Origin of the sequence: Actinosynnema sp. ALI-1.44 (assembly GCF_001984155.1) — a bacterium.
Classification (GTDB): domain Bacteria; phylum Actinomycetota; class Actinomycetes; order Mycobacteriales; family Pseudonocardiaceae; genus Kibdelosporangium.
This window is the reverse complement of record NZ_MTQO01000023.1, coordinates 1-57,352: the sequence shown is the minus strand read 5'-3', so window position 1 is coordinate 57,352 and position 57,352 is coordinate 1. Positions and strand designations below refer to the sequence as shown.

51 protein-coding genes and 1 pseudogene are annotated in these 57,352 nt (G+C 67.4%); 27 read left to right on the top strand and 25 right to left on the bottom strand.

The annotated features are described in order from the left end of the window. Nucleotides 1-56: 56 nt before the first annotated feature. From ALI144C_RS02055 to ALI144C_RS02035, 5 genes are all read left to right on the top strand, one after another. Nucleotides 57-851 (top strand): ABC transporter ATP-binding protein, encoded by a 795-nt coding sequence (locus ALI144C_RS02055; protein ID WP_076985283.1) that lies wholly within the window; start codon nt 57-59, stop codon nt 849-851. Beyond that, on the top strand, nt 851-3,013 hold the full coding sequence (locus tag ALI144C_RS02050; RefSeq protein WP_168211144.1) for an ABC transporter permease: 2,163 nt from the start codon (nt 851-853) through the stop codon (nt 3,011-3,013). Before ALI144C_RS02055 ends, ALI144C_RS02050 begins: the two co-directional genes overlap by 1 nt. A 304-nt stretch (nt 3,014-3,317) precedes the next feature. Continuing rightward, nucleotides 3,318-4,715 (top strand): MFS transporter, encoded by a 1,398-nt coding sequence (locus tag ALI144C_RS02045; protein WP_076985261.1) that lies wholly within the window; start codon nt 3,318-3,320, stop codon nt 4,713-4,715. Further along, nucleotides 4,712-5,932, top strand: coding sequence for an FAD-dependent monooxygenase (locus tag ALI144C_RS02040; protein WP_076985260.1), 1,221 nt, complete (start codon nt 4,712-4,714; stop codon nt 5,930-5,932). Before ALI144C_RS02045 ends, ALI144C_RS02040 begins: the two co-directional genes overlap by 4 nt. Before the next feature lie 133 nt (nt 5,933-6,065). After that, the gene (locus tag ALI144C_RS02035) at nt 6,066-6,260 is read left to right on the top strand and encodes a hypothetical protein (RefSeq protein ID WP_143230332.1); all 195 of its coding nucleotides are present in this window, start codon (nt 6,066-6,068) and stop codon (nt 6,258-6,260) included. Nucleotides 6,261-6,417: 157 nt separating this feature from the next. On the opposite strand, the gene ppk2 is transcribed toward ALI144C_RS02035, so the two are convergent. Both ppk2 and ALI144C_RS02020 read right to left on the bottom strand, forming a co-directional pair. Then, complete coding sequence (ppk2, locus tag ALI144C_RS02030; protein ID WP_076985282.1) at nt 6,418-7,404, bottom strand: polyphosphate kinase 2; 987 nt, start codon at nt 7,402-7,404, stop codon at nt 6,418-6,420. A 1,370-nt stretch (nt 7,405-8,774) separates the two neighbouring features. Then, complete coding sequence (locus ALI144C_RS02020; RefSeq protein WP_168211143.1) at nt 8,775-9,473, bottom strand: GntR family transcriptional regulator; 699 nt, start codon at nt 9,471-9,473, stop codon at nt 8,775-8,777. A 135-nt stretch (nt 9,474-9,608) separates the two neighbouring features. Here ALI144C_RS02020 and ALI144C_RS02015 point away from each other — a divergent pair, with 135 nt between their 5' ends. Continuing rightward, nucleotides 9,609-10,721: an FAD-dependent monooxygenase gene (locus ALI144C_RS02015; RefSeq protein WP_076985257.1), complete on the top strand. Its 1,113-nt coding sequence runs from the start codon at nt 9,609-9,611 to the stop codon at nt 10,719-10,721. A gap of 274 nt (nt 10,722-10,995) precedes the next feature. Here ALI144C_RS02015 and ALI144C_RS02010 read toward each other — a convergent pair whose 3' ends face one another. Further along, a complete protein-coding gene (locus ALI144C_RS02010; protein ID WP_076985256.1) occupies nt 10,996-11,394 on the bottom strand; it encodes a winged helix-turn-helix transcriptional regulator in 399 nt (132 codons plus the stop codon). A gap of 118 nt (nt 11,395-11,512) precedes the next feature. On the opposite strand from ALI144C_RS02010, the gene ALI144C_RS02005 reads away from it, so the two are divergent. The 4 genes from ALI144C_RS02005 (at nt 11,513) to ALI144C_RS58835 (ending at nt 16,187) form a co-directional block, all read left to right on the top strand. Continuing rightward, a complete protein-coding gene (locus ALI144C_RS02005) occupies nt 11,513-12,421 on the top strand; it encodes an NADP-dependent oxidoreductase (RefSeq protein ID WP_202818826.1) in 909 nt (302 codons plus the stop codon). A gap of 866 nt (nt 12,422-13,287) precedes the next feature. Next, nucleotides 13,288-13,869 (top strand): hypothetical protein, encoded by a 582-nt coding sequence (locus tag ALI144C_RS02000; protein ID WP_076985255.1) that lies wholly within the window; start codon nt 13,288-13,290, stop codon nt 13,867-13,869. Nucleotides 13,870-14,219: 350 nt separating this feature from the next. Further along, complete coding sequence (locus tag ALI144C_RS58840) at nt 14,220-14,714, top strand: RICIN domain-containing protein (RefSeq protein ID WP_083752628.1); 495 nt, start codon at nt 14,220-14,222, stop codon at nt 14,712-14,714. A 441-nt stretch (nt 14,715-15,155) separates the two neighbouring features. Beyond that, nucleotides 15,156-16,187, top strand: coding sequence for an SDR family NAD(P)-dependent oxidoreductase (locus ALI144C_RS58835; protein ID WP_441297522.1), 1,032 nt, complete (start codon nt 15,156-15,158; stop codon nt 16,185-16,187). Nucleotides 16,188-16,681: 494 nt separating this feature from the next. Here ALI144C_RS58835 and ALI144C_RS01975 read toward each other — a convergent pair whose 3' ends face one another. Beyond that, nucleotides 16,682-17,332 (bottom strand): response regulator transcription factor, encoded by a 651-nt coding sequence (locus ALI144C_RS01975; protein ID WP_076985251.1) that lies wholly within the window; start codon nt 17,330-17,332, stop codon nt 16,682-16,684. Then, a complete protein-coding gene (locus ALI144C_RS01970) occupies nt 17,323-19,224 on the bottom strand; it encodes a sensor histidine kinase (RefSeq protein WP_076985250.1) in 1,902 nt (633 codons plus the stop codon). The genes ALI144C_RS01975 and ALI144C_RS01970 overlap by 10 nt, the downstream gene beginning before the upstream one ends. 9 nt (nt 19,225-19,233) lie before the next feature. Here ALI144C_RS01970 and ALI144C_RS01965 point away from each other — a divergent pair, with 9 nt between their 5' ends. Then, nucleotides 19,234-19,986, top strand: a complete 753-nt coding sequence (locus tag ALI144C_RS01965) for a fascin domain-containing protein (RefSeq protein WP_168211142.1) — start codon at nt 19,234-19,236, stop codon at nt 19,984-19,986. Nucleotides 19,987-20,027: 41 nt separating this feature from the next. Then, nucleotides 20,028-20,465 carry a hypothetical protein gene (locus ALI144C_RS01960; RefSeq protein ID WP_076985248.1) on the top strand — a complete coding sequence of 146 codons (438 nt, stop codon included), beginning with the start codon at nt 20,028-20,030 and terminating at the stop codon, nt 20,463-20,465. A gap of 183 nt (nt 20,466-20,648) precedes the next feature. On the opposite strand, the gene ALI144C_RS01955 is transcribed toward ALI144C_RS01960, so the two are convergent. From ALI144C_RS01955 to ALI144C_RS01945, 3 genes are all read right to left on the bottom strand, one after another. Further along, the gene (locus ALI144C_RS01955) at nt 20,649-21,182 is read right to left on the bottom strand and encodes a GNAT family N-acetyltransferase (protein ID WP_076985247.1); all 534 of its coding nucleotides are present in this window, start codon (nt 21,180-21,182) and stop codon (nt 20,649-20,651) included. A gap of 266 nt (nt 21,183-21,448) precedes the next feature. Further along, nucleotides 21,449-22,846 carry an FAD-dependent monooxygenase gene (locus tag ALI144C_RS01950; RefSeq protein WP_076985279.1) on the bottom strand — a complete coding sequence of 466 codons (1,398 nt, stop codon included), beginning with the start codon at nt 22,844-22,846 and terminating at the stop codon, nt 21,449-21,451. Between the two features lie 5 nt (nt 22,847-22,851). Further along, the gene (locus tag ALI144C_RS01945) at nt 22,852-23,040 is read right to left on the bottom strand and encodes a hypothetical protein (protein ID WP_202818825.1); all 189 of its coding nucleotides are present in this window, start codon (nt 23,038-23,040) and stop codon (nt 22,852-22,854) included. Nucleotides 23,041-23,178: 138 nt separating this feature from the next. Here ALI144C_RS01945 and ALI144C_RS01940 point away from each other — a divergent pair, with 138 nt between their 5' ends. Then, nucleotides 23,179-23,601: a winged helix-turn-helix transcriptional regulator gene (locus ALI144C_RS01940; protein WP_076985278.1), complete on the top strand. Its 423-nt coding sequence runs from the start codon at nt 23,179-23,181 to the stop codon at nt 23,599-23,601. Here ALI144C_RS01940 and ALI144C_RS01935 read toward each other — a convergent pair. From ALI144C_RS01935 to ALI144C_RS01920, 4 genes are all read right to left on the bottom strand, one after another. Next, complete coding sequence (locus tag ALI144C_RS01935; protein ID WP_076985246.1) at nt 23,582-23,782, bottom strand: hypothetical protein; 201 nt, start codon at nt 23,780-23,782, stop codon at nt 23,582-23,584. The genes ALI144C_RS01940 and ALI144C_RS01935 overlap by 20 nt on opposite strands. After that, a complete protein-coding gene (locus ALI144C_RS01930) occupies nt 23,779-24,462 on the bottom strand; it encodes a DsbA family oxidoreductase (protein WP_076985245.1) in 684 nt (227 codons plus the stop codon). Before ALI144C_RS01930 ends, ALI144C_RS01935 begins: the two co-directional genes overlap by 4 nt. Before the next feature lie 156 nt (nt 24,463-24,618). Then, nucleotides 24,619-24,858, bottom strand: a complete 240-nt coding sequence (locus ALI144C_RS01925; RefSeq protein ID WP_076985244.1) for a hypothetical protein — start codon at nt 24,856-24,858, stop codon at nt 24,619-24,621. Between the two features lie 260 nt (nt 24,859-25,118). Continuing rightward, on the bottom strand, nt 25,119-25,778 hold the full coding sequence (locus tag ALI144C_RS01920) for a GOLPH3/VPS74 family protein (RefSeq protein ID WP_076985243.1): 660 nt from the start codon (nt 25,776-25,778) through the stop codon (nt 25,119-25,121). Between the two features lie 454 nt (nt 25,779-26,232). Here ALI144C_RS01920 and ALI144C_RS01915 point away from each other — a divergent pair, with 454 nt between their 5' ends. After that, nucleotides 26,233-26,598 (top strand): SCO4225 family membrane protein, encoded by a 366-nt coding sequence (locus ALI144C_RS01915; protein ID WP_143230326.1) that lies wholly within the window; start codon nt 26,233-26,235, stop codon nt 26,596-26,598. A gap of 300 nt (nt 26,599-26,898) precedes the next feature. On the opposite strand, the gene ALI144C_RS01910 is transcribed toward ALI144C_RS01915, so the two are convergent. Beyond that, on the bottom strand, nt 26,899-27,153 hold the full coding sequence (locus tag ALI144C_RS01910) for a hypothetical protein (RefSeq protein WP_083752627.1): 255 nt from the start codon (nt 27,151-27,153) through the stop codon (nt 26,899-26,901). Nucleotides 27,154-27,258: 105 nt separating this feature from the next. Further along, a complete protein-coding gene (locus tag ALI144C_RS01905) occupies nt 27,259-27,726 on the bottom strand; it encodes a MarR family winged helix-turn-helix transcriptional regulator (RefSeq protein WP_202818824.1) in 468 nt (155 codons plus the stop codon). A 200-nt stretch (nt 27,727-27,926) separates the two neighbouring features. On the opposite strand from ALI144C_RS01905, the gene ALI144C_RS01900 reads away from it, so the two are divergent. Beyond that, entirely contained in the window at nt 27,927-29,504 is a 1,578-nt protein-coding gene (locus ALI144C_RS01900; RefSeq protein ID WP_076985240.1) for an amidohydrolase family protein, read from the top strand. Nucleotides 29,505-29,543: 39 nt separating this feature from the next. Then, nucleotides 29,544-29,750 (top strand): hypothetical protein, encoded by a 207-nt coding sequence (locus tag ALI144C_RS01895; RefSeq protein ID WP_076985239.1) that lies wholly within the window; start codon nt 29,544-29,546, stop codon nt 29,748-29,750. Between the two features lie 308 nt (nt 29,751-30,058). Here the strand turns inward: ALI144C_RS01895 and ALI144C_RS01890 are convergent, their stop codons facing one another. Continuing rightward, nucleotides 30,059-31,333: an aminotransferase class V-fold PLP-dependent enzyme gene (locus tag ALI144C_RS01890; RefSeq protein ID WP_143230325.1), complete on the bottom strand. Its 1,275-nt coding sequence runs from the start codon at nt 31,331-31,333 to the stop codon at nt 30,059-30,061. 214 nt (nt 31,334-31,547) lie between these two features. On the opposite strand from ALI144C_RS01890, the gene ALI144C_RS01885 reads away from it, so the two are divergent. Next, nucleotides 31,548-34,247: an ATP-binding protein gene (locus ALI144C_RS01885; RefSeq protein WP_076985238.1), complete on the top strand. Its 2,700-nt coding sequence runs from the start codon at nt 31,548-31,550 to the stop codon at nt 34,245-34,247. Here ALI144C_RS01885 and ALI144C_RS58310 read toward each other — a convergent pair. Together ALI144C_RS58310 and ALI144C_RS01880 are read right to left on the bottom strand one after the other, a co-directional pair. After that, complete coding sequence (locus tag ALI144C_RS58310; protein WP_269086646.1) at nt 34,234-34,362, bottom strand: hypothetical protein; 129 nt, start codon at nt 34,360-34,362, stop codon at nt 34,234-34,236. The genes ALI144C_RS01885 and ALI144C_RS58310 overlap by 14 nt on opposite strands. A 203-nt stretch (nt 34,363-34,565) precedes the next feature. Continuing rightward, nucleotides 34,566-35,438, bottom strand: a complete 873-nt coding sequence (locus ALI144C_RS01880) for an SDR family oxidoreductase (protein ID WP_076985237.1) — start codon at nt 35,436-35,438, stop codon at nt 34,566-34,568. A gap of 52 nt (nt 35,439-35,490) precedes the next feature. Here ALI144C_RS01880 and ALI144C_RS01875 point away from each other — a divergent pair, with 52 nt between their 5' ends. Next, a complete protein-coding gene (locus ALI144C_RS01875) occupies nt 35,491-36,084 on the top strand; it encodes a TetR/AcrR family transcriptional regulator (RefSeq protein WP_076985275.1) in 594 nt (197 codons plus the stop codon). Nucleotides 36,085-36,232: 148 nt separating this feature from the next. Here ALI144C_RS01875 and ALI144C_RS01870 read toward each other — a convergent pair whose 3' ends face one another. Next, nucleotides 36,233-37,699, bottom strand: a complete 1,467-nt coding sequence (locus ALI144C_RS01870) for a trypsin-like serine protease (RefSeq protein ID WP_076985236.1) — start codon at nt 37,697-37,699, stop codon at nt 36,233-36,235. Nucleotides 37,700-37,754: 55 nt separating this feature from the next. Then, on the bottom strand, nt 37,755-39,299 hold the full coding sequence (locus ALI144C_RS01865; protein WP_076985274.1) for a S8 family serine peptidase: 1,545 nt from the start codon (nt 39,297-39,299) through the stop codon (nt 37,755-37,757). Nucleotides 39,300-39,529: 230 nt separating this feature from the next. Between ALI144C_RS01865 and ALI144C_RS01860 the strand changes: the two genes are divergently transcribed. Beyond that, nucleotides 39,530-42,364 carry an ATP-binding protein gene (locus ALI144C_RS01860; RefSeq protein WP_237773915.1) on the top strand — a complete coding sequence of 945 codons (2,835 nt, stop codon included), beginning with the start codon at nt 39,530-39,532 and terminating at the stop codon, nt 42,362-42,364. A 301-nt stretch (nt 42,365-42,665) separates the two neighbouring features. On the opposite strand, the gene ALI144C_RS01855 is transcribed toward ALI144C_RS01860, so the two are convergent. Next, nucleotides 42,666-43,529 (bottom strand): DUF4394 domain-containing protein, encoded by an 864-nt coding sequence (locus ALI144C_RS01855; RefSeq protein ID WP_076985235.1) that lies wholly within the window; start codon nt 43,527-43,529, stop codon nt 42,666-42,668. A 491-nt stretch (nt 43,530-44,020) separates the two neighbouring features. Between ALI144C_RS01855 and ALI144C_RS01850 the strand changes: the two genes are divergently transcribed. The 4 genes from ALI144C_RS01850 to ALI144C_RS01835 all read left to right on the top strand — a co-directional run bounded on the left by ALI144C_RS01850 (nt 44,021) and on the right by ALI144C_RS01835 (nt 48,317). After that, the gene (locus ALI144C_RS01850; protein ID WP_083752626.1) at nt 44,021-45,811 is read left to right on the top strand and encodes an FAD/NAD(P)-binding protein; all 1,791 of its coding nucleotides are present in this window, start codon (nt 44,021-44,023) and stop codon (nt 45,809-45,811) included. Continuing rightward, nucleotides 45,805-46,869, top strand: a complete 1,065-nt coding sequence (locus ALI144C_RS01845; RefSeq protein WP_076985233.1) for a carboxylate-amine ligase — start codon at nt 45,805-45,807, stop codon at nt 46,867-46,869. The genes ALI144C_RS01850 and ALI144C_RS01845 overlap by 7 nt, the downstream gene beginning before the upstream one ends. A gap of 96 nt (nt 46,870-46,965) precedes the next feature. Beyond that, the gene (locus ALI144C_RS01840) at nt 46,966-47,499 is read left to right on the top strand and encodes a hypothetical protein (protein ID WP_143230324.1); all 534 of its coding nucleotides are present in this window, start codon (nt 46,966-46,968) and stop codon (nt 47,497-47,499) included. 62 nt (nt 47,500-47,561) lie between these two features. Next, nucleotides 47,562-48,317 carry a ZIP family metal transporter gene (locus tag ALI144C_RS01835; protein ID WP_076985231.1) on the top strand — a complete coding sequence of 252 codons (756 nt, stop codon included), beginning with the start codon at nt 47,562-47,564 and terminating at the stop codon, nt 48,315-48,317. Between the two features lie 343 nt (nt 48,318-48,660). On the opposite strand, the gene ALI144C_RS01825 is transcribed toward ALI144C_RS01835, so the two are convergent. The 4 genes from ALI144C_RS01825 to ALI144C_RS01810 form a co-directional block, all read right to left on the bottom strand. Next, a complete protein-coding gene (locus ALI144C_RS01825) occupies nt 48,661-49,596 on the bottom strand; it encodes a DMT family transporter (RefSeq protein WP_083752625.1) in 936 nt (311 codons plus the stop codon). Then, a complete protein-coding gene (locus ALI144C_RS01820) occupies nt 49,593-50,297 on the bottom strand; it encodes a 2OG-Fe dioxygenase family protein (RefSeq protein ID WP_202818823.1) in 705 nt (234 codons plus the stop codon). The genes ALI144C_RS01825 and ALI144C_RS01820 overlap by 4 nt, the downstream gene beginning before the upstream one ends. A 221-nt stretch (nt 50,298-50,518) precedes the next feature. Beyond that, nucleotides 50,519-51,013, bottom strand: a complete 495-nt coding sequence (locus ALI144C_RS01815) for a hypothetical protein (RefSeq protein WP_076985228.1) — start codon at nt 51,011-51,013, stop codon at nt 50,519-50,521. Nucleotides 51,014-51,280: 267 nt separating this feature from the next. After that, nucleotides 51,281-52,090 carry a hypothetical protein gene (locus ALI144C_RS01810; protein ID WP_076985227.1) on the bottom strand — a complete coding sequence of 270 codons (810 nt, stop codon included), beginning with the start codon at nt 52,088-52,090 and terminating at the stop codon, nt 51,281-51,283. Between the two features lie 161 nt (nt 52,091-52,251). Between ALI144C_RS01810 and ALI144C_RS57160 the strand changes: the two are divergent. From ALI144C_RS57160 to ALI144C_RS01790, 4 genes and pseudogenes are all read left to right on the top strand, one after another. After that, nucleotides 52,252-52,506 (top strand): annotated as a pseudogene (locus ALI144C_RS57160) (response regulator transcription factor); the annotation flags it as partial. 474 nt (nt 52,507-52,980) lie between these two features. Next, nucleotides 52,981-53,544 carry a DUF4232 domain-containing protein gene (locus ALI144C_RS01800; protein WP_076985225.1) on the top strand — a complete coding sequence of 188 codons (564 nt, stop codon included), beginning with the start codon at nt 52,981-52,983 and terminating at the stop codon, nt 53,542-53,544. A gap of 157 nt (nt 53,545-53,701) precedes the next feature. Beyond that, nucleotides 53,702-55,264 (top strand): hypothetical protein, encoded by a 1,563-nt coding sequence (locus tag ALI144C_RS01795; RefSeq protein ID WP_076985224.1) that lies wholly within the window; start codon nt 53,702-53,704, stop codon nt 55,262-55,264. A gap of 33 nt (nt 55,265-55,297) precedes the next feature. After that, a complete protein-coding gene (locus tag ALI144C_RS01790) occupies nt 55,298-56,851 on the top strand; it encodes a glycoside hydrolase family 10 protein (protein WP_076985223.1) in 1,554 nt (517 codons plus the stop codon). A gap of 41 nt (nt 56,852-56,892) precedes the next feature. Here the strand turns inward: ALI144C_RS01790 and ALI144C_RS01785 are convergent. Next, nucleotides 56,893-57,352, bottom strand: a 460-nt coding sequence (locus ALI144C_RS01785) for a fasciclin domain-containing protein (protein ID WP_076985222.1), incomplete at its 5' end; no start/stop codon positions are given.

Sequence of the window (57,352 nt, the reverse complement as noted above, 5' to 3'; positions counted from 1 at the left end):
TGGTGGCGGAATCGTCCGGCACCGGCCGGACGGCGAAGCGGCAGGAAGAAACGTTGATGAACACCGGAGACATCACCGATGCGATTCGGCTGACGGCCGTCCGCAAACTCTACGGAAGGCGCGACAACCAGGTGGTGGCGCTGGACGAAGTGACGACGCGGTTCGGCCGAGGGACGTTCACGGCGATCATGGGGCCATCGGGTTCCGGCAAGAGCACCCTGCTGCAGTGCGCGGCCGGGCTCGATCAGCCGACGTCCGGCTCGGTTCTGCTCGACGAGCACGAGCTCAGCGAGATGAACGAGACCGAGTTGACGAAGCTGCGGCGAGACCGGATCGGCTTCGTCTTCCAGGCTTTCAACCTGCTGCCAGTCCTGACCGTGCGGCAGAACGTGACGTTGCCGCTGCGGCTGGCCGGTCGCACACCGGACCGAAGCCGGGTTGCTCAGATCCTCGACCAGGTCGGCCTTGCCCAGCGGAGCAACCACCGTCCGGCGGAGCTGTCCGGCGGGCAGCAGCAGCGGGTCGCCATCGCCAGGGCGTTGATCAGCGACCCCGCTGTCATCTTCGCCGACGAGCCGACCGGCGCCCTGGACACCAGGACCGCGCGGGACATCCTCACGCTGCTGCGGCATTCGTCGCGGACGGCCGGTCAGACGATCGTGATGGTGACCCACGACCCGGTCGCGGCCTCGTACGCCGATCGCGTCCTGTTCCTCGCCGACGGGCGGCTGGCCGGTGAACTGCACTCGCCGACCGCCGAATCCGTGGCCGACCGGATGACCCACCTGGGCGCCTTCGCCAACGAAGGTCCCCGTCCGCAGCAGGCGACGACCCGAGGAGGACAGCGCTGATGCTGCAACTCGCACTGCGCACCCTGCGGTTCCGCGCGGGCATGTTCGTGGCGGCCTTTCTCGCCATGTTCTTCGCGGCGGCCATCATGATGGCGTGCGGCGGCCTGATCGAGACCGGCATCCGCACGGCTGTTCCGCCGCAGCAGCTGGCCTCGGCCGATGTCGTCGTCACCGGCGACCAGGAGTACCACGACTCCGGCGGCGACCCCGACGAACCTCCGATCCTGCCCGAGCGGGTCCACATCGACGCGGGACTGGCGGACACGATCGCGGCGCTGCCTGGCGTACAGAAGACCGAGAGCTTCGTCTTCGAGGGGACCCCGCCGCCGGGTTCGGTCGACGCGATCGGTGTGGTGGCCAAGCCGGGAGCGGACGTCAGCGAGCTCCAGGAGCGAATCGACGCCAAGCTGAGCAGCGCAGCCGTCACCCTGGTCGGTGACGAGCGGGGGCAGGCCGAACTGCGCGAGGCCAAGGCGAGCGGCGTCACTGTGATGGCCCTGGCCGGCGTCTTCACCGCCTTCGCGATCCTGGTGTCCATCTTCGGGGTGGCCTCCATGCTCGCCCTGTCGATCGCCCAGCGCCAGCGGGATCTGGCGTTGCTGCGGGCCGTGGGAGCGACACCTCGTCACCTGCGCAGGCTGATCTCCCGTGAGACGCTGCTGCTGTCCCTGTTCGCCACCGCGCTGGCCTACTTTCCGGGCCGGTGGCTTGGCGAGTTCGTGTTCGCCCGGCTGGCCAAGCGGGGGATCGCCGCGGACGGCCTGGCCTTCCGGCAAGGCTGGATCCCCACTGTGGCCGCCATGGCGGTGGCGATCCTCGCGGCTCTGGCCGGTGCGCTGGGCGCCGGTAGAAGGGCGTCGCGTGTCAAGCCGACCCAGGCGCTCGCGGAGGTCTCTGTCGAGGGCAGGCTGATCGGCCGCGGGCGCGCGCTGCTGGCGGTGTTTTCCCTGGGCGGTGGAATCGCCATGACCATCGTGACCATCGCCGTGATGAGTGGACCACTCACACCGGCCACCGCCGCGCCCGCTGTGATCCTGCTCGCCATCGGGTTCGCCGTGCTCGCACCCGTGCTGACGAAGGTCACGACCTTCATCGTGCAGTGGCCCGTGCGCGCGCTGGGTGGGGTGACCGGCCAGCTTGCCGTGCTCAACGCTCGTGGCCGTGGCGGCCGGATGGCGGCCGTGCTGGGCCCGGTAATCCTGCTGACCGCGGTGTCGACCGGCATGCTGTACCTGCAGACGACCAATGACGAGGCCGATCGGCAGGACTTCGCAGGCAACCTGGTCGCCGACGTCGTGGTGACCACTCAGGACCGTTTCGACCCGGGCCTGGTGGCACAGATCAACGACTTGCCGCACGTCGCCGGTGCCTCGGAGTACGTCAACAGCGTCGGCTTCATCGAGAAGCCGGATGACAGCTCGCCGACGAACGAGGGCTGGACCCTCCAGGGCGTCACCGCGGGCGGCGCCGACGCCACCACACCGGTCCAGGTCACCGCGGGCCAACTCGCCGACCTGCGCGGTGACACGATCGCGATCGGGAACCAGCACGCCGAGAAGCTGGGCGTGGACGTCGGCGGCACGATCACGCTGCGAATGGGAGACAACACCACCCTCGACGTGCGGGTGGCGGCACTGTTCTCTGCCCCGGACGGTTACGACACCCTGTTGCTTCCCGCCGACACCCTGGCCGCTCACACCACCGAGGGACACGCGACGCGAATCCTGGTCAAAGCCGACGAGAACACCGACCCCGGCCAGTTGGTGGCGGACCTGACCACGGTGACCTCCGCCGAGAGCGGTCTGACAGTGACCGGCCGCGACGTCCTGCTCAGGGAGTTCGACGACCAGAAGACGACCGCCAACTTCGCGATCTACCTCATGGTGGTCATGATCGCGGGGTACGCGGCGATCACGGTGATCAACACGCTGGCGTCGAGCATGACGGCGAGGCGGCGGGAGTTCGGGCTGCAACGGCTCGCGGGCTCGACTCGTGGTCAGGTGCTGCGGATGGCCGGCTTGGAGGGGCGATCCTGGCCGTCGGCGGCATCGCGCTGGGTACTGTTGCCGTGCTCGGGATCCTGGTGCCGGTCAGCCTCAAGCGCCTCGGCTCGGTGCTGCCCGCCGGGTCCCCGTGGATCTACGTGTCGACGGTCGCGCTGACCGTTCTGGTGACGCTCGGAGCCACGCTCCTGCCCGCGTGGCGGGCGACGCGTGGCCGACCGGCCGAGGCGGCGCTCGCCATCGAATAACTTCGGCGCCCGGCAACCCTTCCCTCTACCGCGCCCCGATTCCGGTATGCCACAGCCGATCCCGGGGTCGGAGACGACGACCTCGACGGCCCGTCGCGGTAACGCTGGACCGCCGCTTCGCACCTGCTCACTTCGGGCTCGTCGGACAGGCGGCGGCGCCACGCCTGTGGCCGATTCCTCATTCACCTTGCCATCACAGAAAGGTTAGGACGCTCATGACCACAACCCTGGCTGCCCCGGTGCGAATCGGGAGGGCCGCAGTCGGGGCTCTCGGCCTGCTGGCGGTCGCCAGCGGTGCCCTGGAGTCGGTGGTGCAGCCGACGATCCCGCTCCTGCAAAGCGAACTGGACATGGGGCCCGCCGGAGGGGCGCTGCTCAGCATCCTGCTCCCGATCACCGGCGCGCTCGTCACACCGTTGGCGGGCAGGTTCGGCGACCGCTACGGCGGAAAACGAATCCTGATCCGGCTGATGATCGTGGTGTGCGTCGGCGGCATGGTGTCCGCATTGGCACCGGGCCTGCCCGTGCTGGTGGTCGGCCAGGTACTACAGGGCGCGATGGTGGGCGCCCTGCCCCTGTCTTTCATCATCGTGCGCAAACACCTTCCCGCGGGAGAGTCGAAGGTGGCCATCGGGGTGGTCAGCGGACTGTTCGTCGGCGGCGGGATGCTGGGCACGCTGCTGGCCGGGCCGGTGGCGGAACAGTTGTCCCGGCACTGGATGTTCGCGCTCCCGACGATCGCCGTCATCGTGGCCACCCTTCTCGTGAACTGGCTGGTGCCCAAGGATTCAGCGGACCGGTCGGACGACGCCGGGGTCGACTGGCCCGGCCTGGCCCTGCTGAGCGGGGTGTTGATCACGCTCATACTCGTGATCAACCTTGCCCCCGACCTCGCTTCGCAGCCGCTCGTGCTTTGCGGCCTCGTCGTGCTGCTGGCCGCCCTCGTGGCCGGCTGGATCGCCGTCGAGCGTCGTGCGGCCTCACCGATGATCGATCTGCGCATGCTCGCTCGGCCCATGATGTGGAAGTCGACTGTGCTGACGTTCATGATCTGCGTCGGTACCTCGATGTCGATCTTCCTCGTCACGCAGCTGTGGAACGCGTCCGGTGACGGGTACGGCTTCAGGGCCGGCGCCACCGAGATCGGCGTCTTCCTGCTGCCCGGCACCGTGGTCGCGACGCTGGCGGGGCCGATGGGCGGGAACTGGGAGCGGCGTTCCGGCTCCCGTGCCGTGGCCACCGCCGGGGTCGTCATGATGGCCGTCGCCTTGATCGCCATGGCGCTCGTGCACTCCGAGGCGTGGCATCTCGTCGTCGGCAAGGCAGTGGTCGCGCTGGCCAACGGCCTGGTCGTCACCGCGATGACGACCAGCATCGCCACCTCCGCCGCTCCGAACGAGACCGGCGTCGCCACCAGCCTGATCCTGGTGACCCGCGTGCTCGGAATGGCCTCGGGCGGGATGCTCGGCGGCGTGCTCCTCGCCGCCGGGACCCCGTCCGGATCGAATGTCGCGGCCGAATCGTCCTACATCACCGGATTCGTCATCGCCGGCGTCGTCACGGCGCTGGCCCTGCTCGTCACCCGCACCATGCACAAGGGAGTCAAGGCATGACCCGCACCGCTCACCTGATGGATGCCCGTACCACGCCGAAGGGCAGAGTCCTGATCTCCGGGGCCAGCATCGCCGGTCCCACGCTCGCGTACTGGCTGACCCGTCACGGATACGCGGTCACGGTGGTGGAGAGGGCGGGCGCGGTTCGTAGCGGTGGTTATCCCATCGACGTGCGCGGCACCGCGCTGGAGGTCGTCAGGAGGATGGGGATCCTGCCGCGACTGCGGGACGCGCACATCGACCTGCGCCGGCTGACCTTTCTCGACGGGCACGGCAGTGAGGTGGCCTCGGTCCACCCGCACGCGGTCACCGGCGGCGTCGAAGGACGGGACCTGGAGGTACGGCGCGGGGACCTGACCGACGCGCTCTACGCGGCGGTCCGCGACGACGTGGAGTTCCTGTTCAACGACTCCATCGATACCCTCGACCAGTCCGGCGACGGGGTCGACGTCATTTTCCGCGAGGGCGGCCGGCGCACGTTCGACCTGGTTTTCGGCGCGGACGGAATGCACTCGCGTACCCGGGAACTCGTGTTCGGCCCCGAAGCGCAGTTCCACCGATACCTTGGTTATTGCTTCGCCGTTTTCCCCATGCACAACACTTTCGGGCTCTCCCGCGAGACCGTCATGTGGAACACGCCGGGCCGGGCCGCGGCGCTCTACGCCGCGGGAGATGACGACGAGGTGCACGCCTTCCTGAACTTCGCCCAGCCGGAACCGCCGTTCGACGCGTTCGGGAACCCGGCTGCCCAATGGGATCTCGTCGCCTCGGTCTTCGCCGACGCGGGCTGGGAGGTCCCCGGAATGCTGGCCGCCATGCACGAGGCGGACGACGTGTTCTTCGACGGCGTCAGCCAGATCCGCATGCCCCGCTGGCACAGCGGCAGGGTCGCGCTAACGGGCGACGCCGCGTACGCGCCCTCGTTCCTTACCGGACAGGGCTCCAGCCTCGCGCTCGTCGGCGCGTACATGCTCGCCAGTTCCTTGGCCGACCGGGACCACACCGCCGGGCTCGCCGCCTATGAAGACGGCACGCGTGAGTTCGTGGCCGTGAACCAGGGGCTGGTCGGCGAGGGCGGCGCCATGCTCTTCCCGACCACCGCCCAGGCTTTGGAACAGCGCAACGACAGGCTGCGCAAGCTCAACGCCATGCCCTCCGCCGAGCCGCGACCGGCCCATTCGGCCCTCACTCTGCCCGAATCCATGCCCATGAGGTGATTACTGCCGGACACATGATCGACAGTCTTCCAAACGACAAGCCATCGACTCCACCAACCCGAGTCCGCTCACCCCCGCCGACAAGGTCCGAGCCATCGGTGCGGCGGTCGGTCGGGACATCGGCTTCGTGGAATTGACCGACGAGCAGGCACGCCAGTTGTGGCGTGCGGAGGGGTGGCCGGAGGAGGGCATCGATTTCATGCTCACCATGTGGGCCACGGTTCCTCCAATGGTGGGCATCGTGACCCCGGTGGTCAAAGAAGTCACTGGCCGGTCGCCACGAACCTTCGCCGAGCGGGCCACCCAACACGCCCGACAGTTCGCCTGAAAGCCCGACCGGGGCGTGAGTGCCCACGCGACCAAGCCGCCACCAACGCATACGCAACGCAGGTTCAAGGAAAGGCGCTGCTGTGCAACACCATGACCAACACCTGAGCACACAAAACCCTGATTGACAGGCAATGGTCCAGCGAGGTTCCAGTGCGTCAGCCGTCTTGGGGATGCAACCCGGGTCCGTGATCAGGATCCGCCACGGGCGCGATCGGCGTCGGGCTGAGAGACGCTTCGTCCTCGCCTTCTTCCAGCAGGGTGGCCGCTGCGCCGACCACCTGGGGGTCCGGTTCACCGACCGCGTCACGATCTTTGCCCTCGTAGTCGACGCGGGCCAGCACGCTGCGCATCGCCTCTACCCGGGCGCGCTTCTTGTCGTTGCTCTTCACGACCGTCCATGGCGCGGACTCGGTGTCCGTTTCGCGGAACATCGCCACTTTCGCCTGGGTGTACGCATCCCAAAGATCGAGTGACTCGATGTCGTTGGCGCTGAGTTTCCACTGGCGCACCGGATCTACCTGGCGGATGAGAAACCTCGTCCGCTGTTCCGACCGGGACACCGAGAACCACAGCTTGACCAGGAGCACACCGTCGTCGACCAACATCCGCTCAAACGTCGGCGCTTGCCGCATGAAACGCTGGTACTGCTGCTCGGTGCAGTACTCCATCACCCGCTCCACCCCAGCGCGGTTGTACCAGGACCGGTCGAACAAGACGATCTCACCCGCGGTCGGCAAGTAGTTGACGTAGCGCTGGAAGTACCACTCCCCCCGTTCCCGCTCCGTCGGCTTGCCTAACGCGACAACCCGGGCGCCGCGAGGGTTGAGGTGCTCGGTGAACCGCTTGATCGTGCCGCCCTTGCCCGCCGCGTCCCTGCCCTCGAACAGGATCACCATCCGCCCACCGGTGTCCTTGATCCAGTACTGCAGCTTCAACAGTTCGATCTGCAACAGACGCTTCGTCCGGTCGTACTCCTCCCGCGACATCCTCGTCGTGTACGGGTAGTTCTCTCGCCACGTGTCGACCACAGAGCCGTCCGCGCGCCGCAGCACGGGATCGTCCCCTTCGGGGTAGTCGACAACCAATCCCGCCCCGACCAGTTCGGGGAACCTGCTGACGAGTTCAGGCGACTGATCAAGCACCAACACCGCATACCCGGCATCGTCGCACCACAAACCGCGCACCGAACAACGAGCCGAGTCGGATCGCCGCACCCAACGGATCACTGGCTCGGCTCAACGCCTGCGATCTGCTGTCGCCAGAACACTTGTCGCCTGTGTTCGGCGTGGACTCCAATGCACCTCCGTCTGGCGAGGGCGGGTCCTGCGGAGCAACGTGGAGCTGCTTTCACCGGTGATGGCCAAAGACAACTTTCCATTGATCACTCGATGTGTCATCGACGTTTCACCGACGCGTGTTTGTTGTGCCCTGCTTCTCGCGGAGGAACGAACGCCTTTAACGGCATGTTCCACCTCGGCGAACCGTCGATGAGTTTCCGGCCAGGAGCCACTGCCGTCCCGGGCGGCCGTCGGCGATGTGTCGAGCCGGGCACCGTTCACTTCGAGACCGGCCGGTCGCCTGCCAGACTCGGATCATGGGAAAGAAGCCGTGGTGGCGGTTGACGGAGTAGTACAAGCGAGCCTGGTTGAGTTGACCTGTGCTTGGAAGCGGCCCCGTCGGCTTCTGGTTGAACCGACGAGGCCTTGGTGCGATCAGGCGTCCTGGACCCGTCTGATCGCACCTACGTGGAGGCATTTCCACCGAAGATCATGTGAAACATCGTCCCTCCTTCCGGCGGGCCGTCCGGTCGCGCACCAGTCAGCCTGATCGACATCCGCACCCGCACGGCCTCAACCGAACCGTCGCGACATCGTCCGCCGACTATCCTTTTAGGACACAGCTCGGGAATCTCAACAGGCACTCGGTGCCTAAGGCACTCACGTGCATAGCGGTTCCCCTGCGGCTACGCGCGTGCCGTCGATAACGATGGCGCCGGTCGCGCAGAGCCGGTCTGAGGGTTCGTTGCGCACGATCAGGGTCGTGAAGGCGCCTTTCACGTCCGGCTCGATAGCGTTCTGACGGGTGCTCCCGTTGGGGTCGGACCGGCGGTAGAGAGAGACCTCGATGTGGTTGCCAGCGCGCGCTCGTCTGAGCGGGTGATCCGTGCCCAGAAGGCGCGGCATTTGGCCGAGAACACGATCTCCAGAAGAAACTGAGGATTCTTGTTCGTGCTCGTCGCGATCTCCGCATCAACATGCACGCGGCGAAGCGCAGCGCCGCGGGCACCGTGTCACGAGCCAGATCAGCTGAGAAGTCCGCCAGGGCAGCCCTCGACCAAGCTCGTGAGGCACAAGTGGCTTCCAGCCGTGCGCGTGACGCCTCGGAAGTGCGGGCGCTGGAATGTGACCGCAGACGGCAGTCGGCGCTTACCGGCGATATCCGGCACCACTGCGGCGAGAACCTGTGGCGGTTGGCATGCCGGTAGGAGTCAGGCAGTGACGATCCGGAGGGTTCAGTCCGGAGCCGGCAGGTGGGTGATGATGAGCTCGCGTGCCGTTTCGATGTGCGCGATGGTCAGTTCCCGGGCCTTCGCCCCGTCGCGCCTTTCGATGGCCGTGGTGATGTACTCGTGCTCGTTGGCGTGCTGTGTGAGCGATCTCGGGTCGCCCCGCAGTGCCCGCCAGGAGACCTTGCGCGGCAGCTTGCGGTACAACGCGTCGGCGGCCTCGTGCAGCTGTTTGTTGCCCGCCGCGTCGAAGACCATCCGGTGGAAGGTGCTGTACGACTGCTGCCACGACGCGCCGACAGCCTCGGGGTCCGCGCCGTCCCGGATCAGCTGCACGGCCCGGCGGAAGCCGGCTACCTGCTCCCAGAGCCGCTGGAGCTGCGCCTCGGTAATCCTGCTCGCCGCGAGGCAGGCAGCGTGTCCCTCCAGTAGCGCGCGTACCTCGAACAGCTCCATGATCTCCTGGAGCGACGGGTAGCGAACCCGGAACCCACGGTTGGGCACACGTTCCAGGATCCCCATCGCCTCGAGCCTGCTCAGCGCCAGGCTCGCCGGTGTCCGGCTCACGGCGTAGTCCTTCGCCACCTTCGCCTGGCGCATCCAGGTACCGAGCGGGAACTCGCCATTCGCGATCCGATCGGCCAGGGACATCGTCAGGTCCTCGACGATCTGCACGCTCCGCCGTGCGCGATCGGTGTCCGGCACTATCGCCCTCCCATTTGCCGCCACTCGAGTATCAGCCGCGACTGGACTCCCCCACGGCGTCGCCAAGTCGACCACACGACCATATTTCATGCAACATATACTTAATTGCATGCAATCCTGAGAGGAGTTGTTCCTATGGCCATCCTGATCAGCGGAGCCAGCGTCGCGGGCCTGACCGCGGCGCAGCGGTTCAGCGCACGGGGCGCCGAGGTCACCGTGGTGGAACGGGCGCCGGAGCTGCGCCGCAGCGGAGCACCGATCGACGTGCGGGGCACGGCCCTCGACGTGGCGGCCGGCATGGGCATCCGGGACACGCTCGCCGCGCACGAGACCGGCGCCGCCCAGAGGAGCGCATTCACGCACATCGTGGACGAGAACGGCGAGAAGGTCGGCGCACTGCCCACCGAGCTCCCCCAGGACAGCCCGGACGACCTGGAGATCTTCCGCAGCGACCTCATCGACATCCTGCACGGGTCGATCGGCCCGGACGTGACCTTCGTGTACGGAGACTCCATCCAGGAGGTGACCGACACCGGCGACGCGGTAGAGGTCGGATTCACCAGCGGACGCGCCGGCCGCTACGAACTACTGGTGGGAGCGGACGGGATCCACTCCAACACCCGGCGGCTCGTCTTCGGGCCGGAGGAGCGCTACCGACGGCACCTCGGGGTGTACTACGGCATTCTCTCCCTCCCGGCCGAACTCGGCGCCGACGGGGAGGCCTACTTCTACGGCGTGCCCGGCCGGTCGGTCCTGATCAGCGACTACGCGGACCGGACGATGGGTGGCTTCACCTTCCTGTCTCCGGAAATCGCGTACGACTACCACGACGTCGACCAACAACGGCAGCTCGTGCTCGACACCTACTCCTCCGTGCGGGGCTGGAAAACCGCCGAGGTCCTGGACGTGCTCAAGCGGTCCGAGGACTTCTACCTCGACTCGGCCAGCCAGGTGCACATGGACCGGTGGTCGCGGGGGAGGGTGGTGCTGCTCGGCGACGCGGCATTCGCGCCGTCGTTCTTCTCCGGCCAGGGGACGCCGCTGGCCATGATCGGCGCCGACATCCTGGCCGATGAGTGGGCCACCTGCGACGGAGACCTCGGCCAGGCGTTCGGCCGCTACGAGCAAGCGATGCGACCGCAGGTGCACCGCGCCCAGGAAGGCGTTCCCGAGGCGCGGGACCGGATCATCCCGGCAACCTGGGAAGCGATCGAAGCCCGCAACCACCGGTGGCCCCCGGTACGGTGATTCCGGTCAGGCACCGACCAGCGGTTCAAAGTCGGGCGATGCCCCCACACCCCACCATGCCAAACCGCGCGGCCGACCGCCGTCCGTATCCGGTGCCGGTCACGATGGCATCCAACGCACTGCCATGCCGAGTTCAGTGCGTTCCGGGTGGTCCCTTTGTCTGTCTCTGTGGCCAGCTCTATCGCCAGCCCGTAGATGGCCTGGATCGTGGACGCACCTGGGATGGTTTCGCTCGCCCGGTGACCGGGCGCGGGAGGCCGGCGCCCACCGGTCGTCATGTTCGTGTGTCGAACTGGGCGCGAGCCTCGAAGACACGATCCATATGTGTCTCTGCCCAGGCCTTGATCGCGACCATCAGGGGGAACAGATCGTGGCCGAGCGGGGTGAGTGCGTAGTCGACGCGAGCCGGCACCGACGCGGTCACCGTGTGGGTGAGTAGACCATCGCGTTCCAGCGTGCGCAGCGTCTGAGTGAGCATCTTCTGGCTGAGGCCGGCGATGCGGCGGGCGAGTTCGCTATGGCGCCGCGGACCGTCGGCGAGCGCCGCGATCACCAGCGCCGCCCACTTGTCGGTGAGCGTGCTCAGTAACTCCCGAGTCGGGCAGCTCGCCAGAAACGCGTCATAGTCGCGTTTGGCCTGCTCTCGTCGTTGTGCAGCGGTCGTCGTTGCCACGTTTACCACCTTTGCCAGTGCCTTGGGCACTTCAAGGTACCTACTTTCTCGCAGTGCCCACAGGTACCTACGGTCATCGACACCACGACATTGAGTGAAAGGCACGCAGATGCGCGCAGTGAGCTACACAGAGTTCGGAGGACCGGAGGTCCTGCACGTGGCGGCGGACCTGCCGGTACCCGAGCCGGGGCCGGGACAGGTGCGAGTGCGGGTCGCCGCCTCCGTCGTCCACCCCGTTGACCTCATGGTTCGTGCCGGCCGGTTCCCGGCACCGCTGCCGGCAGGGCTGCCGTACGTGCCCGGCTGGGACGTGGCAGGCAGGGTCGACGCGGTGGGTCCGTCCGTCGGAGATCTCACCCTCGATGACGATGTCATCGGCTTCTCGCCCTGGGTGCGCACCACGGTCGGAGCCCACGCGGAGTACGTGGTCCTGGAGGCCGCGTGGCTGACCGCCGCACCCACCGGGATCCCCGCCACCGAGGCCGCGACCTTGCCGACCAACGGCCTCGCCGCCGCCCAAGCCCTCGACCTGCTCGCGCTCCCGACGGGCTCATCCGTACTCGTCACCGGCGCGGCAGGGCAGGTCGGCGGCTTCACCCTTGCACTGGCCCGGGTCGCCGGCCTGCACGCCACCGGAATCGCGGGAGCCGACGACCGCGAGTTCGTCGAGTCGCAAGGCGCGGCGTTCGTGCCGCGCTCGGACGATCCACCCGCGCTGGCGCCGGGCAGCTTCGACGCGGTGGTCGACCTGGCACTGATCGGCCCATCACTGATGGAACTGGTCAGAGATGGTGGCGGGTATGTAGCCGCCTCACCCCCGCTGCGCCCGGAGCCGGTCAGAGAGATCCGGACCTTGGCACTGGACGTGCTGCCGGACGGCTCCCGGCTGAGTGACCTGGTGCAATTGGTGGAAAGCGGCGACATTCCGCTGCGCGTCGCCGCGGTGTACTCCTTCGCCGACGCGCCAGCGGCCCACGACCAACTGGCCCAAGGCGGCGTGCGGGGCGCCGTAGTGATCGTTCCCTAATCTGCCGCACTGGGCCATCGCTCCACCCGGACTCTGCTGCCACGGTAAGGGCGCGCGTCGAGCGTCTCCAGACAGCGATCGCGACGCCGGCCGGTCATCCTCATCTGCCGCGATGAGCGCGTGAGCCGTGGCCTTGAAACGCTTCGACTGCTGCTGGAGAAGGTCGCGAGGAGCACCTATGGCCAACTCCGGTGCTTGACTGGCCAACCCGGGCGCTCAGTCTCAGCCCTCCAGGTACCTGTGATCGCCTCGTGCCGCGTACCAATCCGATCGTCCAGCCCGGCCGACCGCGTACCCAGTCAGACCGCGTCAGGCAAGGTCAGAGACATGGCATGCACACCAAGTCCGCAACGATGACAGTCATCCTCCTCGCTGGCCCTCCGGCGTCCGGCCACAACACTGTCGCTGAGCTCGTCTGCGCCCAACGCGCTCGATCAGCCCCGGTCGACTGTGACGACAACCACCGAGCACGACTTCCACGACGCGGTACGCGCGGCACTTCGTCTGGTCGGCGACGGGACGCGTCGGTGCTGGTGTGCAATACAACGGCTACCGAACAACTCGCCCGCCGCCTCGCGATGCGCAACTCGGCAGCCGCGTTGACACACCGCTGCTGGCACACGTACCCAGCTTCCACCTCGGCACTCGGATCGCATCCACAATCGACTCCAACCTCCCCGCCGCCGACGGCTTTCTTGGGTTTCCCAGCTGATGCGGCGGCGACCGGCTCGATCAACTGATCCCAGCGTGGTGTCCTGACCGCGTCCGGTCCCCACGCCGATGGTGTCCCAATCGTGGCAGTACCGGGCTGGACGGCTACATAGAAATCTGGTGCGTTGGGGCTGTGGACCGGCGATGATCAAGACATGGGCATGGTCGTGTGGGTCGTGGAAGACCTCAACGAAGCCCTGAACGAGGCTACGGTGACTGGACTTCGCCTGAGGCCGGACGGAAGCGTCGCGATATTGCTTCACGTGCTTGCGCTGCCCGAGCACAGTCCAGTCGACCCGGACACCCGCAGGGCCTTGATCCTGTCCGGGGCGTCAGCGGTCCGAGTCCTGTTGCGCCGCGAGCGACCAGCCGAAAGTCCTCGGTACGGGCCCGCGATCCCACTGCGTGACTTCGATGCGGTCGAGGAGTTCTTTGCCTCGATCGCTGTGTCGGGGTCGATGTACGGCTGGGAGTTTCTCGACAGCCCCAACCTGACAAAGGACTGGCCCTCGATGATCAGTTTGGACCACCCCCAGGAGCTGACTGCGGCAGCGCACTCGCTGTACTGGTTCAACGAGTGCGGCCTTCCCGCGTCCGACGGCTACCTGTCGCACTGCATCGAAGGTGTTGTCGACTTCACGGATCTGGCAGTCGAACGCTTCGACGGCAGCCCGAGTTCACTGGCCTGGGAAGGTTTCATGATCACCGCGAACCCGCGCTGCAAAGCTGGCCGTTGAAGGCGACAAGCACTACCGCGACCGCCAGGTCAGCGGCGGAGCGACACGCGGGACCAGTCCCCGCGTACAGCTCTACCGTGGGTCCACGATGCATCGTCCAATTACAGGACGGAGAAAGATGCGTTCAGTTGCCAAGGTTTGTATCGCCTCGTTAGCCACTCGACTCGGTTTCCTTGGCTGCCACAGGGCTCACTAGATCTGCCTGGACGCCGGGGCGTTAATCAACCCAGTTCTGGCTACATGTATCAAAACTATAGCAGCCTATGCGGGGTCGAACGGCACGCAATCTCACCGGTTGATGAAACGACAGTCTACCGTCGTGACACAAATAGAAAGTCTATGAGGTAAAAATGAACTGGACAAGGCGCGTTTTCCTGCGTTTCGCAGTCGCACTAGTCGTCATAGGATCGTCTCTTTCATGGGGAGCTGGAACGGCGTTGGCCGACAGCGTTCAAACTTTCCGGAACCGTGAGACTAATCTTTGCCTTGATGACAGCAACGAGCACGGACTCCGAACATTCCACTGCAACGGGTTGAACTACCAGAAATGGAATGTTCACCGTTGGAATGATGGCACTCTCCAGCTCCGAAATATTCACACAGGCGGCTGCTTGGGCGCGTACAAGCATCCGAACGGAACCTGGGTTCCCGAAGTTGGCACCTGCAGGGCATCGCAGGCGTACAGTTGGTATTCTCGTCGAGTTTCTGGCGGAATCAGACTTTATAGTGAGGTGATTGACACTCGATGCCTGTGGGGTGACGGACACTATGTCGCCGGAGGTCGAGCGGTACATTTGAATGGCTGCATCGGTGGATACGAGCCTTACGCCACAATCTGGTTTTAATTGCAAGCAGCACGCGAACGTCTTCGCGACTGCTGCCCGAGCGACTCGCGGAGGATAGGAGGTTCACACCTCCCTGAGAAGATCGAGTACCAACTCGGCCGAACTGAGAACCACCCAAGTTGCGCCACCCCCACGATGCGACAGCTAGCCGGTCGACCGTCGCTTATCCGGGTGACCACCTCCCACCGCAGGTGGTCACCCGAATAAGCCGCTCGATTTTCCGGTACGGTGCGAATGCTGCCTAATACGGCAGCCGCAGTCTGGGATGTTTGATGCGTTGTCTCTGGTAGCGGCTGTGGCGGGCTCGGGTTTGATGTCGTCGTCGCCAGTCTGACCAAACCTCACTCGGTGCGGCCGTCGTCCTCGGCGCCCGCCGCACCGACCGGGTGGACCGGCTGGTTGCCGAGATCGAAGCCGCTGGCGGCGAGGCGGCCGCCACGCGTGGACCTCACCAGACCCGACGACCTCCAGTCGCTCGTGAACGTCGCCGTCGAGCGCTTCGGCCGTCTGGACGTCTTGGTAGGCAACGCCGGGATCAGCAGGATCAGTCCCGTTGCCGACCTGGACGTCGAGGGCTGGTCGGCGATGGTCGACGTGAATGTCAAGGGGATCCTGCACGGGATCGCCGCGGCCCTGCCCGTGTTCCGCCGTCAGGGCAGTGGTCACCTCGTCACCGTCGTCTCGACCTCCGGCCTGAAGATCGTCCTTGCCCAGGCGGTGCACGCCGGGACGAAGAACGCGGTACGCACCCCCTGGAAGGCCTGCGGCAGGAAAGCACCGACGGGTCCTGCGGACGACGTCGATCTCCCCGGGGCTACGTCCGCACCGAGCGCATCGACAACGCCGTCGACGATCCGGCCGTGCGCGAGCAGGCCAGGCAGAACATGGCCGAGCTCGGTATCGACCCCCGGCGGTGGCCGCAACGCTCATCGGCATGTGGGGAAGTTCGGTCTGCTGCTGGCGGAGCCGCTTCTTGTCCAAATCCAGACGGGCTGGTCCCGTATCGATGGTTCAGCGTGGTGCACGAAGAATGGTCTGATGTTCTCGTTGCGGTGGCGCCGCGTGCCGGCGCGTATGGCCACAGCCCGTGGGTTGATCACCGACCCATCAGGCCGATGGTTGATCGTTCGGCCGATCGGTCGCCGGCACTGGCAGCTTCCAGGCGGCCGGATCGAGCACGGCGAGTCGCCCAGCACCGCATGCCGCCGCGAGCTGCACGAGGAGCTGGGCGTCGATCTCGAGCCCGGCCCGTTGCGCGCGGTGACATGGCGACCAGCCCGGCGCCGCTCCGCCCGGTTCGGGTTCATTTTCGACATGGGTCAGCACGAGGAGCTCTCGATCCGGCTGCAGGCCACCGAACTCACCGCGTGGCGCTGGGCCGCCCCCGAGGATGCCTTGCCGCTGCTGAAACCGGACGTGGCCACGGCACTCACGACCACGCGCCTCGCAACAGCCGTCTACCTGGAGTTCTGACCCGACTGGTGACAACCGCTCATGGCAGAAGAGGATATTCGCGGCAGTAGGAGGCTGACGCGCACGCACCGCTATCGAGAACGTTCTATAACGACGCCGAACTGCACGGTGGTCCCACGACCCTGGCAACTGGCGGATCCCCGTGCTACCGCGCCGCGCCGTTCAACGCGCCGTGCTGGCGGTCGAGGTGCGATCAACCTCGCGGCATGACTAGTAGGGCTTTGTTAGGTCTTGTTGAGCTGGGGTTTGTGTTGCGCGGATGCGGTCTGGACAGGTCGTCTGCAGGTGTGACAGGCGCCTGTCCAGACCGCGAGTAAGGCTTGGAGTTTGCGCAGGACCGCGTAGAGCGTCAGGCCTGCTGGTGGGCTTGCAGACGTAGGCGCGGACGCCGCCGTAGTCCGCCGTCGACATCGCGCGTTCTTCGACCTGCTGGAGGCGTTGACACCGACTCGTGCACGAGCCACTCCATGCTTTGCTGAGCCGGTGGGACTTACTCAGGGTTCCTCGCGTAGTGCGGCCAGCACGGCGAGGACGCGGCGGTGGTCGTTGGGGGTGTCATGCAGTCCGAGTTTGGTGAAGATGTTGGCGATGTGGCTTTCCACGGTTCTCAGGTTGACCACGAGTCGTTCGGCGATGGCTGCGTTGGATCGGCCCTCGGCCATGACGGTGAGCACGTCGCGTTCCCGTTCGGTGAGCGACAGCACCGGGTTGCGCTGGGCGTGGGTGCGCATGAGGTGCCGCATCACGTGGGGGTCGAGGATGGTGCCGCCGGCGGCAATGGTGCGCAGTGCGCCGAGCAGGGTGGGTACGTCGATGACCCGGTCTTTGAGCAGGTAGCCGAACCGTTCTGCGTGCTGTGTCAGCAGTTGGGACGCGAAGTGGGTCTCGATAGCTTGAGACAGCAGGAGGACACCGAGTCCGGGGTGGCGGTCCTTGAGCTCGATCGCCGCGGCGGCGCCTTCGTGGGTGTAGGTGGGCGGCATTCGGATGTCGACCATGGCGACGTCGGGTTGGTGCTCGTCGACCGCCTCGGCGAGCGTGGTCGCGTCGCCGGTCAGCGCGCACACCGTCACCCCGGCTTCGGTGAGGAGCCGGGCCAGGCCCTCGCGCAGGAGGGCGGAATCCTCGGCGATGACTACTCGCATGGCAGCACCGCCCGCACAGTCGTGCCGGACGGCTCGCTGTTGGTCACCGCGAGCGAACCGCCGAGCGCGGCCACCCGGTCGTGGAGGCCTTGCAGGCCGCGGCCGCCTGGGTCGGCGCCGCCGGGACCGGTGTCGGAGACGGTCACGGTCAGCTGGGCGGCGGTGTGGGCGACGTCGATGCGGATGCTGCCGGCGGCGGCGTGTTTGACCGCGTTGGCGACTGCCTCGGCGATGACGAACCAGGCCGCGCCCTCCGCGGCGGGGTCGACTCGGTGGTCCGGCACGTCATAGGTGATCGGCACGGGGATGCGGTCGGCGAGGTCCGCGACCGCGGCGAGGAGGCCGCCGCCGGCGAGCGCGGCTGGTTGCAGTCCGGCGGCCAGGTCGCGTAGCTCCTGCACGGTGCGGCCAAGGTGTGTGATGGCGCGGTCGACTTCGTCGCGGAGCACCTCGCCGCCGCCGCTCAGCCGAGCCGACCGCAGCAGCAACGCGATCGCGAGCAGGCTTTGCTGGGCGCCGTCGTGCAGGTCTCGCTCGATGCGCCGCCGCTCGTCGACGTGCGCGGTGGCGAGCCGGGCCCGGGACTGGGTGACCTCCTCGACTTGGCGGGCGAGCTCAGCTCGCAGGGTGACGTTGTCGATCTCCGCGGCGGCGCTGGCGGCCACGGCCAGCACCACCCCGCGGTCCACGCGGAGCGGGTCGAACTCCACTTTCGCGCCGCGCACGTCCACCACGTGCTCGCCGGGAGCGACGGCATGGCCGGCCGCGGTCACCCAGGTGCCGGCCACGGCGGCACGGCCGGCCGGGTATAGGACGCGGGTGGTCGGGTCGCCCAACGCTGTCGCGAGCAGCGCGTCGAGGTCCGTCGGTCCGGCGGCCAGTCCTCGCCGCACGGTCTCGACCGCGTCGAACCGGGTGCGGTTGAGCCGCCGGCCGACGGCGCGGCGGATCCACACGTACGACTGCCGCGCCACCACGACCCCGGCCAGCGTGGCGATGATCGTCGGCAGCTGCGCGGTCGCGCCCAGGGGCGTCGTTTGGCTGATCACCACGACGACGAGACCGAAGGCCACGATGACCGCGCCGGCGGCAAGCGCGTAGGCCACTGAGTCGGTGACCACCCGCTCCACGTCGTACAGCCGGTACTTCAGTACCGACAACGCGGCGCCCGTCGCCAACGCCAGGAACGCGACGGTGAGCGGCCAGCCGGCGAGGTGGTTGAACCCCAGGTAGGAGAGCACGAACGCCGCGACGACAGCTGGGATCAACGCGACGATGCCCGCGACCAGCCACAGCAGCTGCCGGCGGTCTTGGTCCCGCACGCGCCGCCACGCACGTAACAACAGGAACACCGAGGCGAGCAGGCACACCCCGAGGGCCAGCACGACAGCGTAGGACGCGCTGTTGACCAGCCCGGCCAGCCTCGAGATCGCCCACGGCCGCCGAAACTCGTCGAACGGCGGCTCAAGCGGGACCGTGCGCAGCAGCATCAGCACTTGGGCGGCGACCCCGAGCACGACGGTGATCAGCGGGAGCCACCGCGGGCGAGCTGAGGCGGGCGGGGTGAGCTGCACCGCGAGCACGGCGAAGACCAGCCACCACAGCCAACTCGATTCGGCGAACGTGGCGAGCACGGCGTCGCCGCCACGCAGCGCCCGCTCCTCGGCGAAGGCGGCCCAGGCCATCGCCGTACCCAGCCCGAGGAACGCCCACCCGCCCGGTTGCCAAAACACCACACCGGTCAGCACGACGCCCACGAGCCAGCACCCGATCATCGCCACGACATACGGCACCGTGGCGGGCCCGACACGGTCGAGCGGCCTCAGCACGAGCAAGGCAGGCAGGACCGGCCAGGTCAACACCCTCGCCAACACCCGCGCGGTCTGGCTCACCCGCTCATGATGACAGCAATCAGGGCCAGTGAACTCAGGGACAGCCCTGATCCCAAGAGCAGTGTCCGCACGGTCGTGTACCGCACCGAAAGATCCGACACTCAACGGCATCCCTCCTGGAACACATGCGACATCGAGGAGCGCAGGCAGTTGAAAATGCCACCAAGATTCAAGCTACTATCAACCACTCGGATCGTCGTAAACATCGCGGTACTCGTGCTGACGGCCGTCGCGTTCGCCACGCCCGCGGCCGCATCGGCATCATCCACGCCGCGTGACCTGTCGACGGTCGTCGCGGACCAGGCGCGTGGCAATACGGACGCTGCCTGCCACCCCAATGTATATATCTATTCACGCGACAACAATCGGTACGTTTCAGCGGAAATATTCTACGACGGCGACGATTACGGGATGTTGCGTGCGCGAGCAGATGCGGTTGGCCCGTGGGAGCGATTCACGGTGTGCTTCCAAGACTGGTACTGGACCATCCAGTCCCAAGCCAACGACCTTTTCGTGTCGGCCGAACTGGGCTACAGCGATGAAGACCACGCGATGCTGCGTGCACGGGCGGGCGTGATTGGCCCATGGGAGCGGTTCACCATCAACGTCAATGGGTGTGGTTCCGGATGCACGACTATCGTGTCGCAGGCCAATGACCGAATCGTTTCGGCTGAGATGTTCTACGACGACGAAGATTACGGGATGCTGCGCGCGCGGGCGACTGCGGTCGGCCCGTGGGAGCGGTTCTTTGTCTCACTGTAGGTAAGCCGCCTGCATCATGGCAGCGGAACCCGATCGCTGCCATGGTGCAGCGCGCGATCAACGCGGTTGTCGTGATCCGCAAGAGCGGCGTCGTTCGCGACATCACCGTCGGCGACTGTTCCGAGCTGACCAAAGCGTTGCAGGAGCATCACTTCCGGGGCGGCGCGGGCGGGCCCCTGTTCTACGCGATGCTGAAGAAGTCGGGCGTGCTCCCGGCCCCGGCTCCCGAGCGGTTGCAAGTGCTCCGACTGGACGGCCGCGGCAGCATCGAGCAGGTCGTCGACGCCTACGGCATCCAGTGCTGGCCTGTCAGTGACCCTCTGGTCGAATACCTCACCGAACGGGCCCTGAGCTTGATCACACTTCGCTGCGCTCGGTCGTCCGCAATCTCTTTCGCCTGTTCTGGTGCGACTTGGAGGTCACCACCCTGGTATCGACTCGTTGCGGCTGACGTCCGACGTCGCGCAGGCATGAAATGAACGGCTAGCCCATATTCGGAGTCCGGCGTAGGTGGCGGGCTGGTTGGCGGGTGTCCGGGCAACATGGCGGGACGCGGCTTCGTAACCGGCATGGTGGTCATGGGCGGTGGGGAGTGCTGCACGGAGCGGAACCCCACCACCAGGCGCGATGTCAGCTTCGCGATCACGAGGCTTGGCTCCGGGTCACTCCGGCGACAGGAACACGACGATGTCGGTTTCCTTGCCCGGCCGGGGCTCGGGTTCACGCCATCCGATCCGGCGGTAGAAGGCGAGCGTGTCGTGGGCTTGATGCCAGGTCAGCAGCCAGGCGCGAGCGTCGGGTGCGGTCGCGGTGAGATTCGACAACAGTCGCCGTCCGAGTCCGGTCCCGCGGGCGCGGGGACGCACCCCCAGTTCGTCGATCTCGAACGCTCCGACCAGCAGTTCACCGACCTGATCGATGCCGAGCCGCTCGGTGACCTTGGAGTAGGCGCGATCGGTCCGAAATGGAGCCAAGGTGGTCCAGCCGGTAACGAAGCCGTCTACCTCGCCGGTGTCGGAAAAGCCCAGGATGGCGCGGAAGCCGGGACGCTGGGCATCTGCCTCCAGGCGCTCCCGAAACGCCGACCGGGTTTCGTCCGGGTCCTGGTGTTCCCACGGTGGAGCGGTGAAGACATCGACGTAGGCGTCGACGAGCTTGTCCGCGACGGTGATGACATCGGAGCCGAAGTACCTCATGGTGACTGACGATATCGACGCAACCTGACTGATTCCCGCGCGCCAGCGCTCCCGCGATCTGGGAGTTGGTGATCTTCCACAAGGTAGTCGCTGCCTGCTGGCACTGACGATCACTCACGCCACCGAGGGGTTGCAGTCGTCGATCACCGATTCGTGGGTCGCACTGTCCACGATCTTCGCCTATGTCGTCTGCCGCGGATGGCAGTCATGGCAGGTCACACGGTCGTACTAAGTTTGGCTCAGGGTGACGCCGCGACAATCAGCGCTCAGGCCAGGGGCAGTTCCGCCATGGCGTCTGTCAACTGCTCAGCAGTGTCCCCGGCGGCCCATACGTGCCCGTCCGGGCGCATCAGCACGGCGGCCGTGGGCCAGGGCAGGCCGGTCTCGTACAGCCGGAGGTCCGCGCTCGTGGCCAGGTCCTTCAACGCCGGGCTGGCTTCCTGGGCCAGTAGCACCGGGCGGCCCTCGTGCAACAGGTGCAGCTGCTCGAGGGTGGCCGGGAGGCGCTGGCCCGCCAGGGGATGGGCGCCCGGATAGCGCACGTCCAGCGCGGTCACCGTGTTGGCCAGGGCGGTCGCCACGTCGGGATGGGTGCGCAGCAGGTCCGCCATGAACCGACGCAGGGACCGGCCCTCCTCGGTGGTGGCGGTGATCAGGGCGGTCTGGGCCTTGGTTTGTTCGCCCAGGGCCACACCGACGGGGTGGCGTTCGGGGTGGTAGGTGTCCAGCAGGGCCGCGTCCGCCCGGCCTCCCCGGACCGCGGCCAGCTTCCAGCCCAGGTTCATCGCGTCCTGCAGGCCCACGTTCAGCCCGACGCCGCCCGCCGGGAAGTGCATGTGCGCGGCGTCGCCCGCCAGGAACACCCGGCCCTTCCGGTACTCCGCCGCGAGCCGGGTGGCGTTGCCGAAGCGGGACAGCCACACGGGGGAGTGCAGGCCGAAGTCCGTGCCCGCGATCCGTTTCGTCGTCTCCCGCAGGGACTCCAGGGTCGGGGTGGGGGCTGACGGGGCGTACCCGGTGACGCGGTGGCGCCCGCCGGGGATCGGGGCCACGATCAGCGCGCCGTGTTCGTTGTGCCAGGAGCCCGGCTGGGCCGGCGGGTCGGCCAGCTCGACGTCGCCGAGGAAGCCGAAGACGGTCGAGCCGGTGCCGGGGAAGTCGATGCCCGCCGCCCGGCGCACGGTGCTGCCCGCGCCGTCCGCCCCGACCACGTGGTCCGCGGTGATCTCGTACTCGCCGTCCGGCCCGCTGACCCGCAGCGTCACGCCCTGTTCGTCCTGGCTCAGCCCGGACACCTGGTGCCCGCGCCGGATCACCACCCCGAGGGCCAGTGCGTGCTGTTCGAGCAGTTCCTCGGTGCGCAGCTGCGGGTGCGCGAGCACGAACGGGAACGGCGTGGCCAGCCCTCGGAAGTCCAGGCGGGCAGGCAGCATGCCGAAGTGCCCGTCCGGCAGGGGCAGCCCGCCGTCGAGGAAGGCCTGTTCCTGCCCGCGCATCGCCAGCACCTCGATCGTGCGCGGGTGGATGGCCAGCGCCTTCGAGTGCGGGCTGCGCTGCTCGGCCCGTTCCAGGACCAGCGGTCGCCCGCCGCCCAGGGCCAGCTCCGCCGCCGTCCACAGCCCGACAGGGCCCGCGCCGACCACGATGGTGTCGCGTGCATTCACAGTGATCACTCTCCGGCGAATGGGGGTGTGACGCGTGCGGTGATACCGGCCGCGCTGAGGTGGGGCACGGGTGCGGCGGCGAGGTCGCGGTGAACAACCTTGCCGTCCCAGCCGTCGACGAAGGACTGGGCGACCTGGCGGGAGGCCGGGGCCTCGCCGAGCGCGGAGGAGTCGATGCGAAGCAGGTAAGACATGGATGGGGTTCCTTACAGAGTGATGTGAGAGCGCGCTCCGGTGATCCGAGCGCGGACCGGAGTCGTGGATTGGTGCGTGGTCGCCCGCAGGCGTTACATACTGGGAGTGCGGTCGCACCCGGATGTGAGGTGATCGAGATGGCGTCAGCGCAACAGATCAGTGGTCCGTGCCGGACATGGCCGGAGGACAGCGCCTTCATCCGTGAGGTGCTTGACCGTATCGGCGACAAGTGGACGGTGTTGACCATCAGCACCCTGAGCGCAGGCTCGCTGCGCTACTCCGACTTGCAGGCGAGCATCCCCGGGATCTCCCAGCGGATGCTGACCCAGACGCTCAAGCATCTCGAGCGCGACGGCCTGATCACCCGGACCGCGTACGCCGAGGTTCCGCCGCGAGTGGAGTACGAGCTGACGGACCTAGGTCGATCGCTGATCGACGCGGTGATGGCGATGGTCGATTGGGCCGCCACCCACCACAGCGAGATCGCCGGCAACCGGGCCGCCAGCGAGCTGACCGGAGTCGGCCGAGCCAAGGCCGCGGTCAGCGCGTCGGCAGGCTGAGGTGTCGGTGGCGCTCATCGGTCGTAGCGTCGGGCACATCGCCCGCGGCATCCTTGTTGTTGTTCGCCTCAGCGCTCGCTGCCTCGTCGGCGGTGTCGATGTGGCACCCTCCGGCGTTGGGATCGCACCACCCGCTGGCGGGAGCCGCCACGATCTGAGGTTCGTCCTTCGCCTTGCTCATGACACACGCTCACTCGGTACGGGCCCGGCCACCTGCTCCAGCAACTGGGCGTAGACAGCGACCTTCTGTGCGCCCGGGGCGGCCACCCGGCGGTCGAGGACAACGAACGGAACGCCGGTCGCGCCCAGCTCCACACCCTCGCGGCGGTCGGCGCGCACACGGTCGGCGTACTCGTTGCTCGTGAGGATCTCGCGCACTCGCTGCCCACCCAGCCCGACCGACTCCGCGACGCCTGCCAGAGCACCCGAGTTGTAGGGGTTGAGGGTGCCCTCGAAGAAGCCGTCCTGGACGTCGGAGAAGAACTCGAACCCGCGGCCCTGATCGTTGGCGTACTGCACCACGCGGTGCAAGTCGAACGTGTTGGCGTTCAGGCGGTCCAGGGAGTACTCGAGCCCCTCCTCGCGAGCCATGGCTTGCATCTGGCGCTCCGCCTGGAGGACGTGGGCGGCGGTGCCGCCGTGGGTCCGGATGAAGCTCTCCTCGTTCTTCTCCAGTTCCTGCGGCGCCCTCGGGTCCAGTTCGAAGGATCGCATCATGATCTTGAACCGATCCGCGTCCGGGCGCTGTGAGATCGCGGCCTGCAGCCGGTGCTTTCCGACGTAGCACCAAGGGCAGCCCAGGTCGGCCCACACCTCGATGACGACCTGCGATCCCTTGGATCGTGCCGCCTGCTCAACCATCTTCCTCACCTCACTGGTAGTGCGTAACCCCATCATGAGTGAGTAAGAGAGGGCCTGCAAAAGGCACTTTCAAGTGCGTGGGCACAGCCCGACAGGCACTACACCCTCGTCTGGGAAGAGCCAGCCGATTGCACTTCGGCGGGCGCGAATGTGGACTCATCGGCGCTGAAGCGCGGATTCGCGGCGCAACGGCGATACAACTTGTCGAGAATCACTGGTTTCGAAGCTCTCCCCCAGCGGCCGCTTCTCCGCCTCACGCAGGTAGAGCGCTGAGCGGTCGACTCCGCCGATGTGCAGTCCGCCGAGCACCCGCACGAACTTCTGTGCACCACGCCACTCGCAGTCCGGTTCAACCGTCGGACCGCCACTGCCGGGCGTCTCCTGGACCAGGCTCACGCGGGAAGCGAGCGGGTGCTAGGTCGGCGACGCGCCAGCCGGTGCCGACGACGCGGAACCACACGCTGTGACAACACAGGCGACGACAGCCAGCACAGCGGCACTGGCCAGTCGCGTACGGCCTTGTTCATCGGATTCCTCCCGGTCAGCTGCCGCACCGGATTGGCCAGTGCCTCGGCCATGCCGACGTTGGTGATCGTGGCGCGGGTGGATAGCCGTGCATGCTCGACAATTCATGCACGGCCTTTCGTGCGATCTGGTCAGCCAGCGCTGTCCGCCGCGCTCGCCCTGTGGACCGCCGCGATCACGGCGGCCTGCATGGCCTGGACGGCTTCGGCCGCCCACGAGCCGCGCGCGATCTCCTTCGCCCGCCGAGCGGCCGCTCGCTTGTCCGGCGTGGTGATGACCTGAGTGTCGACGTTCGCCGCGTACAGCAACGCGATCAACGTCCCGGTCCACAGATCTGGCCGCGTCTCACCGGACAGCACGAGCGACAGCTGGTACCGCAGCTTGGCCTTGGCGGCAATGTTGACGGCGGGAAAGCGGTGGAAGGTGAACAGTCCCATCAGCTTGATCGACTCTTGTCGCACGATGCCCGCCTGCACCAGATCTCCGGCCAGTTGGTCGCGCACTCCCTGCGCCAGCCGCGAGATCGCGGCCCGCGGTTTGCGGCCCTGGAGGTCGTGAACGGCCTGCAACCCGTGTTGCAGCACGGGTTCCGGCAGAGGCCGGTGGGAACGCACCACCAGGCGGCCTTTTCTGCCCGCTTCACCCTTGACCGTAATGCCGACCTGACCGCGCGCGGTCAGCTCGACGAGTACCGCACCGGCGAGCGCGGCGTCCGCCACGGTCGGACGAGCCAAAACCTTGCCGTCCATGTCGTCGAGCATCAGCAGGAGAAGTTCGTGCGCAAGCGCCATGGTCCCGACAGTAGCGACACATCGCCGCTACTGTCGGGACCTGAAAGCGGTTCTACGCGACCGGCATGCCCTCTTCGATCAGCTCGCTGGCCAGTTGCACAGCCATCGCCAGCGTCGTGCGCCGGTGCCAGCCCGTCCATCCGCGCACTTCACACCGGTCGAGCCGCGTTCGTGCGCGGATCGCGCGCCATGTCTTTTCAGATGGCGAATTTCCGCCATGGCCTGGCTGATTCCGTTGGCGACAGGGGATGGTGCATGCCCACCCGGAATTAGCCGTTGCTACGCCGGAGATACTGCTCATGCGCCGATTGTCACAGCCCGCCCGAGATGCCCAGTCTATCATGGACTTTTGAGTGACTGGATGTCACTGGCGTAGCGCAACTCCTGCCGCGCCCCCGCGTCCCTGACATTGTGATGACTGGCTCCACCGGCATCGTGCGGAAAGTGCCCAGCCTTGACCAGCAGATCGGAGAACACCGTGAGTTCCTCTCGCCGCAGCCGTGCCGTGCTCGCCCTTGCCGCGAACAACTGGCTTTCGCGCTGCTACCTTGCCGCAGTGGTCCTCACGGCCGGATTCGCGCTCTGGGAAGACCTTTTCATGAGTCACGCCGACGCTTCCATGGTCTATGTCGTGCCCATGGTGCTGACCGCCCCGTTGAACATGCTCTTCACCGTCGCGCTGAGCTGGATTCCCACCGACGTCCCCTTCTACCTGGGAATCGCGCTCGGCGCGCTCGTCAACTCCGTCATCCTGGGCGCGGTCGTCCGCGCAGTCCGCAGGCGCCGACCGTCATCCGTGCGCCACGCCCCGACCCCCTGACCTCGCCAACCTGCATCCCGCCCGCCGCCGCATCCGCATTGGTGGCAAGACCCACCAGACGCCCGAGCTCGTGCATCGTCTACTGACGCACTCACGGCACGCCTTTTCCGCAACGCTCGCCACCCCGGCTCTTCACCGACGCAGCTTGCGGTGGTTGGTAACCTCAACGAATCACACGCGCTCGAGGTGCTCACCGACTGTCAACTGCACTCCAGGTCCTTAATGGACTCCTCAGCGAATACCGGTAAGCCGCTCGACCTCCAGCGACGATTTCCCGATCGGTACAGGACTCGACGCAGGTCAGAGCCTGATCTGGAGGTCGCCGACGTACCAGGCCCCGTTGCGCTTCTTCACTTCCAGGCTGACACTGAACGATTCGACGTTGCCGGTCGCACCGATGAGTGCGAGCTCGCGCAACGTGCGGCCGTCAACGCTGATAGCAGCGTCCGTCACCGTGGCGGTATCGCCTTGGGGGACCACGCCGGTCACCTTGACCTCCGCCTGCGGCGGCAGCTTGACGCCGGGCTTGGCCCACGCTTCGTGCAGCGACTCCAAAGTCTTCTTCGCTTCGGGACCGTCAAGGAACCGGATTCATGGGTTCCGGCATATCCAAGAATAGTTTTCGCATACGAGTGTCCATAGTGGATCACACCGGAATGATCAAGGCTGGAGGGGCGGCTGGTCTGCTTGCAGATTGCCGAGGACCTTGGTGGCGATATCGGCGAACTGGTCGAGCTCTTCGGGTGTGAGGCGGTCGATGACCAGGCGCCGGACCTCCTCGGCGTGGTTGGGCGCGGCTTCTTTGAGCGCGGCGAGGCCTTTCGCTGTGATCACCGCGTCCATGCCGCGGGAGCCGCACCGTTCCCGGGTGACCAGGCCCCGCTTGCACATCCGGGTGAGCTGGTGGTGCAGGCGGCTTTTCTCCCAGCCGGCCACCCTGCTGAGCTCGTAGGCGCGCATCCGCCCGTCCGGCGCCTCGGACAGCAACGCGAGCACGGTGTAGTCGGCGTTGGACAGACCACTACTGGCCTGGAGCTGCTGCTCGATGCGCGTCCGCAGTAGTTCCAGCATCTGGAAGGAGACCCGCCATGCGCGGAGTTCGCGTTCGGTCAGTCCCTGGTGCTCCATAGCGTCATCATATCTCACGAGTTGACAAGTCAACTCAGCGGCGTACCGTTGAGGTGACACATCAACTCGATGGTGGGAGGGCGCACCGGTGGAAACCGTGCGGCGCACCGTCGTCCCTCGCCAGGCCCGCTTGCAGTACCGCTGAAACGAACGGGTGGGGCGTGATCAGCCCACGCGCACACAGGAAGAGAAGGCACACCATGAGCAACCGACAGGACGATGGCGAGCCGCAGGAGCGGCCCGCTCCACGAACCGGGCGGCGCGACTTTCTGAAGTCCTCCGCGGTGGTCGCCGCCGGAGCGGGCCTGTTCGCGGCCGGCGATGCCGAGGCGCGCGCCGGTGACCAGCCACCGAAGGACAGCGGGAGCCGGGGACGCCGCTACGTCATTCGCGGTGGTGCGGTGATGTCCATGGACCAGAACGTCGGCGACTTCGAGGTCGCCGACGTCCTGGTCGAGGGCAGCAAGATCGTCGAGATCCGGCCCGACATCCGCGCCGCCGGCGCCGGCGTGATCGACGCGCGCGGGCGCATCGTCCTGCCGGGCTTCGTCGACACGCACCACCACCTGTTCGAAACCGCGGAGCGAGCGTTTCTCGCCAACGGCCTGCTCCGCGACGATCACTCCGGCTCGCCGAGCTCGTACCCGAACTACGGCGAGCACATCCTGCAGGGGTTCGCGAAGGTCTACCGGCCGGAGGACGTCTACATCAACTCGTTGTTCGCAGGGCTCTCGCAGCTCGACACCGGTGTCACGACGGTGCTCGACGTCTCGCAGATCCACCACTCCCCCGAGCACACCGACGCGGCGATCCAGGCGCTCGTCGACACCGGGCGGCGTTCGGCGTTCGGCTTCTTCGAGGGCGACGGCCGCGCGGCAGCCCGGTACCCGCAAGACGCCTACCGCATCAGGGACACGTGGTTCTCGTCCAACGACCAGTTGGTGAGCATGGTCATGGGCGGCGAACTCCACCTCGGCGAGCAGGTGTACACCCGGGCTTGGGCGATCGCCCGTGAGCTGGATCTGATGATCGCCGCGCATTCCGTCGGCTCGTGGGGGATGCGGCTCGTTCTCGACGATCTCGCCCAGGGCAAGAGCGGGGTCAGGGTGGGGCCGGACAATCTTTTCATCCACATGACCGGCATGTCCGACCAGACATGGCAGCGGTTGCGGGACGCCGGCGCGCAGGTCTCGCTGGCCTTCCCGATCGAGATGACCATGCGGCACGGCACCCCGCCGATCCTCAAGATGCAGGAACTCGGCATGGAACCTTCGCTGAGCTCCGACGTCGAGACGACGATGGCCGCGGACCCGTTCACGCTGATGCGGTCCGCGATGACCATGCAGCGGATGCTCGTCAACCAGATGATTCTGGACCAAGGCGACCTCGTACCGCCCAACAACTGGCCGACGCCGGCTCCGGGCACGCCGGCACTCCTCACCGTCCGCGACATGCTGCGCTACGCGACCATCAACGGCGCCAAGCATCTCGGCCTCGACGGCAAGACCGGCACGCTCACGCCCGGCAAGGAAGCCGATATCGTCATCCTCGACGCCACCGCACTCAACGTGGCCCCGCTCAACAGCGTGCCGGGGGCGGTCGTCTCGCTCATGGACCGCACCAACGTCGAAACCGTGATCGTCGCCGGCAAAGTGCGCAAGTGGAACGGGCGGCTGCTCGACGCGAACCTGGACCGGTTACGCCGGAAGCTCGAAACGTCGCGCGATTACCTCTTCAAGGCGATGGGCCTACGGCAGGACCTGTTCGCCTGGAGCTGAGAAGCCATTTCGGCAGCCGAGCAGCGAGAGGAAACACCAATGATCCGTATCGGCATCATCCTGGGCAGCCGCTTCTGGCAGCCGATCCGCCTTCTGCTCGACCTTGCTGATCACTTCGGCCACACTCGGCATGAACGTCGCGCAGTTGACGGCCCGACCGATCGGCTCGCCCTTGAGGTGGGGGACGCAGGAGCCGAGGAGATTGCCGATCGCGTTGAGTTCCGGTTTCAGCTCCGGCAGTGGTGAGGACGACGAAGTGGCGATCGTCGACGCCGTCGTCGCAGGCGCGCGGTGCTTGCCGGTGCAGGCATCTGACTACCGCAGGCAGACCCGAGCGCGCCGCCAACCGTCGCCTCGACTCGCTCCTGAAAGGGCTGTTCCTGCTTGCCCGCAGCGACAGCGGGCTGCCCGAACGTCATCCGGTCGACCTCGCGGCTGTGGCCGACCGAGTCGTCCATCACGCGTTGGCGGGTGATGAGCTCGTCGAGCGTCGGTGTCAGGCGCAGTCCGTCTCGTTGATCGACTGTCTGGATTGGACGTTGCGGAAGCCGGCGTCACCGCAGCAGCTTGACCGCCTCGATCGTCCGGTCGATCTGCTCCGGCGTGGTCACCATGCTCGGCCCGAACCGCAGATACTGCTGCTCATACGGGGTGACGCTGGCCACGATCCGGTGCTGCTCCCGCAGCCGCCGTGTCGCGGTGAACGCGTCCATGCCGTCCACCTCGCAGCACACGATTCCCGCCGACAGGTTCGGGTCGTCCGGCGTGATCAGCGTAACGGTCGGGATTCCGCGGAGACCCGCCTTCAGTTGCGTCGCCTGCTCGGTGACCCGCTTGGCGATCCTCGCGCGGCCGATCCGTCGGTGGAAGTCGAACGCCTCGCGGACTGCCCAGCGGTGCTCGAACGAGTGGTAGCCGCCGGGGGTGTGCACGGCCCCAGGGGTTTCGGTGCCGGAGAACGTGGGGATCAGCGGCGCGAGGGCGTCCCACGCGCGGCCCCACAGCAGTCCGGTGCCACGCGGTCCGAACAGCCATTTGTGCGTGCCTGTCGTGAGGAAGTCACAACCGAGGTCGACCACGCCGGCGTCGACCACGCCAAACCCGTGCACGCCGTCGACGCACAGCAACGCGCGGTCAGCCGGTGCCCTGCCGTTGTTCAGCTCGGCGATCAGTTCCGCGACCGCCGGGATCGGCAGCCGCACTCCGGTGCCGGAGTGCACCCAAGTCAACGCGACCACGCGGGTTCTCGGGCCAATCGCGGCCCGCACACGGGCGAGGATCTCGGTCTCGGTAGCGGCTCGCGGATTGTCGTAGAGCGCGACGCGGCGCATCGGCGCACCGGTACGCGCAACGAGCAGGCGAAGTCCTTCGACGGTGGCGTGGAAGTCGTGCGTCGTGGTGACGATGTCCTGGCCGGGCACCAACCGCAGCCCGGAGTACAGCAGGCCGGTACCCATCGTCGTGCTGTCGGTGAGTGCGATCTGGCCCGGCTCGGCGCCGAGATAGGAGGCGGCAGCAGCCCGGACGTTCTCCTCCAACATCCAGGTTTCCTGGAGGTAGCCCTCGGTGTCGGCGTCCAACTCTTGGCGGTGCCGGTCGATCGCGGCACGGACCGGCTTCGGGTGCGCGGCAAGCACGAACGCGGCCAAGTGCACGAGATTCGTGTCGAGCGGAAACTGGGCCCGCACCGATGCCCAGTCGAACGGGTCGAACTCGGTGGCGTCTGTCGCCTCGGCCTGGGATCGGGTTGTCGGGGCCGATCCCGCGCATGCGGCCAGTGCCGCGGCTGAGCCACCGAGCAACAGCCCTCGCCGGTCAATGCTCATCATCCCCGCATCGTATTCCTTGCCTTGGGGCACAAGGGGATCATGAAACCAGCCGACCGGGCATCCAACCGACGCCGTGGTCATGATCGCGCCGGTTCCCATGGACCGGGTGCTCACCGGTCGGCCGATGCCGCGGCAGGCCACGTACTTCACGCCGAAGCCGCGCAGCGGGTTGGTGCTGGCCAACCTTCGGTGACCAGGTCGTACACTCGCCGTGATGAGGATCGTTGGGCGGGACCGGGAGATCGCCGCGCTCAGCCAGGCGGTTCGGGACACCCGGGCCGGGAGTGGCCGCCTGATGCTGCTGCGCGGTGAGGCCGGTATCGGCAAGTCGACGCTCGCCGCCCACGTCCTCGACCTCGCCCGCGCTGACGGCCTGACCGTGCTGCACGGTCAGGCGCACCCGCTGCACGCCGGCCTGGCGTACGCGCCCATCGTGGAGGCGTTCCGGCCGTACGTCGGCGACACGAACCCCAGGCTGGCACGGCTGCTGGCACCGCAGCCGAGTGACAACCCGGACCTGGAACGCACCCGGATGTTCGAGGCCATGCGGGAGTTCGTCGAGCAGCTCGCGCCAGCCGTGCTGATGGTCGACGACCTGCACTGGGCCGACCGCGGCACGGTCGAGCTGGTGCACTACATCGGGCAGAACGCGCGCGGGGTGTTGGTCCTGGGCGCGTACCGGCCGGTGGAGGCCGGCACGCCCGTCGGCGATCTCGGGATGACGGTCCGGCGCGCCGACCCGGCTGCCGAGATCACGTTGACGCCGTTGGCGGACCAGCAGGTGGCCGAGTTGACCAGCGCGCTGCTGGGCCGTGAGCCGGACGGGGCGTTCCTCGCCGGTGTCACCACCCGCGCCAAGGGTGTCCCGCTGTTCGTGACCGCGCTGGTGCACGAGGGTTTCCGCGCTGGTGCCGCGCTGCCGGTGATCATCCGGGACGTGGTGCTCGGCCGCTTGCACGCGCTCGACGCGGGCCCACGGCGGTTGTTGGAGATCGTCGCGGTCGCCGGGGAGGCCGGTACCGACGAGGTCCTGCGGGACGTGTACGGCTCTCCCGGTTTCGAGTCGGCGCTCAAGGCCCTGGTGGTGGGTGGGCTGGTCACCGAGCACGTGGCTGGCCGGACCCTGGCGTACCGGGTGGGGCACCCGTTGTACGCCGAGGTCGCGTACGCGGAGCTCACGCTCGGTGAACGACGCCAGCTGCACGCGTCGATGGTCACCGCGATCGAGAAGGTGAGCCCGGACGACGTGCTCGCACTCGCGCCGCACTACCGCGAGGCCGGTTCCCTGGTCGACAGCGCGCGTGCCGCGCGGATCATGGCCGACGCGGGCTGGCGGGCACTGGCGATGCGCGCGGCCGACGAGGCCGTCCGATACCTGGAGATCGCCGCGACGCAGGCCGAGCCCGACCAGGCGCCGGCGCTGCTGGAGGGCGTCGGACGGGCCCAGCAGGCCGCGAGCCGGTTCGACGAGGCCGCCGAGGCGTGGACCAGAGCGATCGACCTGGCACAGCGGCACGGGCAGGACGACCTGCTCGGTGAGCTGCGGTTCCGGATGGCGTTGCTCGACGCCGAACGGTACGACTCGGACGCGGTCAACGAACGGGTGGTCGCCACGGCCACGGCCATCACCGGCCAGTCGTTGGAGGCCGCCGTCCAGGCGTTCGTGTTCAGCATCCGGCACACGGACGTGGACAAGGCCAGGGAGATCACCCGCCGGCTGGCCGGGTTCGTCGAGACCGACCCGTCACCGGCGGGCCAGGCAGTGGGCTACCTGGGGCGAAGTGCGTTGCTGTTGTTCGACCAGCGGCTGGCGGAGGCGTTGTCGTACGCGGAGGTCTCGATCGCGCACGCCGACCAGTGCGCGCGGGAGCAACCATTCTTCGCGCACTACACGCGGATGATCGCCAGCGGGTCGTACATGCTGTTCGGCGACATGTCCCGCTCGGCGGAACTGGCGTCGCAGCTCGTTGCGGACGAGGTGCACGTCGACGCGCCGTCGCTGCGTACCTGGGAGTACTACATCACGGGGTTCACCCACTACCTGATCGGGGACATCCGCGCCGCGAGCCGCGCGATCGACACCGGGTACGCCATCGCCCGCCGCGCCGGCCTGCCGCGGTCGATGGCACGTACCCGGGCGGGCCAGGCGTTCCTGCTGGCCGAGCAGGGACGCCTGCCCGAGGCGAAGACGATGCTCACGCAGGCGCGGGGGATGTACCTGTCGCCGGAGCAGAGCCTCTACAACGTCACGGAGATGGCGAACGCGGCCATCGCGCTCCAGGAGGGCCGGAGCGGCACGAGCACGCGGTTGACGTTCTACTCGCTGTTCAACGACCCGTTTTCGGCAACCCTGCGTGCCCTGTTCACCGGGTTGGCGGCGGCGCGGGCCGGGGACGTGGAGCTGCTGGCCGACACCGAGGCGGCGCTGCGGATCGGGGTCACCCAGCCGCCGCTGTTGATCGCGTGCGCCGACCGGCTCAGGGGGCTACGGCTCCGGGACGCCGCGTTGCTGGCCGAGGTCGCGGACCGGTTCGACACGATCGGGTGCCCGTTGCTGGCCGCCCAGTGCCGGCTGGAGAGCGCCGAGGCGGGCGGTGACCGGGACGCGGTCGTCCGGGCGTTGGCGGTGTTCGAGCAGTCGGGGACGTCGTCGTGGGCGGACCGGGCCCGTCAGCTCGCCCGGTCGCTGGGGGTGCGGCCGCGTACGGTCCGCGGTGACGGCGTGCTCACCAGGCGGGAGACCGAAGTGGTGCGGCTGCTCGGCGAGGGGCTGTCCAATTCGGACATCGCGGCACGGTTGTTCCTGAGCGAACGCACGGTCGAGACCCACCTGCGCAACAGCTATGCGAAACTCGGCCTGACCTCGCGGATCGCCCTGGCCCGCTGGGCGGACGAGAACGTCAGCCCTTCGTGATGCTGTTGACCACCGCGGTGGTGAACAGTTCCGCGTCCGGGCACGGCACCGGGTCGTTCAACGTGCCCGAGTCGTCGATCTTGGGCGTCGCGGTCAGAATCGCGAACGACCGCACACCAACCACTGATTCCGCCAAGTTCAACCGGACAGGCCCCCCACCTCGGACCGGCGCCCCCAGAGAACAAGCGACATCCCCGAGCACGCATTCGCCGCCGCAGCAGATCGATAGGGATTGGTTCGGCCGGATAGCGGTCGAACCGTCTGAAGCTGGCTGGCGGATTCGGTTGATCAAATACTGACCTTGACCGAACTGGAGTTTCACGCCGTGGTCGCCTTCGGGTAGTGCGGACGGAGGCTGGCCACGAGGATTCGGTCGAGCATCCGGTCGGGCAGTACCCGCGTCAGGCGCGTGATCAGGGCCGCGTCACGGCCGATGGTGTAGCGGGTGCGTGGCTTTCGGGTGGTCACGGCCTTCGCGATCACCCTGGCCGCGGCGTCGGCGGGGGTGCCCCCGGGGGTGTGGGCGGCAGAGTGCGCGTTGATCGCCTGGATCAGGCTTCCGTAGCGGTCACGCTGTTCCGGTGACATGACGGCGGCCGCCTGGTTCGTGGCGACGATCACCCGGTCCGCCATCTCCGTGCGGACCGAGCCGGGCTCGACGACCACCACCCGCACGCCCAGCGGCGCCAGTTCCCGGCGCAGCGAGTCGCTGATCGCCTCGAGGGCGAACTTCGTGCCCGCGTAGGGGCCGTACGTGGGCATGGCGACCCGCCCGCCGACCGAGCTGATGTTGACCACCCGGCCCGAGTGGCGCAGTAGCGCGGGCAGCAGCGCCTGGGTGACGGCGACGTGGCCGAAGAGGTTGACCTCGAACTGCCTGCGCCACTCGCTCAGCGGCAGGATCTCGAGAGGGGCGTTGATCTGGATGGCAGCGTTGTTCACGAGCGCGCGCAACGCACCTGCCTGCGAATCGACGCGGGCGGCCAGCTCAGTGATGTGGCCGGGCTGGGTGATGTCGAGGATGACCGGCTCGATACCCGGCGCACGGAGCGCGTCCGCGTCCTGGTCGCGGCGGACGCCGGCCAGGACGTGGAATCCGCGGCGCGCCAGCTCGCGGGCAGACGCCGCGCCGATCCCGGTCGAGGCCCCGGTCACGACGACGCAGTCCCGGATTTCATGTGACGTTGTCATACAAGTGACGCTAGGCGTCTCAGATGACAGTGTCAACTGTATGATGATCGGCATGGCCAGCCGTGCGGAATCCGCCGCCGCAACGCGACGCGCCCTGCTGGACGCTGCCGCCGAACTGCTGGACAGCGGTGGCCCGGAGGCGGTGACGTTGCGCGCGGTCGGGGCGCGTGCGGGGGTCACTCGCGGGGCGCCGTACGGGCACTTCCCGGACAAGGACAGCCTGCTGACCACCATCGCGGCCGAGGCCCTAGAGCGGCTCGCGGACGACGTCGAGCCGGTGCGCACCGATCCGCGGATGCTCGCTGCCGAGAAGCTGCAACGCGCCCTGGCCGCGCTGATGACGATCGGCCGCCGCCAGCCGCACCTCTACCGGCTGATGTTCACATCTCCGGTCGGTGACCCGGCGGTGGTCAGCGCAGCGGTCAAGGCGGGCGACCGCGCCCAGGGCGAGTTCATGGCCATCGTCGACGATCTGGTCGGCGGACAGGACACCCGGCGATTCGCGGCGCTGCTGCTGACCAGCGTGCACGGGATCACGGACATGGAGGTCAACGGACACCTGTCCGAGGACAAGTGGCACGTCACAGCCGAGGAGCTCGTCTCGACCCTGGTGTCCATGATCGACCGGCAGGCCCGCGGCGGCTAGCCGTGCGCCTTGCGAGCAGGAGCGATGTTGTCGTGCCGCGTGACAGCGGTCGACGGCCGTGGAGCCGGCGGCTGCCGAGGCAGTCGCAGGCTCCACGGGTTCCCGGGCGTGCAGCGGTGACGAGATCACGTGCACGCCGACTTGAAGATCACCGGACTGTGAGGGTGTACTCCGTGGTCCCGGTCTTGCCGGTGCTGTCCGTCGCGGTGATGGTGACCTTGTAGGTCCCGCGCTGGTACGGGCCCATGATCGTCATCCGCGCGGTACCGCCGGGTTTGACGGTCTGCGGCGAGAAGATGGGCGGGTTGGGCAGGCCCGTGCCGCTGAGCCGGACGGATCCCGTGCCACCGGTGACGGTGATCGTCGCGTTGGCGTAGCCACCGGGCGGGACGGTGCCGGAACTCGGCGATGCGGACGGCTTGGGGCCGTCGGCGGTGCCACCGTCACCGACCGTGAGCGCGAATTCGGCGGTCTTGGCGCCGGAGACGCCCTTGGCCGTGATGGTGACCTTGTGGGTGCCCGCCGGAGTGCTCGCCGAGGTTTCCAGGGTCAGCTTGGCCACCTCACCGGAGTTGACGGTCGAGGAGGGCTGGAAGGTGGCCGTGGTCCCGGCGGGCAGGGTGGAGGCGCTCAGGTCCAGCTTCTCCGGGCCCTGGTCACCCGCGGTCGTGGTGACACTGGTGGAGACGTGTTTGCCGGGCGTGACCTTGCCCGAGGACGGTGTCAGCGCCATCGAGAACTTGCCGTCGCCGGGTGGGTTCGCGCCGATCTCGGCGCGAGCCCAGTCGCCCATCGCGTTCGTCAGCCTGGCCATGACGCTGTAGCGGTCGCAGCCGCTGGAACCCCACGACGAGACACCGACGATCACACCGTCCACGATGAACGGGCCGCCGCTGTCACCCGAGCAGTTGGCGGTGCGCCCGTCGTTGTAGCCCGTGCACACCATCAGCTCGCCGTTGACCCGGATGTCGAAGACCTGGCACGTGTTGGCGTCGTTGACCGGCATGGTGGTCCTGCGCAGCTCCCCGGAGCCGCCGCCCGACGACGTTCTGCCGTAACCGACGGAGACGCCGGACTTGCCCGGCTGGGTGAGCGCGCCATCCGCGGAGCCCGCGACCTTCGCCCACTGGTTCTCCGGCACCGGGAGGTCGTCGGCGGTGGTGACCACCGCGACGTCGTTGCCGGTCCGCCAGCCGCCGGAGCCGGTGTAACCGGGGTGGGTCTTGAAGGAGGTGACGGCCGTGCGGAACGTCTCGTCGCCCGGTGTGTTCAGGTCGTCGTCGCCGTAGATGTAGCTCTTGGCGCCGGTGGCGTCGACCATGCAGTGCGCTGCGGTGAGGATCTTGCGCTTGCCGACGACGGAGGCGGTGCAGGACTGTCCCTGCGGGCCGGCGCCCCCGACACGCATACCGGCGATGACGAACGGATACTCCTTGACGGTGGTGCGCTCCCCGTTGACGATCCGGACTCCCGCGCCGCCTGGGCGGAGCTCGGCGGTCGGGGTCGCCGCGATGCTGGTCTCGTCAATCGGTGCGGCACCGGCGGGGGCCATGACGGGAAGCGTCATCGTGGCCAGTGCGAGGGTGACTACCGCGACGAGGCGTGGTCTTCTCATCGTTCTCCTTCGAAGGCAGGGTATGAGGAGTGACAGTGGTGTCCGTCCACTTCGGTCAGAATGTGATCGACCAGCCGGTGAGCGTGCCGGTGTCGAACCGGTAGCTGTCGCGCACCGAGAGCTGCCACGTGCCGTTCGCGTCCTCGCGCGAGGCGTCGACGGTGAAGCTCTGGTGCACACCCCCGGACTCGCCGACGCCACCCGCACGTTTGAGCGGGTAGGACGTCCCACTCGGGCCGATCAGGTCGACGGCGAGGTCTCCGGTGTAGCTGTGGTCGATGTCGACCCGCACCGGCAACGTCGCCGAAGCCTTGCCGTCACAGGAGTCCTGGCTCACGGACGTGCCCACCGTCGACCCCGCGTCGGGGATGGCCACGTCCTGGTCGTTGCTCCTGACCCCGCACCTGGGCGGCGTGCCGCCGCCGATGTCGCCGACGTAGAGGACCTTGTTCGGCGAGTCCGTCCCGGGATTGGTGATCAGGTCCGGGCTGGCACTGCGCACCAGCGCCTCACCGACCTGCTGCGGGGTCGCCTTCGGGTTCGCGGACAGGTACAGCGCCGCTGCGCCCGCGACGTGCGGGGAGGCCATGGACGTGCCGCTGCCGGTGCGGAACGATCCGGTGTGGTCGCTGGAGTAGATGTTGCCGCCCGGCGCGAAGAGGTCGATGCAGCGGCCGTAGTTCCCGCTACGGGTGCGGTCCTTGTTGAACCAGCCGACGGTGAGCGCTTCGGGAACACGAGCGGGGCTGACGCCGCACGCGTCCTTGCCGTCGTTGCCCGCGGACACCGCCACCACGATGCCGTTGGCCGCCATGGATTTGACCTGCTCGTCACCGACACCGGCGACGTCCATGCCCAGGCTCATGTTCACCACAGCGGGCTTCACGGCGTTCTTCGCCACCCATTCCATGGCGCTGACCGTGGCCGAGTCCGGGCCGGAGCCGTTGCAGTTCAGTGAACGCACGGCCACGACCTTGGCCTTCTTCGCCACACCGACCGTCTTGCCCGCGATCGTTCCTGCCACGTGCGATCCGTGCCAGTAGCAGTCGCTCGCGTCGGTGTCGTTGTCGAGGAAGTCGTACCCGTGTCCCGCCCGGCCATCGAACTCGGGGTGCTGCGCGTTGACCCCGGAATCGATGACGTAGGCGGTCACGCCCTCTCCCGAGTTCGGGAAGGAGTACTTCTTGTCCAGGGCGGTCGTTCGCTGGTCGATCTGGTCAAGACCCCACGACGGCGGGTTGGGCTGCTCGCCCGTCGCCCTCGTCGTGCCGTCCTGGTGCACCGACCTGACCGACGGGTCCGCGGCCAGGCGTCGCGCCTGCTGCTCGGACAGGCCACGAACGGCGAAACCGTTCAGGGTGACCGAGTACGTGTCGGTCACCTGTCCGCCGTAGCGCTGCGTGAGCGTTGTGGCCGCGGCGCTGGCCCGGGCGCCGCTCCCGAGCACCACAATGTACTGTCCCGGATAGGGCTGGCTGGCTTGCATGACGGTCGATTCCCGTTGTTGCGCCACGGCTTCGCCCGTCACAGTCGCCGTCGCGGCGACGGCGACCGCGACGGCGCCCAAGGTGGATCGCCACAGTTTCCTGTGCTCTTGCATCGATTCCTCCATCGTGCGTTCGAGCGGCCGTTGCAGGGAGTGCAGACACCAGGCCGCTCGAACATCACCCTTCGGCTTCGGCGACAGGGGAACAAGTGTGGCTACGACCCGTATGTCCGAGGCGTCGTTGCCGGACGCGGGTGCTCATGCCCGCGGGGTTACGGTGTCCCGCCCAGCCGACCTATCCTGTCGGTCATTCCGCTGAGGGTTGATCACCGACAGGAGCGAGCATGGAGCATGATCGCGCGAAACCCCTCCCCGCCCGGCCCAGCCCGGTGCCGATGATCGGCCGGGACGCGGAACTGGCCGCCGTGCTCAGCGCGGTGCGGCACGCGCCGTCGGTCGTCTTCGTGGAGGGACAGGCCGGAACAGGCAAGACGAGGCTCGTTGCCGAATTCGCCGCCGTCGCCCGCGACGGGGACACGCGTGTGGTCGTGGGCACGTGTCAACCGCTGTCCGTGCCATTCCCGTATGGAGTGCTCCTCGACTGCTTCAGCCAATGCGGTGACCGACTGGACGCTCCCGGCCCGGTGACCGGCGCGCTCCGGGCCCACCTGCCTGAACTCGCCGACCTCCTGCCCCCGGAGCCGCGTTCCCTTGGCGACCCCGATGCCGAGCGGCACCGGGTTTTCCGCGCTGTACGCGAGTTGCTCCGTTGCCTGGGACCTACTGTGCTCGTGCTGGAGGACCTGCACTGGGCGGACGAGGACACCCGCCGGGTACTGCGGTTCGTGATGGGAAACCCACCACCGGGCCTGTCGATCGTGGTGACCTACCGCCGAGAGGACCTGCCCGCCGGGGCCCCGCTCGGCCACGCGTTCCACGTCCCGCACGGCGTCACCGGGGTCAACGTGGTCCTGCGGCCGTTCGGCATGGCTGAGGTGCGCACCATGATCGACGCGATCGTGGGAGACACTGTGACATCGGAACGGTTCGCGGCGACCGTCCTGCGCGAGACAGCTGGAATCCCTTTCGTGGTCGAGGAAGCGGTGTGTGCGTTACACGGTCAGGTGGGCACCGAGGATGACGTGCCGCAGCGGGTCCTGGACCGGATCGACGTGCCGATCCGGGTGGCGGAGGAGTTCGGGCAACGGGTGGGAGCCCTGCCCGATGGCGCGCGGGCCGTCGCCGAGGCCGCCGCGGTGCTGGGCGTGCCGGAGACGACCGGCGTCCTGGGCGCCGTGGCGGGAAACGCGGTGGACGAGCATCTGACCGCTTTGGTGAACTCCGGCGTGTTCGTGGAAGAGACGGAGAACAGGTTCGGTTTCCCGCACAACTTCGCCAGGCGCGCGGTGTACGCCTCCCTGCCCCATGTCTGGCGGCGAGAACTGCACGAACGCGCTGTGGCGGCGTTGTCCGCCCTTGACCGACCACCGGCCGCCCGCCTTGCCGCGCACGCCAAAGGGGCAGGCATGAGAGCCGAATGGCTGCGGTACAGTGAAAACGCCGCTGCGGCAGCCGAAGAGGCCAAGGACGTGCCCACCGCGGTCGAGTTGCTGTCCGAGGTGCTGTCCGATCCGGAGCTCAGCCCCGCGGACACGAACCGACTGGCCACCAGGTTGTGCGGCTACGCCCTGACCGGACTGCCCGGCGGGGAGCTGACCTCGCGAGTCGAAAACCTGCTGACGGACCCGCGCCTGGCACCGGACGTGCGAGGCGAAGTGCATCTGTGGTTCGGGCTGCTGCTGCAGCGTGAGACCGGCGAACTGGACCGGGGGGCCGAGGAGATCACCCGGGCTATCGACCTGCTCGGCGATCAGCCGGAACGCACCGCACGCGGCATGGCGGCCATGGCCGGGCCGTACCTGGGCACCGCGTCCATCGTCGAGCACCGGGCATCCCTCAGCCGGGTCGAGGGTCTCATCGACCACCTCCCCACCCAGGCCCTGCGCACCGCGCTGCTGGCCACGACGCTCGGCGGGCGACTCATCGCCGGCGACCCGGGCGCCTGGGACCGCATCGCCCTGCTGCCGTCCACTTCGGACGTCCGCAACCCCGAGGAGATCCACCACCTGGCACGGGCGCACTGCAACCTCGCGGACGCGTGTTCGCGGATCGGGCACTACTCCAGGGCACGGGAGTTCCTGCGCACCGGGATCACCCTGGCCGAGCGGGTCGCCGCCACCTACGTCGTCGGCACCGCCGAGGCCACGGCGGTCCGGCTCGACTGGCTCAGTGGGCGGTGGATGGGGCTGGAACAGCGAATCGACCGGTTGACTGAAACCTACGCGAACCTGCTGCTGACCACCGACCTGAACCTCACCCGAGGCTGGCTGGCGGCGGCACGCGGGGAATGGGTGCAGGCCGAACGGGCTTTCCGCGCGGCTGGTTCGTGCCCCACCGCCCCGGTGTTCCCGGTAGGCATATCAGCAGCCGGGGGCATGGCGGGCATGCTGCTCAGCCGGGGCGAGGCCGCCGCAGCGGAGGAGCACGTGGAGTACGGCGTGACGATGTTGCGGCGCAAGGGCGCATGGGTGTGGTCGGGCGACATCCTGCCCCAGGCAGTCGACTGCTACCTGGCAACAGGTCGCGCCGACGCCGCGCAACTGCTCGTCACGGAGACAACCACCGGTCTGGCAGGTGTCGACGCCCCGCTGGCCCGAGCGGCACTGACCGCCTGCCGCGCGAGGCTCGCCGCAGCGGCGGACGACCGCGAAGAAGCCGACTCGCTCTACCGCAAGGCGATCGACCTGCACCGGGACCTGGGCCTGCCCTACCGGGCCACCCAACTCGCCGAGCAAGCCGAGAACCACGCCGTCACCGACGCCACGGCGCTCGACGCGCTGGCCCAGTCCTACGAGTCCCTGGGCGCGACTGTCGACGCTGCACGCTGCCGCCACCGCATCCGCAGCATCGGTGTGGCCACTCCGTCACCGCGCGGCCGACGTGGCTACGGCAGCGAACTGTCCCCGCGTGAACAAGATGTCGCCCGTCTCCTGGCAGGCGGCCACACCAATCGCGAGATCGCCCAAGCCCTGTTTCTCTCCCGCCGCACAGTCGAGGAGTACGTGGTGAAGGTCCGCCGCAAGCTGAACGCCCCCTCCCGTCACGACATCCGCCTCTGACGACACACCCGCCACTCACCGCGGACGCGGCGAATGCCGCCTTGATTGCGTTTCTCCTCCATCCACTGAAGATCTTGGCGAGTTGATCGTGTCGAGACACGCAGATGCCCTCAACAACGCCGTGACTGGCAACTCCGGTGACTCCGGGGCGACCGGCGCCACCGGCGACGCGACCACCGTGAGCAACACCCACGGCGGCGACTCCGGTCCCGCGGGCGGCGGTGGGCACGCGGGCGCCCAGCAGCCACACCAAGGTCGGGCGGCACCAGGACATTCTGGTGCCGCCATTCGTGTGTGCGACTCAGCTGGCGAAAGTCAGGCCGACGATGTCGGTGAGCAGCGGTGAGACCACCCGAGCCCGGCCGGCCGCCAGGTCGACGCTGACCAGCAGAGTCAGCCCGTGCGTGCGGACTGCCGCCACGGCCTTGTAGTCGCGGGGATTGTAGGAGCCCGCGCTGGCGCTGCCGGTGATGTCGAAGCCGTTGACGGCGCTGATGTCCAGCCCCAGGCGGCCGATGGTGGTCAGTTGCCCGGTGTTCGGTGACACGACCGGTGTTTCGCCGGGAAGACTGCCCTGCTTGACGAGGGTGTCGCGGGCGGAGTCGAGGCCGTAGAGGGCGGTGGAGGTCGCCCCGGCGACGCTGTTGGTGTAGCCGGACGCGGTGACGCGAGGTGTGCGGTTCTCGCTCGGGTAGCTCAAGGGAGTGTCGGTTCCCGCGACGGCGCCGGTGTCGGGGTGCAGCCGGAGGTTCTGGCCGGTGTCGGTGACCAGCCTGATCCGGTCGACGGTCGGGTTGAAGTCGAACCCGATCGCCGTGCCCCGCAGGGCGATCGGGGATCCGACCGCGGTCGCGGCCGCGGTCTTGGCGTCGATCCGGTACAGCTGACCGGAGCGGGACAGCGCGTACAGGCCACCAGTCGCGGGGCGTGTGTCCAGTCCGATCAATCGGTCGTTCTTGGCCACACCGGTGACGCGCTTGCTGGACTTGGGAAGCAGCCGCAGCGTCGCGTCGTGGCGGGAAAGCACGCCGCTTTGACTGAGCACGAACAGATCGCCACCACGCGGGCTGTCGTGTTTCGCTGGTGCCGCCGTCGCGGCCGTGCCACTGAGGAAGGCCGCGAGAACGCATGCTCCGACCACGGTCGTACGGATGGGTCTGCGCATAGTGAACTCCTGTCGATCAGGAACCGTGTCCGTGCGCGACACGGCACGACCCGAGCCGGTCGCCAGTCGCGCACACAACACATTCGGAACAGAACGGACGTCGGATGGGTGTGGCAAGTCGATGACGCATTGCAGAGAGGCACCGATCCAGCGTGAAGCGACCCCGCCTGACGCATCTGTTCCCAGAAGTCGCGGGCCAGCGTCCAGCGGCGGGTCCGGAACCGAACAACTCACAGACCCACCCGACAAGGAGCGGTGATGCGAGACCGGACCCCGTTCTCGCAGCACCACAGCGCTGTGCCTGAGACTCTGGACCAGGTGCTTCCCGGTGTCGCACAGGGCGACAGCCAGGCTTGAAACCCTTTCGGCGGATTCACAGCCGGTCCTTTCCTTGTTGATCAATTCATCGCCGATGCGGGCTCGAACGAGTGGTGTCCACGCAGATCGGTGCGGTCCAGATTGATCAGGTCACATGTGGGTAGTCCCAGCGCATGGTAGGTGCGCAATCGGGCGGGGTCGCTGTGGCGCTGGTCGGTGTCGGTCCACGCGGTCTGTCGGTGCTGGAGCGGTTGCTGATCCGGCTGCGATCCAGTCCGTACCGCGGCGAGGTGACGGTGTGGGCTGTCGATCCGGTGGAGCACGGTTCGGGACGGGTATGGCGGACCGGGCAGCCCTGGTGGTTGACGATGAACGCCACAGGTGCCGAGGTCACGGTTCGGTCGCCGGACAGCGATGTACCCGGAGGCGGGCTGGTTGAGTGGAGCAACCAGGCCGGGTGGCCACACGAGACAGTCGGGCCGGTCGACTATCCGCCGAGGCGGGTGTACGGGGCGTACTTGAAGGACACTTTCGACCGGATGCGCGCGAGCGCGCCGCGCAACGTCCGAGTCCGTCCCGTCCTCGGGGAAGTCACTGAAGTGACCCGGATGGACGGACGGTATCTCCTCACCGTGGACACCCTGGGCACGCCGTTGCGTGTGGACAAGGTGGTTCTGGCCACCGGACACGGCGCTCAGCAACTGTCCGACGAGCAGCGGCGGCTGGCTGATCATGGCGAAGACCGGTACCTGGCCGAGTCCATCGCTGCCGACATGCCACTTGACGCCGTCGCGCCAAGCGCGTCAGTGGCGATTCGCGGGTTGGGCCTGTCCTTCTACGACATCGTCAGATCGTTGTCCATCGGGCGAGGCGGGCGGTTCGTCCGCGACCAGTCCGGACGCCTGGCATACCGGCCCAGCGGTGCGGAGCCGCGAATCACAGCGGGGTCGCGCAGCGGAGTGCCTTTCCTGGCGCGTCCCAGATTCGACGAAGCACCGGAAACCGCACCCCGGCCGACAGTGCTTACCGAGCAACGGTTGGATGACTTGCGAACGGCCGCGTTCAGGAACACGGGGACGTCCCAACTGGACTTCGCCAAGCAGGTCGAGCCCCTGATCATGGCGGAGGCGAGATCGGCCCACGCGTCCTGTGCCGGCAGGCAGAACCGAACACGCCTCGGCGTGCGTGTCGAGGATGTGGGGCAACCGTTCCGTGGGAAGCGGTTCAGCAGTCCACAGGCCTTTCGACTGTCGATGATGGACATGCTGCGCACCGATGTCGAGGAGGCGCGCAAGGGCCCGCACGGCAGTCCGGTCAAAGCAGCGACCGAGATGTTGCGAGGGATTCGACCACTTCTGCCCTCCGTGGTGGACTACGGTGGCCTGTTGCCTGGATCGCACCGCGACTTCCTGTCACGATTCGCGCCGTGGAGCTTCATCGTCTCCGCAGGTCCACCGGACGAGCATGTCGAACAACTTCTCGCCTTGATCGACGCGGGGGTCGTGGACGTGGTGGGTCCGGCAGCACGTTTCGAACCCGACAAGCAGTCGGAGGGATTCACAGTCGAGTCCGGACGCGTCGCTGGTTCGCGTCGAACGGTGGACGTGTTGATCGAAGCCCGAGTGCCGGTGACAGACATCCGCAGGAGTGCAGCACCGTTGACGCAGCACCTCCTCGCTGACGGCGTCATCAGCGAGTTCGTCAACACCGATCCGATCACCGGCGAGCAGTTCGCGTCCGGCGGCCTGGCTATCACCCCGCCACCCTGCCGCGTGATCAACGACGCCGGAGTGGTCAACCCCGACATCTACGCCATCGGCGTCGCCACCGAGAAAACCCGCTGGTTCACCCAGGTCGGCACCGGACGGCCAGGCAAGGACAGCCCGTTCTGCCGCGAGGCGGACGCCATCGCAGGCGACATCATGAGCTCACTCGAGCGCGACAGCCGGGAACTGCCGTGGTGACTTTCGGCGTCGAAGAGGAATTCATGCTGGTCGACCAGTTCGGCCAGCTGAGCAACGACAGCGCCGCCGTTCTCGCCGACACGCCGCCCGCCGACGGGCAACTGCAACGGGAGATGGTGCGCTGCCAGGTCGAGTCCGCGAGCCCCGTGTGTTCGCGCGCGGACGAGCTCCTCGACCACCTCAAGGCTCAGCGCGCTCAGCTCGCCAAAGCCGCTGACCGGCACGGACTGCGTATCCTGCCCGCGGGCAGCGCACCGCAGGCGCATGCGGGAACACCGGCCTTGACCGCCGGCTCCCGCTATGAACGGATGGCCGAACATTTCGGCGGTCTCATCGACGACGCGAACATCTGCGGATGCCATGTGCACGTGTCGATCCCCGACCCGGCAACGGGTGTCCAGGTGAGCAACCACATGCGGCCCTGGCTGCCCCTGCTGCTCGCGCTCAGCGCGAATTCGCCTTTCGCGGCAGGAAAGGACACCGGTTACGCCAGTTGGCGACACCGGTGTATGACTCGATGGCCTGCCTCCGGCCCTCCTCCGTACTTCGAGTCCGAAGAGCACTACACGGCCACAGTGGGGGATCTGGTGCGCAGTGGGGCGATCACGGACGAGCGGATGATCTACTGGGACATCCGGCTCTCGCCCACGTACCCCACGTTGGAGATCCGCGTGTGCGATGTGGCGCCCACCGCCGAGGACGCCACACTGCTGGCGGTTCTGATCCGGGCACTGGCCACCCAGGCGCTCCACCACGTCGCCGACCGACGTATCGCGCCCCGTGTCTCGACCGAGGTGTTGCGGGCCAGCCTGTGGCGCGCCGGCCGAGATGGACTGGAGGGCCACTGCCTCAACCCGGACAGCGGACATCCGGTTCCGGTCTGGAGCCTTGTCGAGGACCTCGTCGACCAGCTCGACGCGGTGTTCCGGCCGGGCGAGCGTGCCTTCGTTGACGACCGCCTCGCCTGGTTGCGCGCCGTTTCCGGATGCGCGGCCAGGCAACGAGCCGCGTTCGCACGGCGCGGGCAGATCGCCGACGTGATCGACCTGTTGTGTTAACCGAGGAACTCGCGGGTACACCAGGGTGATGCCGAGACGAGATCGTCTCGTCGCTGAGAAGTAGGGCATGTTCGCTTGTCGTGAGGGAGGGTGGTCATGGCGCCGACGAGGCTTCCGCTTGAGGGTGACGAGTTCACGATCCGCTGTGACGCGGCTGAAGCGGAGATGTCACTCCGCGCCAAGCCGCTGAATGTGCGGTTCACGGGAGAGTGCACTGTGCGCGTCGCCAAGGCAGATCAGACCGATACCAGGGTTGACCTGGAGCTGGTGGCCTTCCAGCTGACGGCGGATCTGCCGGACGCGGGCGGCGCGGAGGACGGCGGCTCCGTCCACGTGCGACTCGATGACGCCGAGGCGACGTCGAGTGGGCGCGTGGAACAGGTGTCGGCCACATCGGCCGGGTTCGACATGCACCTTGTCGTCGGCCTCTGCGCGGAAGTGCAGCAGCCTGGCGGCACAGTCGAACTGGTTTCCGAGAAACCGATGCGACTGTCGGCACGACTCGACCACTTCCCGCCACAAGACGGCCGCTGCGAACTCGAAGCACCCGTGGATCTGGTAGTGCCGGACACCCCGGAGGCCACCGTCGTGCAGCTGCAGAACCTCCCCCTCACGCTGCAGACTCCGTGAGTGCGGCCGGATACCGGGTAGTGGTTTCAGAGGTGGTCGGTCGGGCATGAGGAGGCTGCGCAGTGCCAGGGCTGGTGGAGGCTGGTGGTTGGGGCCTGCTGGCTGGCTCGGCGTTGCTGGTTGGCGCGCTGGTCGGGTACCTGCTGCGGGTACCGACGAAGCTGGTGGCCAGTGTCATGGCTTTCGGCAGCGGAGTGCTGCTTTCGGCGGTGTCGTTCGAACTGATCGCGGAAGCACACGAGCGCGGTGGCCTGCTGCCCACCGCCGGTGGGGCGTTGACTGGTGCCCTGGTGTACACCCTCGCAAACGTCGTGCTGGCCCGCCGGGGAGCACGCCATCGCAAACGCTCCGGCGATCAACAACCGTCCGAAGCCGAGCAGTCCGGCTCCGGTACCGCTATCGCTTTGGGCGCGTTGCTGGACGGCATACCGGAATCCATCGTCATCGGCACCAGCCTGCTCGGTGGCGGCACGGTCAGCGTGGTCACAGTGGCCGCGGTGTTCATCAGCAACGTGCCGGAAGGTCTGTCCAGCGCCGCGGGAATGCGCCAAGCGGGCCGTAGTCGCCGCTACGTGTTCGGCTTGTGGAGCGGCATCGCGATCATCAGCGGCCTGGCCGCGATGCTGGGATACGGCGTTCTCGGCGGCGCGTCCGGTGGCGTGCTTGCCGTGATCACCGCACTGGCAGGCGGTGCGATCCTGGCCATGGTCGCCGACACGATGATCCCCGAAGCATTCGACAACGCACACCTCTGGATCGGCGTGATCACCGTTGTCGGATTCCTCACCGCGTTCGGGCTCTCCCAACTCCAGCCCTGATTCGCTTCCGTCATCGCGGCCCGCTTCAGCGTCGACGCACCGTTTCGCTGTAGCGCCGCACGGATGTGCAGCCCCCCAAGGCGACAGACGAAGTGGACGGCGCCGAGCTTCCGGTTGACAAGAACTTAGATCATCATAACGAACTTAGTTCTTTACGGTGGCCGGAGGTGTGTGATGCGAGTTTCTGTCGCGGGAACCGGTCTGGGAGGTCTGGCTCTCGCGCAGGGCCTGCGTGGCGCCGGGATCGAGGCCGACGTGTTCGAGCGCGACCCGGGGATCGTCGCGCGGTCTCGAGAAGCTGCCCGCCTTCGCTCCCGGAGCGAAACTGTCCTGAGGCCGAAACTCACCTTGTGCGACCGACCGGCCCTGCCCGGTCGTGGGCATACTGATCCCCGCCAGCCGACTGTTGGAGAGCACTCACGGTTGCCTGGTCGGTACCGGCTGCTTTCCGCGCGGTGAAGGCCATCGCGCCGACAACCAGCACTCCGCCGAGGACGACACGAGCCGTGATCTCATCCCCGTCCACCAGAGCACCGAAAACGCTGGCGAAGACCGGTTCCATGGTGAGCGCGAGCGCAGCGACGACGGCGGACAGCCTGGCCTGCGCCCAGGTCTGGACGAGGTAGGCGCCCGCTGTCGCCACAACCGCCAGTGCCAGTACGGGAATCCAGAAGCTCTGACTGGCGGGAAGATCCATGCCGTCCGGGACGCCGAGGACCAGGCAGAGCACGCCGACCACGCCCAACTGCACCACAGTCAGCGCGTACGCGTCCCCTTCCGTGGACCATTCGCTCAGGGCGATGACGTGGAGCGCGAAGAACAGAGCGCAGAGCAGGGTGAGCCCGTCGCCGAAACCGATCGCGAAACCGCGTAGCGTCATGATCGCCAGGCCGCCGGTCGCGATCGCCACCGTCGCCCACATCGACAGGCCAATCCGTTGTCGCAGCAGCACTCCGGCGACGACGGGCGTGAAGACCACGGACATCCCGGTGATGAATCCCGACATCGAAGCCGATGTGTACTGCTGGCCGAATGTCTGCGCGATGTAACCGATGCTGAGCAGGAGGCCCATGACAACACCGTGGCCGCACTGCTTCCGGCTCAGTGCCAGCAACCGGCTGGGGCGCCACAACGCCAAGATGCCTGCGGCGAGCAGGAATCGCACCGCCAGGAAGTCCATCGGCGGTGCCTGCTGCGTCACGTCCTTGACGACGACGAACGTGCCGCCCCAGGTAGCCGTGACCACGAGCAGCGCGACCAGCGGCAACGGCTTCGTCATACGCGTTGCGTCATCGGCGTGAAGTCGATCAGCAGTATCGCTCGTTCCGCCATCGCCGCACCGGGGGCAACGGTGACCGGCGCGACGTAGTGGCTGACCAGGTCGTCCTTGACCCCGTAGGAGTCCAGTGGTTGACGGAGCACGAACTGGTCCAGGATGTCCTGCGCCGCGAGGGCATCGGGACGGCTACCGGCGTGTTCCGGGGCGGCGATGACGTTCTCACCGCCTTCCGCGTCACGCCGGTAGATCAGGTGCGCGAACGTGTACGGCTCGCCGTCCTGGTGGAGCATGTCGGGCGACGCGACCGCGCGACCATCCGGTTTGTCCACCGACAACTTGAGCAGGTGAACGCCGACGTGGACCGGCCAGCAGGAGTCAGCCTCGGTCCAGGTCGTCTGCGCGAAGTCGAACTGGATCAGCCGCGACAGCAGGGAATTGCGCCGGATGGCGTCGGTGAGCCCCGGCATGTGCCGCACGACGCCGGAGAACTCCGGATTGTGCTCGCCCTGCCGGTAGTCGTTGAGACCGGCAGTCGTGCCGTCCGGCATGTCGGCCACCGTCTCGGGCATCCACATGAACTCACCGTTCCACGGCAACAGGATTCCCCGGCCGAAGCGGCGGTAGCGACCGTCGCCGCTCGAGTAGGGATCCACCGGGAGCTGCTCGAACTCCGCGGTCAGGCTTCGAAGCTGATCGTCCACTGGGGAAACACCCAGCGTTGACGCGAGCTCGTACCGCTCGTAACCCAACTGCTGAAGACTTGAGGTAACCATAAGGGAGTGCATTGGCGTCCGTTCGTGTCCGGTAGCGACGTGACAGCCATGCTGACAAGAACGATCTTCCGTCGACAACGTACTTGCCCCCACTGGCCACCAGATGTGCCCAGAACGCCCCAACACGAGCCACAAAGGTCAAGACGACCTTAAATCTGGTTGCGCGGCTGGGAAACCCGCTCAACCTCACCTAGGATGACGACGTCGGAGCTCACCTGCGCTCCCGCGTCGCCCAGTTTACGAGCGACCTCGGCCTGCGCGTCGGACAACAGGGCTACCAACGCGTCAGCAGCGGTGTTTATCTCTGTCTGGACGCAGGCATCCGGCTCCTGCGCGAGTTTACGAGCGATCTTGAGCAACCGTGGCCTGTTGTCCACTCGAACGTCGTAGCGGGCGGCGAGGACTTCGTCGACGCGGTGCGGGATCGCTCCATCCAGCGGCTCTCGCTGGTCGCCACCTCCCCTGACGAGCGGGTCCCCGCCTTCCACGGTGTCGGACGCGACGCTCCGGAAGTTGTCCAGCGCTGTGCGCAGTACTTCGGCGTACGCTTCGAGCTCGGATGCGCCCACACCGGACTTGACGCGTTCACAGTACGAATCCACACTGCCCTTGAGATAGCGGGCCGCGTCGTCGAGGTGCGTCATCCGTTCCTCTTGTCTGTACTTGCCTTACGTGCCGTGATGCCTTCTGCGTACTTCCGCAGCCGCCACTGGTGACTATATCGACAGGCGCAGGGACGACTGCGCCCGCCGGGGAAGATCCCGGCGGGCGCGGTCATCTCTGCTGAACGGCTGTCCTACGCAAGTCCGGGAGCAACCATCCTCAGTGGACGAACTAGGCTCAGCTGAGGCGCTCTGGTCAGTTGGCCCGGTGGCCGCGTTGACGCCGACGATCCCGATCCCGTACGAGGGCTACTTGGCCGGCGCGGTCTCGGCCCTCATGCCGTCCGGGCCGTCCTCGCCGCAGTACACGACGCCCTGGCTGCCTTCCGGCTCGGCGGCCTTCGCGCAGCTCCAGTTGCCCTGGATGCCCAGCACGCGACGACCCGGGCCCTCGCCGTGGGGAGCCTTGGTGAAGTACTCCTTCAGGACGCTGACAGCCTTGTCGCAGCCGGGGTTCCCGTTCTCGGTGCCGTTGGCGATCACGTCCACCTTCTTGCCGCCGGCCGGTCCCACCCGCTCACCGAACAGCTGGCTGCAGTTGACGTCATCGGCGGGCGAACCGGCTGGCTTGTCCACCTTGCCGCCGTCGGAACGGGTGTCCTCGGCCTTCTTCTTGGTCGGCTGGACCGCGCTGGTGTGGAACGACAGGCCGTCCTTGTCGCAGCCGATCGAACCGGTGCCCTGCGCCCCGGTGTCCGCCGAGCACTGCCAGCCCCGCACTTCGAGGTGACGGCCGGTTCCTTCGGACTTCCCCGCGTTCTCGAAGTATTCCGTGATCACGGTGAACGCCTCGGTACACCCGACAATGCCATTGTCGGTTTCCACCGCGATCAGGTCGACATTGTGCGGTCCGACCTTGCCGCCATTGGTGCTGCAGTTGACCTGTTTACCCGGGCTGTTCTTTGCTTCACCGGAATGCAGTCCCTGCGTCTGGTTCTTCGGCGCGACATTCACCGTCGGGGCCGGAGCTGCGGTTTCCTGACCGGAACACGCGGACAACAACGCCCCTGCCGTGACAGCGAAACCGACCGTGAGCACCTTCAGCGACTTGATACGCATAACGTTCAACCCCTCATCTGTCGTGATCTTCATAAGCAAAGACGCGTACAGGTGCGGTCGGTTGCATGGCCATTTTCGGAGCCGTGGCACAAAGTTGCCTCACACCATGCACAACCGGCAGATTCAAAGCGACGACCAGCGCCTATGAATGTCCACGAGGCCAGGTCGTGACGGCCTCGGCGGGCGAGCACCAGCGCACGGCGGCGGCCAGGGCCCGGGTGGACGAACTCACCGAACGCGAGATCGACCTGCTGCGCTGTCTCGGCGAGGGCATGTCGAACGCCGCTGTCTCCGCGAAACTGCACCTCTCCGAGGCGACGGTGAAGAGCTACGTGTCGCGGGTGTTGACGAAGCTCCGCTGCGACAACGGCACCCAGGCGGGACTGCTGGCGCATGAAGCCGGGCTGATGGGTTGACACGCGGCAGGCGCGGTCGCGACGACGATCGGGCTCATCTTTCGCCCCGCCATCCTGGGCGCGTTCCTACCCGTGTGGGCGCAGAGCCATGTCCTGGCGTACTTCCCGGCATCGGCGGCGGAACAGTTGAACACTGCCCAGCTCAAGTCGGATTCGGCGACGTATCCCGGCCCGCTCACCGGCGCCGGAACCTTGGTGACGTGGGTCAGTCCGAATATTGGCACAAAATTGTCCCGCACTACGGGTTTAAACTGGAAAACATACTCCCACCAGGCAATCCGTCCACTGTGGTTGCGTTGTATCCCCAGACGCACAAGTGCCGTTGGGGTTGTTCTGGTGCGGGTGATTTCACAGTCAGGCATCCCTTGGCGGTCACGGGCGTCTTTCCCATTGAGAGCGATCACGTGGCCGAAATACCGGCCCTTCGCTCACCGCCGGAGGAAATTCCTCCGGCCAGCGAGAAAGGAGAGCACCATGACCATTCGCACGACGGTTCGCCGTACCGCTGCCGCCCTCGCCGTCGCCGGCGTTGCCGCTGGGACCGGGGCCTTCTTCGCGACCAGTGCCAGTGCCGCACCGGCCGGTGGAGACGAGCCGACAGTCTTCGCGTGCACGTCCAACCAGTTCACCACCAAGCTGGTTCCCGGCGATGCCGGCGCGGGCCAGCGGCACGGGGCTCTGCAGTTCACCGCCAACCCCGGCGAGCGCTGCTACCTGCCGGGCCGCATCGACGTCAACCTCGTCGGCGCGCACAACGTGCTGATCAACAACGAGGCGGACGCCAACGCTCCCGCCGTGCCGCTGTCCAACGGCTCCTCGGCCTACGTGCAGCTGCACTGGACCGGGATCGCGAGCGAGGAAGAGCAGCAGACGCCGAACGGCATCACCGTGACCGCGCCGTCGGACACGAACATGCGCGGTGACTACATCGACCCGAACGTGCTGGTCGACTGGAACCTCGGCGCGGTCGACGCGAACGAGGGCAGCCACACCATCGACGTCGGTGCGATGACCCAGGGCGAGGCGCCGACCGCGTAACGCTTCATCCCAGTTCCGTGGGGCGGGTGACACCACCCGCCCCACAACTGTCTACATAGGCTTTCCCCTGCCGTTTGTCATGGGCGGCCGGGCCGATCATCGTTACCATGAAACCGTTCGGCGTAAACCGCTGTTCCCGATTCGGTACCGTTCCGGCATGAACGGGCGGGAGCGGGCTAAGGCGCTGATCACCGAGGGGAAGTTCGAGGAACTCCGGCAACTGGCCGACGAGGGTGACAAGCACGCCAGGCTGATGTACGGGGACCTGCTCGTGTTGTGCGGCGACGAAGCCGCGCTCCAGGCGCGCGAAGCGTGGTACCACCTGGTGTCACTCCTCGCCCGGCAGGGAAGAACCGAAGAAGTTCGCGCCCTGGTCGGCACGCACTGCCCGAACGCTGTTCCTGCGCTCGCGCATCTCCTTGCCAGGCAAGGACGTCTGGACGAGCTCGCCGAGTTGCGCGTGGCAGGCAGCTATGAGGCCGGTCGGCACGTGGCCGACATCCTCGTGGCACAGGGCCGTATCGACGAACTGCGGCAACACGCGGACGCGGGCAACCGCTCGGCGCTGACTGCTTTGGCGCGTGTCCTGGCAGACCGCGAGGACATCGATGGTTTACGGGCTCTCGCGCACGACAGCTTCGCCGAGGAGCAGCTGATCGAGGTCCTCGCCAAGGCGAAGCGCTATCCGGAGGCCATCGCTCTGCGGCGGGCGAGAACCGGTCAGCGCCGCGCCCGGATGGAGGAACACAAGCTCAACGAACTGCTGCGCCGAGCCGGTCATGAGCAGGAGCTGCGCGAACGGGCGCAGACGGACGAGAACGCCCTCGACCACCTCGTCCGGTTCTACGCGTGGACAGGCCGTGCCGACGAGCTGCGGACCATAGCGGAAACCGGCCACCAGGAAGCCATGCGGCGGCTGTTCGAGTTGCTCGAAGAACACGAGAACGTCGACGAACTGAGGAAGTACGCGGACGAAGGTCACCGGTCGGCCGTCTACGCGCTGGTGAACGTCTACCGCAAGCAAGAGCGCATCGACGAGATCAGGGCGATGGCTTCGGCGAACATCGCCGACTCCCGCTACCAGCTCGCCGAGATCCTCAGGGAACGCGACGAGGTCGACGAGTTGCGGGCGCGGGCCGCCGCCGACGCCTCGGACCCGGCGTTCCGGGAGCTGGTGGGGTGGCTGAGCGACCACGGGCAGGTGGACGAGCTCGAAGTCCTGTCACGAACAGGCGACTCGTGGGCGGTCGCCGCAGTGGCCAGGCTCGCCCCGGAACGCCTCTGGGCGCGAGCCGAAGCGGGCGACGCCGACGTTCTCTGGCAACTCAGGCGGGCTTTCTCGGACCGAAACGACGTGGACGAACTGCGTCGGCTGGCGGCCATCGGCGATGAGCAGGCCCAGGGCGATTTCCTGGGCAAGCTCAGCCAACTGGGCCTGGTCGACGAGCTGAAGGCACGCGCCGACGCCGATGAGCCCCACGCGATGACGTACTGGATCGAACACCTGGCGAAGCAGGAACGCGTGGACGAACTCCGCGCGCTCGCCGACGAAGGACAAGCACTTGCTTCGATCAGACTGGCCGAGGTGCTCGGTGAGCAGGGCAGGTTCGCCGAGGTCGTCGCCCGTGCCGAGGCCGGTGACCGGCACGCCGCGCGGCGCCTGGCTTTCGTGATAGCGCCGCCCTTCAACGACAACCCCGAAGACCGAGTTCGCCCATAGCGCGCCATACGGTCATTGCGGCACACTCTGGCCATGAAGCGACCCGGACTTCTCGCTGCGGTCCTCCTGCTCACCGGCGCCTTACTCGGCCCGGTCGGGCCCGCGGTGGCCGCACCGGCGACATGCCCGGCGCCCAACCCCGCTGTACCCAAGCGGCAGGTGCGTGCCGAGTGGATCGCGTCCGTCGCCAACATCGACTGGCCGTCCCGGCCCGGCCTGGCCGCCGCCGAGCAGCGGGCGGAGCTGACCAGGTGGTTCGACGAGGCGGTGGTACGGCGGTTGAACACGGTCGTGCTGCAGGTGCGGCCGACCGCGGACGCGTTCTGGCCGTCGCCGTTCGAGCCGTGGTCGGAGTGGATCACCGGGGTCCAGGGGCAGGATCCCGGCTACGACCCGCTGTCGTTCGCGGTGGCGGAAGCGCACAGACGCGGCCTGGAACTGCACGCGTGGTTCAACCCCTACCGGGTGGCGATGCACGCGGACCTCAGTCGGCTGCGGCCCGACCACCCGGCCCGTACGCACCCGGACTGGGTCGTGCCCTACGGCGGGAAGCTCTACTACAACCCGGGAATCCCCGAGGTACGGAGGTTCGTCGAGGACGCGATCATGGACGCCGTACACCGCTACAACATCGACGGCGTGCACTTCGACGACTACTTCTACCCGTATCCGGTCGCGGGACAGCAGTTCGACGACGAAGCGACCTACCAGCGCCACGGCACCGCCTTCCCGGTCAAGGCGGACTGGCGGCGTGACAACATCAACCGCCTGATCTCCGAGTTGTCCGCGCGGATCCACCAGGCCAAGCCGTGGGTGAAGTTCGGCGCCAGCCCGTTCGCCGTGTGGCGCAACAAGGCCACCGACGCAGACGGGTCCGACACCACGGCTGGCGTGCAGACCTACGACGACCTCGCGGCGGACACCCGCAAGTGGGTCCGCGAGCAGTGGATCGACTACGTCGTACCACAGGTCTACTGGAACATCGGGTTCGCACCGGCCGACTACGCGAAGGTGACCGCGTGGTGGGCGTCCCAAGTAGACGGTACGGGAGTGCACTTCTACGTCGGGCAGGCCAACCACAAGGTGGGGGTGTCGACGCAGGCCCCGGCTTGGCTCGACCCGGCCGAACTGGCCAAGCACCTGGCGTTCAACCGGTCCCACCCGCAGGTGCGCGGGGACGTCTTCTTCTCGGCCAAGGACGTCCGGGCGAACCGGTTGGCGCACATGGACATCCTCCAGGCCGAGCACTACACGCGCCCAGCCATGATCCCAGTTGTGGACCGGCTCGGCGGCAGGGCCCCACACCGTCCGTTCCTCGTCAGCACCCGCACAACCGGTGCCGGAGTTCGCCTGGACTGGATCTCCGATCCGCGCACGGCGTCCTTCGCGGTGTACCGGTTCGACGGTACTTCGAACTGCGCCATGGCCGATGCCACGCACTTGTTGACCGTCGCCCGCGCGAAATCCGGCATCGTCCAGTCGTTCACCGATACCGGTGCACAGCCGGGGCGGGACTACACGTACGTCGTGACCAGCCTCGACCGCCTGCACCACGAGAGCGACCCGAGCAATCCCGGACACAAGTGACCGCCGCCGCATCGTGGATGCGACGGCGGTCACCTGATTGGTTACGCCGCAGGTGGCATCAGCACGGTGTCGATGATGTACACGGTGGCGTTGGCGGTTTTGACGTTGCCGCAGACGACCTTGGCGCCGCCGGAGCCGATAGTGAACTCCTGGCCGCTACCAGTGGTGGTCAGCTTGCCCTTCTGGACGGTGTCGAAGCTGCCCGAGGCCAGGTCGGCGGTGGTGATTTTCTTCGGGACGACGTGGTAGGTTAGGATCTTGGTCAGCAGCGCCTTGTCAGCGAGGACCTTGTCCAGATCCGCCTTGGGCAGTTTGGCGAACGCGTCGTTGGTCGGCGCGAACACCGTGACGTCCTTCAGCCCGTTGAGGGTGTCGACCAGACCGGCCTGCTTCACCGCGGTGACCAGAGTGGACAGTGCGGGGTTGTTCGACGCGGCGGTCGCGACCGGATCCATGGCCATGCCCTGGAAGCTGCCGGGGCCGTCCTTCGGGATCGACGCG

Bases quoted from the DNA above. Each gene is read 5' to 3' on its own strand.
- ALI144C_RS02055 (WP_076985283.1), top strand. From the start codon at position 57: ATGAACACCGGAGACATCACCGATGCGATTCGGCTGACGGCCGTCCGC.
- ALI144C_RS02050 (WP_168211144.1), top strand. From the start codon at position 851: ATGCTGCAACTCGCACTGCGCACCCTGCGGTTCCGCGCGGGCATGTTC.
- ALI144C_RS02045 (WP_076985261.1), top strand. From the start codon at position 3,318: ATGACCACAACCCTGGCTGCCCCGGTGCGAATCGGGAGGGCCGCAGTC.
- ALI144C_RS02040 (WP_076985260.1), top strand. From the start codon at position 4,712: ATGACCCGCACCGCTCACCTGATGGATGCCCGTACCACGCCGAAGGGC.
- ALI144C_RS02015 (WP_076985257.1), top strand. From the start codon at position 9,609: ATGGCCATCCTGATCAGCGGAGCCAGCGTCGCGGGCCTGACCGCGGCG.
- ALI144C_RS02000 (WP_076985255.1), top strand. From the start codon at position 13,288: ATGGGCATGGTCGTGTGGGTCGTGGAAGACCTCAACGAAGCCCTGAAC.
- ALI144C_RS58840 (WP_083752628.1), top strand. From the start codon at position 14,220: ATGAACTGGACAAGGCGCGTTTTCCTGCGTTTCGCAGTCGCACTAGTC.
- ALI144C_RS01975 (WP_076985251.1), bottom strand. From the start codon at position 17,332: ATGCGAGTAGTCATCGCCGAGGATTCCGCCCTCCTGCGCGAGGGCCTG.
- ALI144C_RS01965 (WP_168211142.1), top strand. From the start codon at position 19,234: ATGACAGCAATCAGGGCCAGTGAACTCAGGGACAGCCCTGATCCCAAG.
- ALI144C_RS01960 (WP_076985248.1), top strand. From the start codon at position 20,028: ATGGTGCAGCGCGCGATCAACGCGGTTGTCGTGATCCGCAAGAGCGGC.
- ALI144C_RS01955 (WP_076985247.1), bottom strand. From the start codon at position 21,182: ATGAGGTACTTCGGCTCCGATGTCATCACCGTCGCGGACAAGCTCGTC.
- ALI144C_RS01945 (WP_202818825.1), bottom strand. From the start codon at position 23,040: ATGTCTTACCTGCTTCGCATCGACTCCTCCGCGCTCGGCGAGGCCCCG.
- ALI144C_RS01940 (WP_076985278.1), top strand. From the start codon at position 23,179: ATGGCGTCAGCGCAACAGATCAGTGGTCCGTGCCGGACATGGCCGGAG.
- ALI144C_RS01935 (WP_076985246.1), bottom strand. From the start codon at position 23,782: ATGAGCAAGGCGAAGGACGAACCTCAGATCGTGGCGGCTCCCGCCAGC.
- ALI144C_RS01930 (WP_076985245.1), bottom strand. From the start codon at position 24,462: ATGGTTGAGCAGGCGGCACGATCCAAGGGATCGCAGGTCGTCATCGAG.
- ALI144C_RS01920 (WP_076985243.1), bottom strand. From the start codon at position 25,778: ATGGCGCTTGCGCACGAACTTCTCCTGCTGATGCTCGACGACATGGAC.
- ALI144C_RS01905 (WP_202818824.1), bottom strand. From the start codon at position 27,726: ATGGAGCACCAGGGACTGACCGAACGCGAACTCCGCGCATGGCGGGTC.
- ALI144C_RS01900 (WP_076985240.1), top strand. From the start codon at position 27,927: ATGAGCAACCGACAGGACGATGGCGAGCCGCAGGAGCGGCCCGCTCCA.
- ALI144C_RS01895 (WP_076985239.1), top strand. From the start codon at position 29,544: ATGATCCGTATCGGCATCATCCTGGGCAGCCGCTTCTGGCAGCCGATC.
- ALI144C_RS01890 (WP_143230325.1), bottom strand. From the start codon at position 31,333: ATGATGAGCATTGACCGGCGAGGGCTGTTGCTCGGTGGCTCAGCCGCG.
- ALI144C_RS01885 (WP_076985238.1), top strand. From the start codon at position 31,548: ATGAGGATCGTTGGGCGGGACCGGGAGATCGCCGCGCTCAGCCAGGCG.
- ALI144C_RS01880 (WP_076985237.1), bottom strand. From the start codon at position 35,438: ATGACAACGTCACATGAAATCCGGGACTGCGTCGTCGTGACCGGGGCC.
- ALI144C_RS01875 (WP_076985275.1), top strand. From the start codon at position 35,491: ATGGCCAGCCGTGCGGAATCCGCCGCCGCAACGCGACGCGCCCTGCTG.
- ALI144C_RS01870 (WP_076985236.1), bottom strand. From the start codon at position 37,699: ATGAGAAGACCACGCCTCGTCGCGGTAGTCACCCTCGCACTGGCCACG.
- ALI144C_RS01865 (WP_076985274.1), bottom strand. From the start codon at position 39,299: ATGCAAGAGCACAGGAAACTGTGGCGATCCACCTTGGGCGCCGTCGCG.
- ALI144C_RS01860 (WP_237773915.1), top strand. From the start codon at position 39,530: ATGGAGCATGATCGCGCGAAACCCCTCCCCGCCCGGCCCAGCCCGGTG.
- ALI144C_RS01855 (WP_076985235.1), bottom strand. From the start codon at position 43,529: ATGCGCAGACCCATCCGTACGACCGTGGTCGGAGCATGCGTTCTCGCG.
- ALI144C_RS01850 (WP_083752626.1), top strand. From the start codon at position 44,021: ATGGTAGGTGCGCAATCGGGCGGGGTCGCTGTGGCGCTGGTCGGTGTC.
- ALI144C_RS01840 (WP_143230324.1), top strand. From the start codon at position 46,966: ATGGCGCCGACGAGGCTTCCGCTTGAGGGTGACGAGTTCACGATCCGC.
- ALI144C_RS01825 (WP_083752625.1), bottom strand. From the start codon at position 49,596: ATGACGAAGCCGTTGCCGCTGGTCGCGCTGCTCGTGGTCACGGCTACC.
- ALI144C_RS01815 (WP_076985228.1), bottom strand. From the start codon at position 51,013: ATGACGCACCTCGACGACGCGGCCCGCTATCTCAAGGGCAGTGTGGAT.
- ALI144C_RS01810 (WP_076985227.1), bottom strand. From the start codon at position 52,090: ATGCGTATCAAGTCGCTGAAGGTGCTCACGGTCGGTTTCGCTGTCACG.
- ALI144C_RS01800 (WP_076985225.1), top strand. From the start codon at position 52,981: ATGACCATTCGCACGACGGTTCGCCGTACCGCTGCCGCCCTCGCCGTC.
- ALI144C_RS01795 (WP_076985224.1), top strand. From the start codon at position 53,702: ATGAACGGGCGGGAGCGGGCTAAGGCGCTGATCACCGAGGGGAAGTTC.
- ALI144C_RS01790 (WP_076985223.1), top strand. From the start codon at position 55,298: ATGAAGCGACCCGGACTTCTCGCTGCGGTCCTCCTGCTCACCGGCGCC.